This is a genomic window from Stenotrophomonas maltophilia, from assembly GCF_013464915.1.
In the GTDB taxonomy this organism is placed as follows: Bacteria; Pseudomonadota; Gammaproteobacteria; order Xanthomonadales; family Xanthomonadaceae; genus Stenotrophomonas; species Stenotrophomonas maltophilia_AT.
This window is the reverse complement of record NZ_RAVT01000017.1, coordinates 1-55,702: the sequence shown is the minus strand read 5'-3', so window position 1 is coordinate 55,702 and position 55,702 is coordinate 1. Positions and strand designations below refer to the sequence as shown.

At 67.4% G+C, this 55,702-nt stretch carries 51 protein-coding genes and 1 tRNA gene; 27 read left to right on the top strand and 25 right to left on the bottom strand.

What is annotated here, in order from left to right:
- The first annotated feature begins 81 nt into the window (after positions 1-81).
- Complete coding sequence (locus tag D7T59_RS06220; RefSeq protein WP_014038879.1) at positions 82-546, top strand: hypothetical protein; 465 nt, start codon at positions 82-84, stop codon at positions 544-546.
- Positions 547-651: 105 nt separating this feature from the next.
- Here the strand turns inward: D7T59_RS06220 and D7T59_RS06215 are convergent, their stop codons facing one another.
- The 4 genes from D7T59_RS06215 to D7T59_RS06200 form a co-directional block, all read right to left on the bottom strand.
- Positions 652-2,451 (bottom strand): DUF885 domain-containing protein, encoded by a 1,800-nt coding sequence (locus tag D7T59_RS06215; protein WP_180852785.1) that lies wholly within the window; start codon positions 2,449-2,451, stop codon positions 652-654.
- Positions 2,452-2,751: 300 nt separating this feature from the next.
- A complete protein-coding gene (locus D7T59_RS06210) occupies positions 2,752-3,267 on the bottom strand; it encodes a cytochrome c oxidase assembly factor Coa1 family protein (protein WP_180852786.1) in 516 nt (171 codons plus the stop codon).
- A 25-nt stretch (positions 3,268-3,292) separates the two neighbouring features.
- A complete protein-coding gene (locus tag D7T59_RS06205; RefSeq protein WP_180852787.1) occupies positions 3,293-5,518 on the bottom strand; it encodes a S9 family peptidase in 2,226 nt (741 codons plus the stop codon).
- Positions 5,519-5,638: 120 nt separating this feature from the next.
- On the bottom strand, positions 5,639-6,328 hold the full coding sequence (locus D7T59_RS06200; RefSeq protein ID WP_106550671.1) for a glutathione binding-like protein: 690 nt from the start codon (positions 6,326-6,328) through the stop codon (positions 5,639-5,641).
- 112 nt (positions 6,329-6,440) lie between these two features.
- On the opposite strand from D7T59_RS06200, the gene D7T59_RS06195 reads away from it, so the two are divergent.
- Both D7T59_RS06195 and D7T59_RS06190 read left to right on the top strand, forming a co-directional pair.
- The gene (locus tag D7T59_RS06195; protein WP_110714074.1) at positions 6,441-7,061 is read left to right on the top strand and encodes a TIGR00645 family protein; all 621 of its coding nucleotides are present in this window, start codon (positions 6,441-6,443) and stop codon (positions 7,059-7,061) included.
- Between the two features lie 201 nt (positions 7,062-7,262).
- The gene (locus D7T59_RS06190) at positions 7,263-8,267 is read left to right on the top strand and encodes an energy transducer TonB (RefSeq protein WP_164138924.1); all 1,005 of its coding nucleotides are present in this window, start codon (positions 7,263-7,265) and stop codon (positions 8,265-8,267) included.
- Positions 8,268-8,349: 82 nt separating this feature from the next.
- Here the strand turns inward: D7T59_RS06190 and D7T59_RS06185 are convergent, their stop codons facing one another.
- Positions 8,350-8,604 carry a hypothetical protein gene (locus D7T59_RS06185; RefSeq protein ID WP_164138926.1) on the bottom strand — a complete coding sequence of 85 codons (255 nt, stop codon included), beginning with the start codon at positions 8,602-8,604 and terminating at the stop codon, positions 8,350-8,352.
- Between the two features lie 77 nt (positions 8,605-8,681).
- On the opposite strand from D7T59_RS06185, the gene D7T59_RS06180 reads away from it, so the two are divergent.
- Complete coding sequence (locus D7T59_RS06180) at positions 8,682-9,479, top strand: helix-turn-helix domain-containing protein (protein ID WP_180852788.1); 798 nt, start codon at positions 8,682-8,684, stop codon at positions 9,477-9,479.
- A gap of 100 nt (positions 9,480-9,579) precedes the next feature.
- Positions 9,580-10,290: an REP-associated tyrosine transposase gene (locus D7T59_RS06175; protein ID WP_180852789.1), complete on the top strand. Its 711-nt coding sequence runs from the start codon at positions 9,580-9,582 to the stop codon at positions 10,288-10,290.
- Between the two features lie 24 nt (positions 10,291-10,314).
- Here D7T59_RS06175 and D7T59_RS06170 read toward each other — a convergent pair whose 3' ends face one another.
- From D7T59_RS06170 to D7T59_RS06155, 4 genes are all read right to left on the bottom strand, one after another.
- Positions 10,315-11,499, bottom strand: a complete 1,185-nt coding sequence (locus D7T59_RS06170) for an ABC transporter permease (protein WP_164138931.1) — start codon at positions 11,497-11,499, stop codon at positions 10,315-10,317.
- A complete protein-coding gene (locus D7T59_RS06165; protein WP_180852790.1) occupies positions 11,496-12,242 on the bottom strand; it encodes an ABC transporter ATP-binding protein in 747 nt (248 codons plus the stop codon). The genes D7T59_RS06170 and D7T59_RS06165 overlap by 4 nt, the downstream gene beginning before the upstream one ends.
- The gene (locus D7T59_RS06160; protein ID WP_180852791.1) at positions 12,239-13,765 is read right to left on the bottom strand and encodes an alpha/beta fold hydrolase; all 1,527 of its coding nucleotides are present in this window, start codon (positions 13,763-13,765) and stop codon (positions 12,239-12,241) included. Before D7T59_RS06160 ends, D7T59_RS06165 begins: the two co-directional genes overlap by 4 nt.
- Positions 13,766-13,833: 68 nt before the next feature.
- Positions 13,834-15,036, bottom strand: a complete 1,203-nt coding sequence (locus tag D7T59_RS06155) for a GGDEF domain-containing protein (protein ID WP_180852792.1) — start codon at positions 15,034-15,036, stop codon at positions 13,834-13,836.
- A gap of 154 nt (positions 15,037-15,190) precedes the next feature.
- Here D7T59_RS06155 and D7T59_RS06150 point away from each other — a divergent pair, with 154 nt between their 5' ends.
- From D7T59_RS06150 to D7T59_RS06140, 3 genes are all read left to right on the top strand, one after another.
- The gene (locus D7T59_RS06150; protein ID WP_164138937.1) at positions 15,191-15,676 is read left to right on the top strand and encodes a DUF1203 domain-containing protein; all 486 of its coding nucleotides are present in this window, start codon (positions 15,191-15,193) and stop codon (positions 15,674-15,676) included.
- A gap of 233 nt (positions 15,677-15,909) precedes the next feature.
- Positions 15,910-17,076, top strand: a complete 1,167-nt coding sequence (locus D7T59_RS06145; protein ID WP_180852793.1) for a lytic polysaccharide monooxygenase — start codon at positions 15,910-15,912, stop codon at positions 17,074-17,076.
- Positions 17,077-17,245: 169 nt separating this feature from the next.
- Positions 17,246-18,412, top strand: a complete 1,167-nt coding sequence (locus D7T59_RS06140; RefSeq protein WP_180852794.1) for a lytic polysaccharide monooxygenase — start codon at positions 17,246-17,248, stop codon at positions 18,410-18,412.
- Positions 18,413-18,524: 112 nt separating this feature from the next.
- Here the strand turns inward: D7T59_RS06140 and D7T59_RS06135 are convergent, their stop codons facing one another.
- A complete protein-coding gene (locus D7T59_RS06135) occupies positions 18,525-19,274 on the bottom strand; it encodes a ferredoxin--NADP reductase (protein ID WP_164138942.1) in 750 nt (249 codons plus the stop codon).
- Between the two features lie 85 nt (positions 19,275-19,359).
- Between D7T59_RS06135 and D7T59_RS06130 the strand changes: the two genes are divergently transcribed.
- From D7T59_RS06130 to D7T59_RS06110, 5 genes are all read left to right on the top strand, one after another.
- Positions 19,360-20,328: an ABC transporter ATP-binding protein gene (locus tag D7T59_RS06130; RefSeq protein WP_180852795.1), complete on the top strand. Its 969-nt coding sequence runs from the start codon at positions 19,360-19,362 to the stop codon at positions 20,326-20,328.
- Complete coding sequence (locus tag D7T59_RS06125) at positions 20,325-21,116, top strand: ABC transporter permease (protein ID WP_099524090.1); 792 nt, start codon at positions 20,325-20,327, stop codon at positions 21,114-21,116. The genes D7T59_RS06130 and D7T59_RS06125 overlap by 4 nt, the downstream gene beginning before the upstream one ends.
- Positions 21,117-21,454: 338 nt before the next feature.
- The gene (locus D7T59_RS06120) at positions 21,455-22,222 is read left to right on the top strand and encodes a hypothetical protein (RefSeq protein ID WP_180852796.1); all 768 of its coding nucleotides are present in this window, start codon (positions 21,455-21,457) and stop codon (positions 22,220-22,222) included.
- 297 nt (positions 22,223-22,519) lie between these two features.
- Positions 22,520-23,458 carry a 2-dehydropantoate 2-reductase gene (panE, locus tag D7T59_RS06115; RefSeq protein WP_180852797.1) on the top strand — a complete coding sequence of 313 codons (939 nt, stop codon included), beginning with the start codon at positions 22,520-22,522 and terminating at the stop codon, positions 23,456-23,458.
- Positions 23,455-24,378 (top strand): NAD-dependent epimerase/dehydratase family protein, encoded by a 924-nt coding sequence (locus D7T59_RS06110; RefSeq protein ID WP_180852798.1) that lies wholly within the window; start codon positions 23,455-23,457, stop codon positions 24,376-24,378. The genes panE and D7T59_RS06110 overlap by 4 nt, the downstream gene beginning before the upstream one ends.
- Before the next feature lie 156 nt (positions 24,379-24,534).
- Here D7T59_RS06110 and D7T59_RS06105 read toward each other — a convergent pair whose 3' ends face one another.
- On the bottom strand, positions 24,535-25,332 hold the full coding sequence (locus tag D7T59_RS06105) for a TatD family hydrolase (RefSeq protein WP_180852799.1): 798 nt from the start codon (positions 25,330-25,332) through the stop codon (positions 24,535-24,537).
- A gap of 67 nt (positions 25,333-25,399) precedes the next feature.
- Here D7T59_RS06105 and hrpB point away from each other — a divergent pair, with 67 nt between their 5' ends.
- Positions 25,400-27,904 (top strand): ATP-dependent helicase HrpB, encoded by a 2,505-nt coding sequence (gene hrpB, locus D7T59_RS06100; protein WP_180852800.1) that lies wholly within the window; start codon positions 25,400-25,402, stop codon positions 27,902-27,904.
- Positions 27,905-28,104: 200 nt separating this feature from the next.
- Positions 28,105-28,479, top strand: coding sequence for a hypothetical protein (locus D7T59_RS06095; RefSeq protein WP_106550656.1), 375 nt, complete (start codon positions 28,105-28,107; stop codon positions 28,477-28,479).
- A 93-nt stretch (positions 28,480-28,572) separates the two neighbouring features.
- On the opposite strand, the gene D7T59_RS06090 is transcribed toward D7T59_RS06095, so the two are convergent.
- The 3 genes from D7T59_RS06090 to D7T59_RS06080 all read right to left on the bottom strand — a co-directional run bounded on the left by D7T59_RS06090 (position 28,573) and on the right by D7T59_RS06080 (position 30,547).
- Complete coding sequence (locus D7T59_RS06090) at positions 28,573-29,112, bottom strand: pseudouridine synthase (RefSeq protein ID WP_180852808.1); 540 nt, start codon at positions 29,110-29,112, stop codon at positions 28,573-28,575.
- A 191-nt stretch (positions 29,113-29,303) separates the two neighbouring features.
- The gene (locus D7T59_RS06085; RefSeq protein ID WP_258013141.1) at positions 29,304-29,624 is read right to left on the bottom strand and encodes a hypothetical protein; all 321 of its coding nucleotides are present in this window, start codon (positions 29,622-29,624) and stop codon (positions 29,304-29,306) included.
- Positions 29,625-29,689: 65 nt separating this feature from the next.
- Positions 29,690-30,547, bottom strand: a complete 858-nt coding sequence (locus D7T59_RS06080) for a class I SAM-dependent methyltransferase (protein WP_164136871.1) — start codon at positions 30,545-30,547, stop codon at positions 29,690-29,692.
- Between the two features lie 169 nt (positions 30,548-30,716).
- Between D7T59_RS06080 and D7T59_RS06075 the strand changes: the two genes are divergently transcribed.
- From D7T59_RS06075 to D7T59_RS06060, 4 genes are all read left to right on the top strand, one after another.
- Entirely contained in the window at positions 30,717-31,673 is a 957-nt protein-coding gene (locus tag D7T59_RS06075) for an aldo/keto reductase (protein WP_180852802.1), read from the top strand.
- 680 nt (positions 31,674-32,353) lie between these two features.
- Positions 32,354-32,424: transfer RNA gene (locus tag D7T59_RS06070), tRNA-Gln, on the top strand.
- Between the two features lie 355 nt (positions 32,425-32,779).
- A complete protein-coding gene (locus D7T59_RS06065; RefSeq protein ID WP_180852803.1) occupies positions 32,780-33,904 on the top strand; it encodes a slipin family protein in 1,125 nt (374 codons plus the stop codon).
- Between the two features lie 56 nt (positions 33,905-33,960).
- Positions 33,961-35,181 (top strand): RtcB family protein, encoded by a 1,221-nt coding sequence (locus D7T59_RS06060; protein ID WP_180852804.1) that lies wholly within the window; start codon positions 33,961-33,963, stop codon positions 35,179-35,181.
- 112 nt (positions 35,182-35,293) lie between these two features.
- Here the strand turns inward: D7T59_RS06060 and D7T59_RS06055 are convergent, their stop codons facing one another.
- Both D7T59_RS06055 and D7T59_RS06050 read right to left on the bottom strand, forming a co-directional pair.
- Complete coding sequence (locus tag D7T59_RS06055; RefSeq protein WP_180852805.1) at positions 35,294-36,199, bottom strand: NAD(P)/FAD-dependent oxidoreductase; 906 nt, start codon at positions 36,197-36,199, stop codon at positions 35,294-35,296.
- Complete coding sequence (locus tag D7T59_RS06050; protein WP_180852806.1) at positions 36,189-36,644, bottom strand: Rrf2 family transcriptional regulator; 456 nt, start codon at positions 36,642-36,644, stop codon at positions 36,189-36,191. The genes D7T59_RS06055 and D7T59_RS06050 overlap by 11 nt, the downstream gene beginning before the upstream one ends.
- Positions 36,645-36,828: 184 nt before the next feature.
- Here D7T59_RS06050 and D7T59_RS06045 point away from each other — a divergent pair, with 184 nt between their 5' ends.
- Positions 36,829-38,949, top strand: a complete 2,121-nt coding sequence (locus D7T59_RS06045; protein WP_180852807.1) for a methyl-accepting chemotaxis protein — start codon at positions 36,829-36,831, stop codon at positions 38,947-38,949.
- A gap of 41 nt (positions 38,950-38,990) precedes the next feature.
- On the opposite strand, the gene D7T59_RS06040 is transcribed toward D7T59_RS06045, so the two are convergent.
- The 5 genes from D7T59_RS06040 to prpB form a co-directional block, all read right to left on the bottom strand.
- Positions 38,991-40,451 (bottom strand): bifunctional 2-methylcitrate dehydratase/aconitate hydratase, encoded by a 1,461-nt coding sequence (locus tag D7T59_RS06040; RefSeq protein WP_180852684.1) that lies wholly within the window; start codon positions 40,449-40,451, stop codon positions 38,991-38,993.
- Between the two features lie 71 nt (positions 40,452-40,522).
- A complete protein-coding gene (prpF, locus tag D7T59_RS06035; protein ID WP_180852683.1) occupies positions 40,523-41,701 on the bottom strand; it encodes a 2-methylaconitate cis-trans isomerase PrpF in 1,179 nt (392 codons plus the stop codon).
- A 51-nt stretch (positions 41,702-41,752) separates the two neighbouring features.
- The gene (gene acnD / locus D7T59_RS06030) at positions 41,753-44,371 is read right to left on the bottom strand and encodes a Fe/S-dependent 2-methylisocitrate dehydratase AcnD (RefSeq protein WP_180852682.1); all 2,619 of its coding nucleotides are present in this window, start codon (positions 44,369-44,371) and stop codon (positions 41,753-41,755) included.
- A gap of 97 nt (positions 44,372-44,468) precedes the next feature.
- Positions 44,469-45,626 carry a bifunctional 2-methylcitrate synthase/citrate synthase gene (prpC, locus tag D7T59_RS06025; protein ID WP_014038133.1) on the bottom strand — a complete coding sequence of 386 codons (1,158 nt, stop codon included), beginning with the start codon at positions 45,624-45,626 and terminating at the stop codon, positions 44,469-44,471.
- 36 nt (positions 45,627-45,662) lie between these two features.
- Positions 45,663-46,556 carry a methylisocitrate lyase gene (prpB, locus tag D7T59_RS06020; protein ID WP_057498383.1) on the bottom strand — a complete coding sequence of 298 codons (894 nt, stop codon included), beginning with the start codon at positions 46,554-46,556 and terminating at the stop codon, positions 45,663-45,665.
- Between the two features lie 154 nt (positions 46,557-46,710).
- On the opposite strand from prpB, the gene prpR reads away from it, so the two are divergent.
- Positions 46,711-48,294, top strand: a complete 1,584-nt coding sequence (gene prpR / locus D7T59_RS06015; protein ID WP_180852681.1) for a propionate catabolism operon regulatory protein PrpR — start codon at positions 46,711-46,713, stop codon at positions 48,292-48,294.
- Positions 48,295-48,393: 99 nt separating this feature from the next.
- Here prpR and D7T59_RS06010 read toward each other — a convergent pair whose 3' ends face one another.
- Genes D7T59_RS06010 through pdxH form a run of 3 tightly spaced genes read right to left on the bottom strand, consistent with a single transcriptional unit; the run spans position 48,394 to position 49,795 of the window.
- Positions 48,394-48,741 (bottom strand): YqfO family protein, encoded by a 348-nt coding sequence (locus tag D7T59_RS06010; RefSeq protein WP_180852680.1) that lies wholly within the window; start codon positions 48,739-48,741, stop codon positions 48,394-48,396.
- Entirely contained in the window at positions 48,738-49,199 is a 462-nt protein-coding gene (gene aac(6')-Iz, locus D7T59_RS06005) for an aminoglycoside N-acetyltransferase AAC(6')-Iz (protein ID WP_180852679.1), read from the bottom strand. Before aac(6')-Iz ends, D7T59_RS06010 begins: the two co-directional genes overlap by 4 nt.
- Positions 49,196-49,795, bottom strand: a complete 600-nt coding sequence (gene pdxH / locus D7T59_RS06000; protein WP_180852678.1) for a pyridoxamine 5'-phosphate oxidase — start codon at positions 49,793-49,795, stop codon at positions 49,196-49,198. Before pdxH ends, aac(6')-Iz begins: the two co-directional genes overlap by 4 nt.
- 40 nt (positions 49,796-49,835) lie before the next feature.
- Here pdxH and D7T59_RS05995 point away from each other — a divergent pair, with 40 nt between their 5' ends.
- A complete protein-coding gene (locus D7T59_RS05995; protein WP_180852677.1) occupies positions 49,836-50,663 on the top strand; it encodes a kinase in 828 nt (275 codons plus the stop codon).
- 6 nt (positions 50,664-50,669) lie between these two features.
- Here the strand turns inward: D7T59_RS05995 and D7T59_RS05990 are convergent, their stop codons facing one another.
- Positions 50,670-50,873, bottom strand: a complete 204-nt coding sequence (locus D7T59_RS05990) for a dodecin family protein (RefSeq protein WP_005410663.1) — start codon at positions 50,871-50,873, stop codon at positions 50,670-50,672.
- Between the two features lie 97 nt (positions 50,874-50,970).
- Between D7T59_RS05990 and D7T59_RS05985 the strand changes: the two genes are divergently transcribed.
- From D7T59_RS05985 to mdtD, 5 genes are all read left to right on the top strand, one after another.
- Positions 50,971-51,513 (top strand): shikimate kinase, encoded by a 543-nt coding sequence (locus D7T59_RS05985; protein ID WP_164137674.1) that lies wholly within the window; start codon positions 50,971-50,973, stop codon positions 51,511-51,513.
- Positions 51,510-52,622, top strand: coding sequence for a 3-dehydroquinate synthase (gene aroB / locus D7T59_RS05980; protein WP_180852676.1), 1,113 nt, complete (start codon positions 51,510-51,512; stop codon positions 52,620-52,622). The genes D7T59_RS05985 and aroB overlap by 4 nt, the downstream gene beginning before the upstream one ends.
- A 143-nt stretch (positions 52,623-52,765) precedes the next feature.
- Positions 52,766-53,005 (top strand): WGR domain-containing protein, encoded by a 240-nt coding sequence (locus D7T59_RS05975; RefSeq protein ID WP_032127800.1) that lies wholly within the window; start codon positions 52,766-52,768, stop codon positions 53,003-53,005.
- A 26-nt stretch (positions 53,006-53,031) separates the two neighbouring features.
- Positions 53,032-54,114 carry a uroporphyrinogen decarboxylase gene (gene hemE / locus D7T59_RS05970; RefSeq protein WP_164137671.1) on the top strand — a complete coding sequence of 361 codons (1,083 nt, stop codon included), beginning with the start codon at positions 53,032-53,034 and terminating at the stop codon, positions 54,112-54,114.
- A 92-nt stretch (positions 54,115-54,206) separates the two neighbouring features.
- On the top strand, positions 54,207-55,616 hold the full coding sequence (gene mdtD, locus D7T59_RS05965) for a multidrug transporter subunit MdtD (RefSeq protein WP_180853528.1): 1,410 nt from the start codon (positions 54,207-54,209) through the stop codon (positions 55,614-55,616).
- Positions 55,617-55,702 lie beyond the last annotated feature (86 nt).

The window sequence follows — 55,702 nt, the reverse complement described above, 5'->3', positions numbered from 1 at the left end:
CGTGCGTGCCATGGCCCGGGTGTTGGCGCCGATTCAGAGTGGCCCGCCGATGATCGCAACCAGTCCTACAGGGGTCGTGCCATGAACATCCGTTGGGCCGCGTTGGCGGCCATCCTGCTGGTCGCCGCCGGCTGTGCCAGCACCTCCAAGGTGATGCTGGGCCGCGCCCGCGCACCGATCGATCCGGCGCTGGTGCAGATCTATTCGACGCCACCGGCCGGCTCCCAGGAAATCGCCCAGCTGGAATCGGCCTCCGCCGTCGGCTTCGGCACCCAGGGCCAGACCGATGCCGCCGTGGCCCGCCTGAAGCGCGAGGCCGCCGCGCTCGGCGCCAATGGCGTGGTACTGATGGGCGTGGGCAGCAGCGGTTCGCCGGTAGGCATGTCGGTAGGCGCCGGCACGTTCGGCTCGCATGTCGGTGGCGGCGTCGGCATCGGGATTCCGACCACGCAGAAGCGCGCCGCCGGTGTCGCGATCTGGGTGCCGAACCCGGCACCGCCGGCGCGGTTGCCGACACAGGTGATCACGCCGCAACCGCAGCGGTGACCGTCCCGGGTCACCGCCGGTAGTGCCGGCCGCTGGCCGGCAATCTCATGAACCTGTCCAACGCCCAGAGAATGCCGGCCAGCGGCCGGCACTACCCGCTGATGCTCAGCGCTTGTACTTCGGCACGAACACCTTGTTCACTGCGTCAGCCAGCTGGTCCGGCGGCAGCAGGCCCTGGTCGAGCAGGAAGTTGTTGAACACCAGGCGGTCGAACTTCGCGCCCAGCGCCAGCTCGGTCTGCATGCGCAGTTCCAGGATGCGGGTGTAGCCGTAGAAGTAGCTGCCGGCCTGGCCCGGCATGCGCACCATGTAGCGGTCCAGTTCCTGGGTGGCCATCGCCTTGGACAGGCCGACCTGCTCCATCAGCACGCGCTCGCCGTTGGCACGGTCGGTCAGGCCGAGATTGAGCATCGGGTCGAGCATCGCGCGCGCCGCGCGCAGCAGGCGGAACTGCAGGGCGATCATCTGCCCGTCCAGCGGCTCGTACGGCACCATCTCGGCTTCGGCATACAGCGCCCAGCCTTCCACGTTCACCGAATTGAACGCGAACATGGTGCGCGCCAGCGACACGCCGCGCTCGACCATGGCGGTGAACTGCAGCTCGTGCCCCGGGCGGCCTTCGTGCGCGCTCAGCGTCCACGCTGCCGCACCGAAGTTGAAGTCGTCGTACTGCGCGCCCGGGCCAGCGGCCGGGTTGCCCAGCGGCAGCACGAAGGTGCCCTGCTGCCCGGTGTTGTTCACCAGCGGCGCCGGCAGGAAGTGCGGCGCCGGGCTCGCAGCACTCTCGGCGGCCGAACCCAGGCGCATCTGCATGGCGCGCTTGGGCACGTCGACGATGGCGTGTTCGCGGATCAGCGGATCGATCGCATCGATCACCTTGCGGTAGTGGCCTTCCAGATGGTCGTCGGCGATCTTGTCGGCCTTCAGCGCACGGATCACCGCCACCGGGTCGCTCGGGTCGGCCACCTTCAGGCCCTTGTCCTTCACCACCAGCGGTGCCAGCTGCTGCATCGCCGAGCGGGTTTCCATGAACTCCAGCTGCGCACGCTGCATCAGCAGCTTCGGATCGATGTCGATGCCGACCTGCTTGAGCTGGTAGGCATACAGCGGCGCCGGCAGGCGTGCATCGGTACGTGCCTTCGGCAGCACCTCCTTGCGGGTCCAGGCGGCGTAGTCCTTCATCTGCCCGGCCAGGGTCTTCATCGCCTCATCGGCGCCGGCGATCTGGTACTTCTTCAGCAGCGACTCGATGCCGGTGACGTAGGTCTCGACGTTGTCCAGCGACTGCTGCACTTCAATCTTCGTCGGCTGCAGCAGGCTGCTGTCCTTCAGCCGTTCCTCGTAGCGCTGGCGCGCCAGCGTGGTGAAGGCGGTACCGCCCGGCTGCAGGCCGGCATAGGCCTTGAGGCGGTCGAGCGCCTTGGCCCGGCGTTCGGCCGGCACCTGGTCGGACAGCAGCAGGTTGAGGCCGCTGAACACCGTCTGCGGGGCGTCGCTCCACGGCAGCAGGTACTTCTCGTTGAGCTCGCTGCCTTCGATGTTCTGGTTGGCGGCATGGATCATGATCTCCAGGTCCTGGCGGACGTTGGGATCCTTTTCGGTGGCCAGCTTCGCCTTCAGTTCGTCGCGGGCCTTGGCCATGGCAGCGCGGTAGCGCTTGCCGTTGTCCGGGCCGAGGTCGGCCACCTTGTCGTCATAGCCAGGAACGCCGAAGAAGCCGGTTTCCTCCGGCTGGAACGGGCCCTGGGCATCGAGCAGGATCTGCGCCAGCGCATTGCTGCGGGCGACCCAGGCCGGGCTGGCGGGAGTCGCGGCCTTGGCAGCGGGTGCCGCCAGCGCCGGCGGTGCGGACAGCAACGGGGCGGCGCTCAGGGCCAGGGCAACGGCCAATGCAATCGGCTTCATGGTGCACTCCAGGACAGGGTTGCCCGCACCCTACGCGCTCACGGCGATGGCGACAATCGGCGGGAAGTCATGGCGGGCTGGTTGTGCGGCCGGGCTCCGCGGAAACCCGGCGGGGGTAGAGTCGACTGTCAGTCGACTATCGCGCGCAGCGCGGGGGTTTCGCTATCTGATCGAAGAGCAGTCGACTATCGCGCGCAGCGCGGGGGTTTCGCTATCTGATCGAAGAGCAGTCGACTAACAGTCGACTCTACCCAGTCGACTCTACCCAGTCGACGTCCCTCAGTCGCCTGCCTTCGGAGCTCACAACGCGGCGGTCAGCGGGCATTCGCCACGATCACGGCAGGCCTGCAGCTCGCACTCCTGCGCGGCCTCGTCGTCATCCAGCGCCGTCAGGTCGAAGGTCTGCTTGTCCTCGCCCAGCACGTACATCACCGGGTAGTCCCACACGTCATCGCGACGGGTGCCCTGCACGAACAACCGCCCATGCGCGTGCGGTCCTTCCAGGGCCACGGTCAGGCCGACATCACGCTGGCCGTTGATCGCAGTCTGCATGCTGCCCAGTGGCATCGATTCAATATGCAGCGGCTCGCCGAAGGCTTCCACCAGTTCGATGCTGCAGCCCGCGCGGCGCAACGCCTCGCGCATCGGCGGGCTCTCGCGTGCCGCCTCGCTCCAGCGCAGCACGCTCCAGGTCACCACGCCACCGGCCCCACCCAGCACCAGCACCACCGTCAACGGCATCGCCCAACGCCAGTGGCGGCACCACCAACCGGCGGATGCCGGGTCATGGGCGGGAATCGGCGGTGGCAGGGTCATCGGCGGGCTCCTTCCCGTTGCTGGATCAGGGTTTCAGGCAACGTCCCAGGAAGGCTTCGGCCACACGGTAGCGATGCAGCGCATCGGCGCCGGACAGGCCGTGCTTGGCACCCGGGTAGGTCATCAGTTCGAACGGCTGTGCACGCTTCTGCAACGCGCTCATCAGGCTGGTCGAATTGGTGAACAGCACGTTGTCGTCGGCCATGCCGTGGATCAGCAGCAGCGGCGAGCGCAGGCCGTCGATATGGGTCAGCACGCGCGCTTCGCGGTAACCCGCTTCATTGCGCGCCGGCAGATCCATGTAGCGTTCGGTGTAGTGGCTGTCGTACAGGCCCCAGTCGGTGACCGGCGCACCGGCCACGCCACAGGCGTACTGGTTCGAGGCCTTGGCCAGCAGCATCAGGGTCATGTAGCCACCGTTGGACCAGCCCTGCACGCCGATGCGCGCCGGGTCCACCCACGGTTGCTGCTTCAGCCAGGTCACGCCACGCAGCTGGTCGGTCACTTCCACTGTGCCCTGCTTGCCATACAACGCGCCACCAAAGTCACGGCCACGGCGCGGGGTGCCACGGTTGTCCAGCGAGAACACCACGTAGCCCTGCTGGGCCAGGTACTGGTTGAACAGGTGGTCACCACGGCCGGGCCAGCTGTCGGTGACGGTCTGGCTGGCCGGGCCGCCATACACGTACACCGCCACCGGGTAGCGCTTGGACGGATCGAAGCCGGCCGGCTTGATGATGCTGTAGTTGAGCGGGGTCTTGCCGTCGGCAGCGGTGAGCGTGCCGAACTCGATCGGGCGCTGCGCATCGCGGTAACGCGCGTACGGATGCTTGGGATCGGCCAGATCGTTCTCGAGCAGGGTGGCGATCTTCTCGCCATTGGCGCGGAACAGTTCGATCTGCGGCGGCGTGCTGCTGTTGGACCAGCTGTCGACATAGACGCTGGCATTGCGGGCGAAGCTGGCACTGTGCATGCCCGGTGCCTTGGACAGGCGCTGCGGCTCACCACCCTGCAGCGACACCGAGTAGATCTGGCTTTCGCGCGAGGTTTCGATGCCGGCGCGGAAGTAGGCCTTGCCGGCCTTTTCATCGACCGCCAGCAGTTCGTCCACCGGCCAGTTGCCGTGGGTCAGCGCGGTGGCCTTGCCCTTGCTGTCGATGCGGTACAGGTGCTGGAAGCCGGTGCGCTCGGACGACCACAGCACGCTGCCGTCATCCAGGAAACGCAGGCTGTTGTGCAGCGGCACCCAGGTCGGGCTGGTTTCGTGGGCGAGCACGCGCTGGCGGTTGGAGTCGAGTGCAACTTCCACCAGGTCCAGCTGCTTCTGGTCACGCGACTGGCGCTGGAAGCTCAGGTGCTGCGCATCGCGCCAATCGACGCGGGCCAGGTAGATATCCTGTTCCTTGCCAAGATCGACCCAGCGCGGCTGCGCATCGGCAGCCGGTGCGATCACGCCCAGCTGCACGCGCACGTTGGCGTCGCCGGCGGCCGGGTAGCGCTGCTCGATCACATCGGTGCGGTCGGCGTAGACCTCGTAGCGCTTCTGCACCGGCACCGGCGATTCGTCGATGCGGGCAAAGGCGATCGCCGAATCATCCGGCGCCCACCAGTAACCGGTGTGGCGGTCCATTTCCTCGTCGGCAACGAACTCGGCCACGCCGTTGCCGATGGTGGTGCTGCCGTCCCGGGTCAGCTGCAGCTGCTTGCCGCTGGCCAGGTCGATCACCCACAGGTTGCGACCGCGGATGAAGCTGACGAAGCCGCCCTTGGGCGACAGCTTGGCGTCGGTGGCGAAGCCTTCGCCGTGGGTCAGCTGGCGCACCGCGGCCTGGCCCTGCTGCTGGAGGTCGTACAGGTACAGTTCGCCGCCCAGCGGGAACAGCAGGCGCTGCGCGTCCGGCGACCACTGGTAATCGACGATGCCGGTCATCGCAGCGATGCGCTGGCGCTCGCGGCGGGCCTTTTCCTCATCGCTGAGGGTTTCGGTGCCGGGCAGCACCACCTTGGAATCGACCAGCAGCCGGGTCTGGCCACTGCCGATGTCGTAGGTCCACAGGTCCAGCTGGTTGCGGTCGCTGTCCTTGCCGCGCAGGAAGCTGACCTGCGAACCGTCCGGCGCCACCTTGGGCTTCATCAGGGTCGGGCCGGACAGCGGCAACGGGCCGGTGATGGCTTCCAGGGTCAGCTTTTCAGCGTGGGCGGCGGTTGTGGTGGCGAGCATGAGGGCAAGCGAAGCGAACAGGTGGCGCATGGAGGATCCCGGCAAACGGCAGGTCCGTCCCGGCAATGGACGCGGGGCGGTTGTCCCCCATCCTAACCAAGCCCGTGCGGGAAGGCAGCATGACCTTCTGCCCATGCCGCGGTGCTGGGGTCAGCGCTGGCCGAACAGGTGCTTGCGCTCCTCGTCGCTGAGCGGCTTGCCGGCGTTGGGGTTCACCTGCTGGCGCAGGGCATAGGCACGCTGGGTGGCCGGGCGTGCGGCAATGGCTTCATGCCAGCGCTTGAGGTTCGGGAACGCGGTGAAATCCACCGGCAGCTTGTCGTAGGCGCCGATCCACGGGTAGCTGGCCATGTCGGCGATGGTGTACTCGTCGCCAGCCAGGAAAGCGTGCTGGGCCAGGCGCTTGTCCATCACTCCGTGCAGGCGGCGCACTTCGTTGTCATAGCGCTCGATGGCATACGGGATCTTCTCCGGTGCGTACACATTGAAGTGGCCCATCTGGCCGCTCATCGGGCCCAGGCCGGCCATCTGCCAGAACAGCCACTCCAGGGTGGTGACGCGGCCGCGCGGGTCGCTGGGCAGGAACCGGCCGGTCTTTTCAGCCAGGTACAGCAGGATCGCGCCGGATTCGAACACGCTCTGGGGAGCACCGCCATCGGCCGGGGCATGGTCGACGATGGCCGGCATCTTGTTGTTCGGCGAGATCGCGAGGAATTCCGGCTTGAACTGGTCGCCCGAGCCGATGTTGACCGGGTGGATGCGGTACTCCAGTCCGGCTTCTTCCAGCAGCAGGGTCACTTTGTGGCCGTTCGGGGTGGGCCAGTAATACAGGTCGATCATGGCGGCGGCTCGGGGTGCGGAAAGGAACCTGAAGTCTAGTGCGTGAGTTGGGTTGGCACCGTCACGGCAGGCCGGTAACCTCGCCTCTCCCCCGCAACGCAGCATCCTCCGCATGAGTGCAAACCGCCCGCCGCTCTCCCCGCTGTCCACGCTGATCTTCGCCTCGCGCTGGCTGCAGCTGCCGCTGTACCTGGGCCTGATCGTGGCGCAGTGCGTCTATGTGTTCCTGTTCGGCAAGGAACTGTGGCACCTGATCTCGCATTCGGCCACCATGGGCGAACAGCAGATCATGCTGATCGTGCTGGGCCTGATCGACGTGGTGATGATCTCCAACCTGCTGGTGATGGTGATCGTCGGCGGCTACGAGACCTTCGTCTCGCGCCTGCGCCTGGAAGGCCACCCGGACCAGCCGGAGTGGCTGAGCCACGTCAACGCCAGCGTGCTGAAGGTGAAGCTGGCGATGGCGATCATCGGCATCTCCTCGATCCACCTGCTGAAGACCTTCATCGCCAGTGGTGCACTGAACGGCATCCCGCTGTGCCCGCCGGAACGAATGGCATCGGCCGCAGCCAACATCGGCGAGCAGACCTGCTCGACCTTCACTCCGGATGGCGTGCTGTGGCAGACCATCATCCACTGCGTGTTCATCCTGTCGGCGATCGGCATCGCCTGGACCGACAAGCTGATGTCCAACAGCCACAGCAAGTCGCACGACAAGGCGCACGAACACTGATCTCGTCGCCGGCGGCGGCATGACCGCCGCTGCGCGTCCCGGCCACCGCCCCTTGCGCGCGGCGGTGGCCGGGATGCTAGATTGCACCCTCGCCGTTGCCGGCGGTGGCGTCGGGAAACGTCATCGTTCCGTGCCCGGACCGCAGGTCCCGGCCATGCATATCAATGATTTACGTCACGTCGTCTTCTAGAGGGGAGCAGGATGTCGCACGTCTCAACGATCACCGCCGCGCGCCGGTGGCTGCCGGTTGCCCTGGCACTGGCACTGGCCGCCTGCTCGGGCAAGGAAGAATCCGCAGCGCCCGCTGCCGCCACGGCGCCTGCCGCTGCTGCACCCGCCGCACCGGCGGTCGCTGCCAAGGTGCAGTCGATGGGCACCGAGCAGCTGCGCGAGTCGGCCAGCCAGGCGCTGCGCGAGAACCGCATGTACGCGCCGGCCGGCGACAACGCCATCGAGTACTACCTTGCCCTGCGTGACAAGACCCCGGACGACGCCTCGGTGAAGAGCGCGCTGACCGACCTGCTGCCCTACACCCTGATCGCTGCCGAGCAGCACCTGGGCCGCGAGGACTACACCGAAGCACAGCGCCTGGTGGCGTTGATCGAGAAGGTGGATGCCTCCGCGCCGGCGCTGCCGCGCCTGAAGGACGGGCTGGCCAAGGGCGTGCAGAACGCGGCCAAGCGCACCGAAGCCGAAGCCGAGAAGGCCAAGAAGGACGCCGAGGACCGCAGCAAGCAGCAGACCGAGCAGCAGCGCCTGACCGAGCAGCGCGCCAAGGAAGCCGACGCCGCCAGGCAGATTGCCGCGCAGCAGGATGCCGCGCGCCGCGACAACGAGCGCCAGGAGGCCGAGCGCCAGGCCGCCGCCCGTCGTGAGGCCGAGCAGAAGCAGCAGCAGGCTGCCGCCCAGCAGGCCAGCGCCGCACGCCAGGCCGCCGCACCTGCAGCGCCCACCCTGCGCCCGGTCAGCACACCGGCGCCGCGCTATCCGGGCGAAGCCCTGCGCTCGGGAACCTCGGGCGAAGTGCTGGTGGAGATCACCGTCGGCACCGACGGCTCGGTGGTGAACGCTCGCGTGCTGCGCGCGACGCCGGGACGCGTGTTCGACCGTGAGGCCCTGAACGCCGTGAAGCGCTGGCGCTTCGAGCCGGTCAGCGCGCCGGTGACCACCCGCCGTACGCTGGTGTTCGCGCCGGGCAACAACTGAACGAAAAAGGGGACGGAGGGGATTAAGTCGTTTCTGCCCCTGCAATGACGCCAAGGCCCGGCATGTCCGGGCCTTGGTCGTTTCAGGCCGCTCCATCGATCAGGCGTTGCAGGGCCGGATCGTGCGCCATCAGCACCTGGAACAGGCCCAGCGCATGCAGGCCCGGCAGCAGCGCGCGCAGGTCGGCTTCGGCAGTGGCGCGGGCGGCATCATCGCTGGCGGGATCCTGCCAGTCACGGACGCTGGCCAGGAAGGCACCGACGCTGCCCTTGCGCACGGTCACGCCGTTCACCTGCACGTCGTTCTGATGGTCGGGGAGGATGTCGTGTGGCTGCATGGATGAGACTCCGTTGGGATCGGAAGCCAGTGTGGCGCCCCGCAGCCGGCGTATCTGCCGTATAACTGCCAATTGATATGGCAGATCAGACATTCACCGCGTTGATCGATCCCACCCTGGCGGACGCCGGCGGTGATCCTGCGGTGCTGTCGTCGCAACTGCGCGCAACTGGACGACGCCGCACAGCACGCCACCGGCATGTGCGCGGCCAGCTGCTGGGTGTCCACCACGGCATGCTGCGCATCGAAGCCGGGGATCTGCAGTGGCTGCTTCCGGCCGGGCACGTCGCATGGATACCACCCTCGCTGCCCCACGCACTGGTGGAGGCAGAGGATTTCGATGGCTGGAGCCTGTACTTCAGCGCTTCGGCCTGCATGGAACTGCCAGCGACACCACGCATTTTCCAGCCCAGTACGCTGCTGCAGGCCGCGACGGCTCGTGCACTGCAGTGGCCCCATCGGGTGCTGGATGCTGCGCAGGAGCGCCTGGCCGGCGTGATTGCCGATGAGATCAGCGCCAGCACGCCGCTGCCGCTTGCCCTGCCGCAACCGCGCGACCGACGCCTGCGCCGTATCGCCGCCGCCCTGGCGCGCGCCCCGCACGACAACCGCAGCATCGACGACTGGGCCGCCAGCAGCGGTCTGTCCAGCCGCAGCCTCGCCCGCCACTGGCTGGCCGAAACCGGCATGACGCTGGGCCAATGGCGGCAACGACTGCGCGTGCTGCTGGCGCTGCCACGACTGCTGTCCGGCGAACCGGTGATCAGTGTCGCGCTGTCCATGGGCTACGACACACCCAGCGCCTTCATCGCCGTGTTCAAGCGCGAGATGGGGGTGACGCCTGCGCGCTACGGAAAAGGGGACGGAGGGGATTAAGTCGTTTCTGCCCCACCCTACACACGCTGACGGCTTCGCCTGATGTCTTCCACGGTGGTGGTAGCTGCACGCTGGAGACCCTCTTAAGACCAGAGTGCCCATGCCTCGACAAGCGCGCCTGATGCTGGCAGGCCAGCCTTATCACGTAACCCAGCGCGGTGTGAACAAGGGGGCCATCTTCGTTGACGACATCGACCGTCAGCTCTTCCTTCGTCTGTTGCACGGCGCCTTCATGAAGCATCGCGTCGCGCTGCACGCGTACGTACTGATGGACAATCACATCCATCTGTTGGCGACACCCTCCACCCACCAGGGCTTGGCAGACGCCATGCGCATGCAGGGAAACAATTACGTGCAGGCATTCAACCAGCGCCATGAACGCAGCGGCCCGCTCTGGCAGGGGCGTTTTCATTCATCGATGGTCGACAGCGATGCCTACCTTCTCAGCGTATACCGCTACATTGAACGCAATCCCGTTCGCGCCGGAATTGTCGTTTCCGCCGAAGACCATCCATGGTCCAGCGTGCACGGGAACCTGCAGCGCCGCGATGATCCATTGCTGACACCGCATCCTGCATTCCAGTCACTGGCGCCAACCCAACACCGCAGGGCAACGCTGTATGCGGAGTTCCTCAACGACGCAAATGCCTCTGCAGACGTGCCAGTGATCCGCGCCCACAGCGCAAGACAGCGGCCTCTGGGAAACACCGCATTCCTGCGGATGGTGGAAGAAACGCTGGGGCGTTCCGTGGAACTGCGCAGGCCGGGGCGGCCTCGAAAGAAGGGGACAGGAGAGGCAGAAACGACTTAATCCCCTCCGTCCCTTTTTTTGCGGTCAGCCGGAGATGGCCAGGCGCTCGTTGTGGTAACGGCGAACGGCGGCGAACCACAGCACCGCGGCCAGGCCGAGGCTGGCGCCGAGGTAGATCGCCCACACCGAGGCGGTGATGGTCTCGTGGCGGATCACTTTCAGCAGCATCTGGTTCTGCGACAGGAACGGCACCGCGTACTGCCACGGCTGGCTCTTCACCGGGTAGGCGATCAGCGCATAGCCGGGCAGCATCGGCAGCAGCATCAGCCAGGTCATGTGGCTCTGCGCTTCCTTCATGCTCTTGGCGGCGGCGGCCAGGAAGGTCAGCAGCGAGGTGCCGATCAGCAGCATCGGCAGCATCACCAGCAGCATCTGCACCATCGCCATGATGTTCATGTTGAGCTGGCGGCCGATGTTGCCGGGGGCGATCTGCGCGCTCACCTTGAACGCGGCCAGGGTCAACAGCAGCGAAGCAAAGCCGACCATGCAGGCGGCGGCGATCTTGCCGCTGACAATAGCGCTGCGCGACCCCGGCGTGGCCAGCAGCGGCTCCAGCGACTGCCGCTCCCGCTCGCCGGCGGTGGTGTCCATCACCAGGTAGGCGCCGCCGAGGAACGAGGTGAGGGTCAGCAGGATCGGCAGCAACGCCGACAGCATCAGGCCACGCTTGGCTTCGGCGCTGGCCATGTCCTGGCTGGCCACGTCCAGCGGCCGTGCGACCTGGGCGTCGATGCCCCGCGCCATCAGCCGCAGCGCACCCACCTGCCCGTTGTAGGTGGCCAACGCCGCCTGCAGGCGCGCAGTGGGCACTTCGGCGGCACGCCGCGTACTGTCGCGGATCACCTCCACCAGCGCCGGCTTGCCATCGGCCCAGTCCCTGCCGAAGTCCGGGCTGATGCGCAGCGCCACGTCGATGTCCTGCGAGCGGATGGCCTCGGCCAGGTCCTTCGGCGCAGCAGCAGCATTCAGGCCCTGGGCAGCCAGGAAGCGCACCAGGTTCGGCGCGTGTTCGGCGCCGATGGTGGGAATCTGCAGCGGCTGCTCGATCTGCGTGCGCACGCGGCTTTCGGACAGCTTGCCCATGCCCAGGATCAGCAGCGGGTACAGCAGCGGCCCGAACAGCAGGGTCAGCGCCAGCGTGCGGCGGTCGCGCGACAGGTCACGCAGCTCCTTGCGCATCACCGTCATCAGGGTCGACATCATGCTCATGCGTGCAGGCCCTCTTCGCTGCCGATCAGTTTCACGAACGCATCCTCCAGATTGGTTTCACCGGACTGCGCGCGCAGTTCATCGGCGCTGCCGGCGGCCATCACCGTGCCCTTGGCAATGATCACGATGTGGTCGCACAGCGCACCCACCTCCTGCATGATGTGGCTGGACAGGATCACGCAGCGGCCTTCTTCGCGCAGCCCCAGCAGGAACCGGCGCAGCGCGCGGGTGGTCATCACGTCCAGGCCGTTGGTGGGTTCGTCGAGGATGACGTTGCGCGGGTCGTGCACCAGCGCACGGGCGATGGCGGTCTTGGTGCGCTGGCCCTGCGAGAAGCCATCGGTCTGGCGATCAAGGATGTCGCCCATGTCCAGTGCATGCGACAGCACCTCGATGCGTTCGCGGATGTGCTGGGCCGAGAGGCCATGCAGTTCGCCGAAGTAGGCGATGTTCTCGCGCGCGGTCAGGCGCTTGTACACCCCACGCGCATCGGGCAGCACCCCCAGGTGGCGGCGTACCTCCACCGGGTTGCGCGCCGCATCGATGCCATCGACGTTGATACTGCCCTGGTCGGGCGTCATCAGCGTGTACAGCATGCGCATGGTGGTGGTCTTGCCGGCCCCGTTGGGGCCCAGCAGGCCGGTGATCTGGCCATCGGCAGCGCGGAAGCCGACGTTGGCCACCGCCTGGATACGGCCGGTGCGGGTATCGAAGGCCTTGTGCAGGTTGTCGGCGACGATCATGGGGCCCATCCGTTGAACGAAGTGAACGCCGGCACATAGCTCAGCGTATCCAGGCAGCTGGCATCGATCGCCTTGGCATTGGTGGTGTCGATGAACTGGCCGAGCAGGCGCGGCATGCAGCCGGCGTTGAGCGTGCCGTGACCCTGCCCGCGGGCAACCAGCGCTCGGCCGTTGGGCAGGCCCTTGAGCACCTGCTCGGCGTAACGCGGCGGGGTGACCGGGTCAAGTTCACCGGAGAGCAGCAACACCGGCAGATCGCCCTTCAGCGCTGCGGTGCTGGCGGCCGGCACCGGCTGGTGCGGCCATACCGGGCAGGCGGCGAAGAACGCGCGTGCTGCTTCGGCACCGAACAGCGCGTCATCGCTTTCAGGCCGAGCCTGGTAGCGCGGCGCATCTTCGCTGCAGATCACCGACCACTGCATGCCGCGGTTGATCTGGAAATCCATGCTGCGGGTGGCGCCACGCACCAGCGAGGCCAGCGGTGCGTAACGGCCCTGTGCGGCTTCATCCAGCACCAGCGGCAGCAGCGAGGAGTACTCGGGCACGTAGGAGAAGGCGAACGCCAGGCCAACCACGCTGTCCGGCGAAAGCACGTCCTGGCGCGGCGCGTTCGTACCGGGGTCGCGGTAATCGACCGTCACCGGCGTGCGGCGCAGGGTGTCGGCCACGCTGCGCAGCTGTTCACGGGTGTCCACCGGGAAGCGCTTGCTGCAGGCGGCATCCTTGCGGCACTGCGCCGACTGCAGGGTGATGGCGTTGTCGAAGGTCCTGGCGAACTCGCCGCCCACCACCAGGTCGTTGGGCACCACGCCATCGATCACGATGCTGCGCGTGTGCTGCGGGTAAGCCATGGCATAGCGCTGGGCCACGCGCGTGCCATAGGACCCCCCGACCAGATTGAGCTTTTCGGCACCCAGCGCCTGGCGCACGGCGTCCAGATCGGCAATGGCTTCGGTGGTGGTGTAGAAGCGCGGATCGGCACGGCCTTTCAGCGAGGCCAGGCACTGCGTGGCGAAGTCGCGCATCACCGCTTCGGTGGGCGCGGCGTCTTCGTCCAGCTGCAGTTCCTTGCCGTCGGCGCCCAGGCAGCTGAGCGGGTTGGAGCCGCCGGTGCCGCGCTGGTCGATCAGGAACACGTCGCGCTGCTTGCGCACCTGGCGCAGGGCGGTATCGACAATGACGGCCACTTCGCTGGCGGCCTGGCCGGGGCCGCCGGCCAGGAAGAACACCGGATCGGGCTGGCTGCTGCTGCCGTCGCCGGATTCCAGCCAGGCGATGCGCAGGCCGATGCTGCGGCCTTCGGGATGAGCGCGATCCTCCGGCACCTGCAGGGTGGCGCACTGCGCTTCCACGTTGGCGCTGGCGCCGACGGTGGACAAGGTGCAGGGCTGGAAGCCGATGGTGCCGAAGCGGCGGCTGGGCGCGTCGGCGCCGCCCTTCGCGTCGGCGGACGGTGGCTGGCTGCAACCGGCAAGCATCAGGCTGGCCAGCATTCCGGCCAGCGCGAGGTGGTGTCTTTGCATCGTGCGTGTTTCCCCTGGAGGACGTTCCTGCCGACCACGACGGGCTGCCGCGGAAGATGTGACCCAACTTACACGGGCAGCGCCTCGGCGGCGATGGGCAGAAGCGCATTCCCGGCCGGGACAGCGCAGGCCAGGCGATCGCGGCCCTCGGCCTTGGCCCGGTACAGCGCCGCATCGGCCGCCGCCAGCAGCGTGGACAGGTCGCCTTGGCCTTCGTCCATCGCCAGACCGATGCTGGCGGTGACCGTCACCGGTCCGGTGGCCAGGCGCGCCGGGCACCGCTGCAGGGCGGCACGGATCGCTGCGGCCCCTGCCATTGCGTCATCCTGCGTGCTGCCGGCCAGCACCAGCACGAACTCCTCACCACCGTAACGGCCCAGCAGGGCGTCCTGGCCCTGTGCACAGCGCTGCAGCAACGCTGCGAAATGGCGCAGCACCTGGTCACCTGCCAGATGGCCCCAGCGGTCATTGATCTGCTTGAAGTGATCGACATCCACCAGCAGCAGCGCCAGCGGCCGTCGCTGTCGACGCAGGCGCTGCAGACGCGCCTGGCCGTCGGCCAGCACGGCGCCGCGGTTGAGCAGGCCGGTCAGGCCGTCGGTGCGCGCCGCATGCCGCAGATCGACCAGCATCCGCTCGACCAGCAGCAGCACCATCGCGAAGCAGCGCGCCAGTTCCAGCATCACTCCGGCGATGTAGGTGGCGAACATCGGCGAACCGGTGCGCATGATGTCCTCACCGGCATCCGGGGCCACCGGCAGGAACAGGCGCACGGCATACAGGGTGGCTTCGGCCAGGAACACCGCCGCAGCCAACCGGCAACTGGTGCGTTGCTGGGCCGGGGCATGCCGCAGCAGCAGCCATGCGATCCAGACATCGACAACCAGCGCGAACACGCTGAACACCTGCAGGCGCACGCCCAGGCTCGGCCACAGCACCAGGAAGGCAAAGATGCAGGCCATGAACGCGGCCGCCATCAACAACGGCCGCCACAGCGGCAACGGCTGCTCCAGGTGCAGCGCCACGCCGCGCAGCATCATCAGCGCGCACCCGGCCATCGCTGCATTGCCGGCCAGCACGGCCGGCACCAGTGGCAGATGGGGACGCAGCGCCAGCAGGGTCACGCCCAGGGTCAGCAGCCACAGGCTGGCGGTCCACTGGCGCAGCACGGGTTGTCCGCGCAGCACGACCAGCAGCAGCGAGAACCCCACGGCAATGCCGATGCAGAGCAGGAAGCCAAGCACGGTGATGGTGCGGAAATCCAGGGACATGCAGCGCTCGTCGGCCGGGGCAGCGCGCGCATCTTAGCGCCTTGCAGCGCGATTCCCGCGGCGTTGTTCGGCTCGAGGGTGATGCGGGGTCCGAAAACGGCGAGCATGGCGGCCGGCGCATGCGCAGAATCCGCGGAAAACCAAGGAGACGCCCATGCACGCGTGGCACCTCGGTGGCATCGACCACCGCCCCTTCCTGCCCCTGTTCGAGATGAGTGACAACGCGCTCGCTGCTCTGGGAATCCAGCGTCGCTGGGCAGGCGATTCGGGAGGACATCCCTGCCGGATCAGCCTGAGCGATCCTCCCTGCGGCAGCGAACTGCTCCTGCTGTCCCATGTGCACCTGCCGTTGCACTCGCCCTATCGCGCCTCCGGCCCGATCTTCGTGCAGCGCGGCGTGACCCGTTGCGTACTGCCTGCCGGGGAAGTGCCACCTTATGTTCAGCGCCGCATGATCTCGCTGCGTGCCTACGACCGCGCAGCGCTGATGCGCAGTGCGCAGGTCTGCGCCGGCACCGAGGTCGCCACGCAGCTGGACACGATCTTCGCCGATCCAGCGGTGGCCTTTGTCCAGCTGCACAACGCGGCACACGGCTGTTTCTCATGCCAGGCAGATCGGGTTGGCATCAACGCTGCGTAGCGCCACCTCCATGACGTGATCGACGGCACGCCGGTCACGTGACCACTGGCGCATCCGTTCAGCACCACGTGAAGCCTGCGGGAAGGGATTCACATGCACAGTCACGGATCGGCACTTCCATGGTTCCGCCGCCCGCACCACGACTCGATACTCGCCGTGGTGCCGCCGCAAGTCCGCTGCGCAGCGCAACTCCTGCGGTCACCGTTCCCTTTCGACGACCACAAGGATGCGCCATGTCATTCCGATCCACACCGTTGCTGCTGGCCACCGCGTTCGCCGCCGCAGGTCTTGGCCTGGCCGGCACTGCGGCCGCCCACGGCACCATGACCACTCCGGTCAGCCGCGTCTACGCCTGCTTCCAGGGCAATCCCGAGAACCCGACCAATCCGGCCTGTGCCGCCGCCAAGGCGATCGGCGGCTCGCAGGCGTTCTACGACTGGAACGGCATCAACCAGGCCAATGCCAACGGCAACCACCAGGCGGTGGTGCCAGACGGCAAGCTGTGCAGCGGCAACAACCCGACCTTCCGCGGCCTGGATGTGAACCGCAGCGACTGGCAGACCACACCGATCCAGGCCGATGCCAACGGCAGGTTCACCTTCGTGTTCAAGGCCACCGCGCCGCATGCCACGCGTGACTGGCGCTTCTTCGTCACCCGCGAAGGCTGGCAGCCGGGCAGCCCGCTGCGCTGGGCCGACCTGCAGGAGTTCTGCACGCTGGGCAACACGCCGCTGTCGGCCGATGGCACCTACAAGCTGCAGTGCACGTTGCCGCAGCGCACCGGCCAGCATGTGATCTACAACACCTGGCAGCGCTCGGATTCGACCGAAGCGTTCTACACCTGCATGGACGTGCGCTTCCAGGGCGGCAGCACCCCGCCCGCAGCGCAGTGGCAGGATGCCGGTCCGGTCACCGCACGCGGCGAGCTGCCGGTGGGAACTACACTGGCGCTGCGCGTGTTCAATGCAAACGGCAATGACGTGGAACGCGTTGAGGCCACGCTGGCCAGCGGCCAGACGGCCGCGGCACAGTGGCCGCTGGTGCTGGCACGCAAGGTCAATGCCGATGCGCAGCATGCACGCCTGGGTGTGCTCAGCAACGGCGTGATCACGCCGACGGCGTCGGCCACCGCCAACCGCGTGTACCTGAAGGATGGCAACCGCTTCCAGCTCGACACGAAGGTGCCGGACCCGGGCACGCCATCGCCGGGCGGTGATTTCGATCACGTGTACCCGGCTGGTATCGGCAGCTACGTGCCGGGCCAGACCGTGGTGAAGGGCACCGACGGCAAGCTGTACGCCTGCCGCCCGTTCCCGGAAGGTGCCTGGTGCAACGTCAATGCCGAGGCGTACCGGCCGGGCGTGGGTGCAGCCTGGCGGGATGCGTGGATCGCGTACTGATCGTACGGTCGAGAGGCGGTGCCACTGCATCGCCTCTCGACCGCAGGAAGTGGGTACGACTGCACGGAAGCAGTGTCGCGGCCGCGAGTTTCGTACAGTTCCTATGGTGATCGTCAGTTCGCATGTGAAGACTCCTCCCGGCAGTCCTACCCTTCCAGAGGAGATCTCCATGCATCTGTCCCATCGGGCCGCGCTCGCGCTGTCCGCCATTGCTGGCCTGGCCCTGTCCGGCAGCGCCTTCGCCCACGGCACCATGTCCAAGCCCCTCAGCCGCGTGAAGCAGTGCTACGAGGGCAACCCGGAAAACCCGACCAACCCGGCCTGCGCTGCGGCCAAGGCCATGGGTGGCGCGCAGCCGTTCTATGACTGGAACGGCGTCAACCAGGCCGCCGCGCACGGCAACCATCAGGCCGTCGTTCCGGATGGCCAGTTGTGCAGTGGTGGCAACAGCAAGTTCCGCGGCCTCGACCTGGACCGCAGCGACTGGCCGACCTCACCGATCCGCACCGATGCACGCGGCCGGTACACCTTTGAATTCCTGGCACCGGCACCGCACGCCACCCGCGAGTGGAAGTTCTACGTCACCCGTGACGGCTGGAAGGCCAGCGACGGCCTGCGCTGGTCGGACCTGGAAGCGTTCTGCACGCTGGGCAACGTGCCGCTGTCCGAGGGTGGTGTCTACAAGCTGGACTGCCCGCTGCCCAAGCGCAGCGGCCAGCACATCATCTACAACACCTGGCAGCGCTCGGATTCGGGTGAAGCCTTCTACACCTGCATGGACGTGCGCTTCGAAGACGGTGATGGCGTCACCCCGCCACCGCAATGGCAGGATGCCGGACCGGTCACCGCGCGTGGTGCATTGGAAGCAGGCACCACGGTGACCCTGCGCGTGTTCAACGCCAACGGCAACGATCTGGAACGTCCGGAAATCACCCTGGCCGCCGGCCAGACTGCTGCAGACCAGTGGCCGCTGGCGCTGGCGCGCAGGGTCAACGGCAGCGCCCAGCACGCCCGGGTGGGTGTGATGAGGAACGGCGTCATCACGCCGGTGGCGTCGGCGACCGAGAACCGTGTCTATCTCAAGCCGGGCAACCGTTTCGAACTGGAAACCCGGATTCCGGGGCCGGGCCCGATCGATCCGCCGGGCGGCGACTACGATTTCGTTTACCCGGCCGGTATCGGCAGCTACACGCCTGGCGAGACCGTGGTGAAGGGCACCGATGGCAAGCTGTACGCCTGCCGTCCGTTCCCGGAAGGCGCCTGGTGCAACATCAATGCCGATGCCTACCGCCCGGGCACCGGCTTTGCATGGCGCGACGCCTGGATCGCGTACTGAGGCAGGCACCGGGGGCGGCGTGACGCCGCCTCCGGTTCATGGGGTTGCCGGCCMGCGGCCGGCACTACCAGGGTCCATGCGGTTGCCGGCCGGCGGCCGGCATTACCCTGGCCTACTTGCTGCTGACGTACTTCTCGCGGCGGACCTGCGGGTTGCCCAGGCCAGCCGCCTTGAGCAGCTCGGCACAGGCATCGACCATGTCCGGGTTGCCGCACAGGTAGGCGATGTCGGTGGCCGGGTCCGGCGTGAAACCGGCCAGCGCCTGCTGCACGTAGCCGTGCTGCACGTCCGGGTGCGGATCGGCAGGCAGTTCGCGCGACAGGCAAGGTACATAACGGAAGTTCGGGTGCTTTTCGGCGAAGCTGTAGAAATCTTCGCTGTACAGCAACTCGCCCGGGCTGCGCGCACCCTGCAGCAGCACGATCTGCACGCCGCGCTCGGCCATGGCCGTTTCCAGCAGCGGCAGCATCGAGCGGTACGGGGTGACCCCGGTGCCGGTGGCGATCAGCAGGTAGCGGGCATTGTGGTCGCCGGGGTTCAGGCAGAAACGGCCGTAAGGGCCGGACGCGCTGACCTGGCCGCCGTGCTCCAGCGCCTCGAACAGCGCCGTTGCGGCACCGCCGGGCACGAAGCTGACCGCGATATCCACTGCCTCGCCCGGGCCCAGCGCGTGGTCGTGAATGGTCGCCAGCGAGTAGCTGCGCTTGGTTTCGGTGCCGTCGGCGTAGCTGAAATGGACCTGGATGAACTGGCCCGGCTGGAAATCCAGCGGCTGTCCATCGTCACGCACGAACTGGTAGTGGCCGACGGTCGGGGCCAGCATGCGGCGGCCGACCAGCTTGAGGGGGAATTGAACAGGCACGACTTTTCGGGACAGTGTGTAGCCGGGGCAAGCCCTCGGGGTCTTCTATAATAGCCCCTCCCCGCCCCCTCTCCAGCGCCAGCCCATGGGCGCGAAGGCTTCGAGCTTGGCATCCCAGAACGATATGGCGCCCGCCCTGCGCGTGCGCGACCTGCGCAAGACCTACGACAACGGCACCCAGGCCCTGAAGGGCGTTTCCCTGGAAGTGGCCCCGGGCGACTTCTTCGCCCTGCTGGGCCCCAACGGCGCCGGCAAGTCGACCCTGATCGGCATCATCAGCTCCCTGGTCAACCTCAGCGAGGGCCAGGTGGAAGTGTTCGGCAGCGACCTGGTGCGCAACCGCAGCGCCACCATGCGCCTGATCGGCCTGGTGCCGCAGGAAATCAACTTCAACCTGTTCGAGAAGCCCTTCGACATCCTGGTGAACTACGCCGGTTTCTACGGCGTGCCGCGCGAGGACGCCGAAAAGCGTGCCGAAGAGGAACTGAAGCGTGCGCACCTGTGGGAAAAGGCGCAGGTGATGAGCCGCACCCTGTCCGGCGGCATGAAGCGCCGGCTGATGATCGCCCGCGCGATGATGACCCGCCCGCGCCTGCTGATCCTGGACGAGCCGACCGCCGGCGTGGACATCGAGATCCGCCGCGACATGTGGCGCGTGCTGAAGGAGATCAATGCCGCCGGCACCACGATCATCCTCACCACGCACTACCTGGAAGAGGCCGAGTACCTGTGCCGCCACCTGGCGATCATCAACCACGGCCAGATCGTCGAGCAGGGCCCGATGCGCGCCCTGCTGGCCAAGCTGGACGTGGAAGGCTTCCTGCTGGACATCGATGGCGAGCTGCCGGCGCAGCTGCCGGTGATCGAGGGCGCGACGCTGACCGCGCCGGATCCGCACACGCTGGACATCGACATGCCGCGCGCGATGGACCTCAACCGCGTGTTCGCCACGCTGAACGAGGCTGGCATCCGCGTGCGTTCGATGCGTACCAAGAGCAACCGCCTGGAGGAGCTGTTCGTGCGCCTCACCGGCAACCTGGAGACTTCCGCATGAGCACCACCGAGCTGACCGACGGCCAGCGCAACCGCGTCGCGCTGATGACCATCGTGCGCCGCGAAGTCGCCCGCATCATGCGCATCTGGGGCCAGACCCTGGTGCCGCCGGCGATCACCATGACCCTGTACTTCCTGATCTTCGGCAACCTGATCGGGTCGCGCGTGGGTGACATGGGCGGCTACAGCTACATGCAGTTCATCGTGCCGGGCCTGGTGATGATGAGCGTGATCCAGAACAGCTACGGCAACATCAGCTCCTCGTTCTTCGGCGCCAAGTTCGGCCGCCACGTGGAAGAACTGCTGGTCAGCCCGATGCCGAACTGGGTGATCCTGTGGGGCTATGTGGCCGGTGCCGTGCTGCGCGGCCTGATGGTGGGCGTGATCGTGCTGATCATCGCGATGTTCTTCACTCCGGTGCGCATTCCGCATCCGATCGTGATGCTGACCACGGTGATCCTGGGCGCGACGATCTTCTCGCTGGCCGGCTTCATCAATGCGGTGTACGCCAAGAAGTTCGATGACGTGGCGATCGTGCCGACCTTCATCCTGACCCCGCTGACCTACCTGGGCGGCGTGTTCTATTCGGTGAAGCTGCTGCCGACCTGGGCCGAGGCGGCCACGCACGCCAACCCGATCTTCTACATGGTCAACGCGTTCCGCTATGGCCTGCTGGGCAGCAGCGACGTACCGCTGCCGGTGGCCTACGGCCTGATGATCGGCTTCGTGGTGGTACTGACGGCGCTGGCGCTGTGGCTGCTGCGCCGCGGCGTGGGCATGCGCAGCTGAGGGTTGCCTGCAGGGCCTGCGGCCCTGCACCCGCCGAATCAACGTCAACTTCAACGGCAACAGCTGACTATCCGAGGGATGGCGGGGTGGACCCGATTGCGGGAGACGCCGTAAACCCATCCCTGGGGGCTTGGCCGCGGCATCCATGCCGCGGACACTCCCGCAACCGGATCCCCCCCGCCTTCGACAAATTCCTGCGACCTGACGGGATGTCGTTCTGCGCTGCTGTTGGTGGGTGTCGACCTTGGTCGACACGGTAGATCCACGCCATGCGTGGATGAAGCGTTCCAAGCCAATGCCCGGCCCTTTTCGTTCGGGATTGCGGCTAGGCTGTGGCAATGAAGATCACTTCCATTCCGTTGGACAAGGCCGTGTCGGAAGGCCCCATCGATGCCTTCAGCCATGTCCTGCTGAGCGATTCGCCCACGCTGGATGAGGTGCTGGATTGCCTGGCCTCGCTGCACGTGGCCGATCCCCGCCATCGCTACCTGTGCACGCTCGACGATGTCGGCCAGTGCCGTTACACCAGCATGCACGCGTCCGACGACGAGCGCATCGCGCTGTACGAGGACGAAGACCCGGCAACGCCGGAAGATGCGTTGGCGGCACGCGAGCGGTTGCTGGCGCACGTCGTCGCGCAGCTTGAGCGTTCCACGCATCGGTTGGAGTGGACAGCGCTGGCCGCCACATTGATGTGCAGCAACGAGGACATCGAGGCGCTGGTCGCCGCCAATGCGACACCGGATCTCATCGTCGATGACGTGGTCTGCGTGCAGCAGGTACCCGTAGCCAGTGACGACCTGCTGATTGCCGCCCTGCCCAACGGCTACTTCAGCGCGGACTGGGACATTTTCCAGAACCACGCGCTGATCCGGCATCTGCAGGAGCACTACGACTACCGCCTGTTCGGACTCGGCGCATCGTGGCTCGGCTTCCATCGTGACCGCGCGCCATCGCCAGCAGAAGCGAACGCGTTGGTCGCGGACCTGCAGCGCGTCTACGCTGCCGGAACGCACGACACCTGGTCACGACTGGCTGCAACGCTGGCCACCCGCACCACACTGCTGTTGGGCTACACCGAAGACTTCAGCGAACAGCTGCCCTGAGCACCGCTCTACACGAGCTCGCGCAGCGAGCGACCCGCTTCCGCTCTTGATCTGCTTCCCGTGGTGGCCGCGCCCGGAAACTGTCAGGGGTCGTGTGCGCTGGGCTCGCGGGTGTATCCGCGCCATGGATGGCGCGGCCAAGCCCCAATGGACGGGTTCACGGCGTCCCCCGCGAACCCGGCGCACACAACCCGGCTCATGAAACCAACTGCGCGAACCACCACGAGGGGCTCCGCCGTTGGCCGCAATCTCCGGCACAATCGCACTCCTGATTCCCCAGAAAACGGTGAACCTGCAATGCGCATCCTGATCCTCGGCGCCGGCGGTACCGGCGGTTACTTCGGTGGTCGCCTGGCCCAGGCCGGCGTGGACGTGACCTTCCTCGTGCGCCCCACGCGCGCAGCGCAGCTGGATCGCGATGGCCTGGTCATCCGCAGCCCGATCGGCGATGCCCGCTTCCCGGTGCAGCACGTCACCGCCGACGCGCTGCCCGCGCTCGCCGCGCAGAAGCCGTTCGATCTGGTCATTCTCAGCTGCAAGGCCTACGACCTGGACAGTTCGATCGATGCCATCGCGCCGGCAGTCGGTGCGAACACCACCGTGCTGCCGATCCTCAACGGCCTGCACCACTACAACGCACTGGACCTTCGCTTCGGCCGCGAGGCGGTGCTGGGCGGGCTGTGCTTCATCAGCGCCACCAAGGCCGCTGACGGCGCCGTGCTGCATCTGGGCAAGCCGGCCAAGCTCACCTTCGGCGAGCGCGATGGCGGCGCGATCTCCGCGCGCGTGCATGCCTTCGCCGCCGCCTGCACACAGGCCAATCTTGATCACCTGGCCAGCGAACGCATCGGCCAGGAACAGTGGGTCAAGTACACCTTCCTGACCGCGCTGGCCGCAGCCACCTGCCTGCTGCGCGCCGACATCGGCACCATCGTCGCTACCCACGATGGCGAGGCGATCGTGCGTGGCTTGTATGACGAGTGCCTGGCCGTGGCCGAGGCCGCCGGTGAACCGATTCCCGAAGCCGCGCAGGACACCGCGCGCGGCACCTTGACCCAGGCAGGATCTGCCCTGAAGGCGTCGATGCTGCGCGACCTGGAAGCCGGCCAGCAGGTCGAAGCCGAGCAGATCGTCGGCGACATGCTGGCGCGCGCGCGCAAGGCCGACCAGGAAGCCCTGCTGCTGCAGGTTGCCTACAGCAGCCTGCAGGCCTATCAGGCACTTCGCAGCGCGTGAGCATCGCGTTGCAGGCCAACGCACTGCCGGCGCGGGTACTGATCCTCGGCCTGGGTTGGAGCGGATGCGTGCTGGCCACGCAGCTGCAGGCGCACGGCGTGCAGGTTGCGGGGACGGTGCGCGACCCAGCAGCGGCGCCCGACGATGGCCTGCGTCGACACCGGTTGCAAGCCGACGCCTCGCCTTCGCCGGCGCTGCTCGATGAGATCGCGCAGGCCGAGGCCGTGCTGTGCAGCGTGCCGCCGGATGCCGAGGGTGACCCGGCACTGCGCCTGCTGTTGCCCACGCTGCAGGCCAGCCCGGCAGTGCGCTGGGTCGGCTACCTGTCGTCCACGTCGGTGTATGCCGACCGCGCCGGCGGCTGGATCGACGAGCGCAGCGCGGCCGATGCCACTGAAGCGGCCGGCGTGCAGCGCCTGCTCGCAGAAACACAATGGCGTGCACTGGCCGAACAACACGGCATCGCCTCTGCGGTGTTCCGCCTGCCGGGGCTGTACGGGCCGGGTCGCAACGCGCTGGTGCAGTTGGCGCAGGGGCGCGCCCGCCACGTGGTGCGGCCAGGGCTGGTGTTCAACCGCCTGCATGTACAGGACCTTGCTGCGGTGATCATCGCCGCGATGCAGCGCCCCACCGCACAAGGGTTGTACCTGCCCAGTGACGACGAGCCGGCACCACCACAGGATGTGCTGGCCTTCGCTGCACAGCTGGGTGGGTTTGCGATGCCACCTGCCGTGGCCTGGGATGACCCGGCGCTGAGCCCGGCGCTGCGGCGCTTCTACGAAAGCAACAAGCGCATCGACAGCCGTGGCACGCGGGAGGCACTGGGATGGGAACCACGGTTTCCGACGTATCGGGAAGGGTTGAAGGATCTGGCCGCTGCGCTCGCCGGGCGTGGCCCGGCGCTACCACGCGACGCCTGATTCCCACCGCTGCGCTCGCCGGGCGTGGCCCAGCGCTACCGCACGACGCCTGATTCCCACCGCTGCGCTCGCCGGGCGTGGTGCTGCTTCTGATTCGGTAGTGCCGGCCGCTGGCCGGCAATCAACCGTGCTGCCGGCCAGCGGCCGGCACTACCATCAACCTGCGTCGGGCAGGCGGAAGAACGCGCGCGTGGCAGCAGTGGCATTGGCCGCAGTCAGTGCAACGTCCTCGCCACGGTCACGTGCCAGCTCTTCCACGATGTGCGAAAGGAACATCGGTTCGTTGCGGCGGTCCTTCGGCATCGGCTTCAGCGTGCGCGGCAGCAGGTACGGCGCGTCGGTCTCGATCATCAGGCGGTTGGCCGGAATGTTCTTCACCAGTTCGCGCAGGTGCCCGCCGCGGCGTTCGTCGCACAGCCAGCCGGTGATGCCGATGTACCAGTCCTGGTCCAGGTAGTCGAACAGCTCGTCGCGCTCGCCGGTGAAGCAGTGCACCACCGCCGGGCCGATGCGACCTTCGAAGTTCTTCATCTGTGCCATGAAATCGGCATGCGCGTCGCGCTGGTGCAGGAACAGCGGCTTGCCATTGTCCGCGGCCAGCTGCAGCTGGCGCTCGAACGCGCGGTGCTGCGCCGGGCGCGGCGAGAAATCACGGAAGTAGTCCAGCCCGCACTCACCCACCGCCACCACTTCCGGGTGCGCGTGCAGCGCGCGCATCTCGGCATCGCATTCCTCGGTGTATTCCACCGCGTGGTGCGGGTGCACGCCGGCGGTTGCATACAGGAAACCCGGATGCTGCTGCGCCAGCTGCACCGCCAGCGGCGAGTGCTCGCGGCTGGCGCCGGTGATGACCATCTGCACCACGCCGGCCTGGCGCGCGCGGTCCAGCACGGCGTCACGGTCGCGGTCGAAGGAATCGTGGGTCAGGTTGGCGCCGATATCGATCAGGTGCATGGTCATCGCGGGGGAAAAGTGCCCGCGCATTGTACCTGCGCCCGCCGTGGCCCCTTATCCTTTGCACATGAACGCCCCGCTCTTCCCGATTTCCCCGTTGCTGCCGCAGATCCAGCAGCACCTGGCCGCGCAGCCGCGACTGGTGCTGGAAGCCCCGCCCGGCGCCGGCAAGACCACCCAGGTGCCGCTGGCGCTGCTGGATGCGCCGTGGCTGCAGGGCCGGAAGATCATCCTGCTGGAGCCGCGCCGGGTGGCCGCACGCAGCGCCGCGCTGTTCATGGCGCGGCAGCTGGGCGAAGAGGTGGGCGGCACCGTCGGCTACCGCATCCGCTTCGAGAACAAGGTTTCGTCGCGCACGCGGATCGAGGTGGTCACCGAAGGCATCCTGACCCGCATGCTGCAGGACGACCCGATGCTGGAAGAGGTCGGTGCGATCCTGTTCGACGAATTCCACGAACGCCACCTCAGCGGCGATCTGGGCCTGGCGCTGGCACTGGACGTACAGGCGCAGCTGCGTGACGACCTGCGCCTGGTGGTGATGTCGGCCACGCTGGACGGCGAGCGGCTGGCGCGTTTCCTCGATGCGCCGCGCCTGAGCAGCGAAGGCCGGAGCTATCCAGTGACAGTCAGTCACTTCCCGGCGCGCCGCGATGAAGCGCTGGAGCTGCAGGTGCGCCGCGCGGTACAGCAGGCGCTGGCCGAACACCCTGGCGACCTGCTGGTGTTCCTGCCCGGCCAGCGTGAGATCGCGCGCGTGCAGGCGGGCTTGCAGGACTCGCTGGACAGCAGCATCGAGGTGCTGGCCCTGCATGGTGAGCTGCCGGTGGAGCAGCAGGCACGCGTACTGCAGGCCGCCAGCGACGGCCGCCGCCGCGTAGTGCTGGCCACCAACGTGGCCGAATCGTCGGTGACCCTGCCCGGCATGCGCGTGGTGATCGACAGCGGCCAGGCGCGCGAACCGCGCTACGACCCCAACAGCGGCTTCACCCGGCTGGACGTGGTGGCCATCGCCCAGGCCTCGGCCGACCAGCGTGCCGGCCGTGCCGGACGCGTGGCCGAAGGCGTGGCCTGGCGCCTGTGGCCGCAGTCGCAGCGCCTGGAGCCGCAGCGCCGCGCCGAGATCGACCAGGTGGAACTGGCAGGACTGGCACTGGAACTGGCGGCCTGGGGCAGCAGTGACCTGCGCTTCCTCGACCCGCCGCCGGCCGGCCCGATGGGTGCGGCACGCGAGCTGCTGCAGCGGCTCGGCGCCCTGTCCAGCAGCGGCGCGATCACCGCGCTCGGCCGCCGCGTGCTGGCGCTGGGTACGCACCCGCGCATGGCGGCGATGCTGCTGGCCGCGCCGGATGCGCGCGCACAGGCGCTGGCTGCCGATCTGGCCGCGCTGCTCGAAGCGCGCGATCCACTGCGCCAGGGCGGTGACGCACTGGCCGCGCGTTGGCGGGCTCTGGCCGCATTCCGCAACGGCCGCGCGCCGGGTGACGCCAACCGCAGCGGGCTGGCCGCCATCGATGCGGCGGCCAAACAATGGCGACGTCGCCTGCGCTGCGATGCCACGCCCCCCACCAGCATCGAGGCGCACGAACTGGGTGACCTGCTCGCACATGCGTTCCCGGACCGCATCGGTGTCCAGCACCCCAGCGATCCATTGCGCTACCTGCTGGCCAATGGCCGCAGCGCACGCCTGCACGAACTGAGCGACCTGCGCGGCGAGCCGTGGCTGGTCGCCAGTGAACTGCGCTTCGAAGCACGCGATGCACTGCTGCTGCGCGCCGCACCGGCGGACGAAGGTGCTCTGCGCCAGGCGTGGCCGGAACGCTTCGTCACCGAAGATGTGGTGCGCTGGGACGGCGAGCGCCGCGCCCTGGTGGCACTGCGCGAGACGCGCTTCGACCGCATCGTGCTGGACAGCCGCTCGGCCGGCCGGGTCGATCCACAGCACGCCGCGCAGGCGCTGACCGATGCGGTGGCCGAGCTCGGCCTGCAGGCGCTGCCGTGGACCGAAGGCCTGCGCCAATGGCAGGCTCGCGTCGAGTCACTGCGGCACTGGATGCCGGAGCTGGACCTGCCCGACTGCAGCGACGACGCCCTGCTGGCCACGCGCGCGCAGTGGCTGCAGCCCGCGTTCGCAGGCAAGAGCCGCCTGGATGCGCTGGATGAGGCCAGTTTCGGCGAGGCGCTGAAGTCGCCGCTGGAGTGGTCGCAGCGGCAACTGGTCGAACGCCATGCGCCAGTCCGCATCACCGTGCCCTCCGGATTGGAACGGCCGATCACCTACGCGCTGGACAGTGAAAGTGGCGAGCCGTCGCCACCGGTGCTGGCGGTGAAGCTGCAGGAGCTGTTCGGCCTGGCCGATACCCCGCGCATCGCCGACGGCCGCGTGCCGCTGACCCTGCACCTGCTCTCCCCCGGCGGCCGCCCGTTGCAGGTCACCCAGGACCTGCGCAATTTCTGGGAAAACACCTACGCCGAGGTGAAGAAGGAAATGAAGGGCCGCTACCCGCGGCATCCGTGGCCGGATGATCCGTGGACCGCGACGGCCACGCATCGGGCCAAGCCGCGCGGGACCTGACCGGTAGTGCCGGCCGCTGGCCGGCAATGCCCTCCACACGATGCCAGGAGGTTGCCGGCCAGCGGCCGGCACTACCGGTTGCGGACCCTGCCTGATCCTGAATGGCTGCGGTAGAGTCACACCACGTGCGTCCCCGACTGACATACCGTTTACGGGCAACACGCGACACTGGACTTCGACCCGAGGCAAAGGACCCCCGCATGAGCAAGCTGACCGTAATCACCGACCGCGCTCTGGAGCGCGCCCTGGAGCTGGCCCACACCGCCGGCGATGGCCTGAAGAGCGCCGGTGGCAGCCTGCGCAATGCTGACTGGATCAAGACCGGCGCCGCCATCGGCGCGGTGAAGACCGGTGGCAAGGCAGCGACCAAGTTCGTGCGCCGCAATCCGGCGGTGGCCGTGGCTGCTGCGGCGGTCGGGGTTGGCCTGCTTGGTTATGCGCTGTACCGCAAGCAGCAGAAGAAGAAGGCTGCCAATGGCCAGCTGGTGGACGGCCAGGCGCATCGCATCAGCGCACGCGACCGCCGCAACGCGACCGTCGTGGACGAACACAGCGATATCGGCAGCGACGCGTGAGTCTGCCGGGGTCAGATCCCTTCCGCAGGAAGGGATCTGACCCCACGCGCCGCATGAGGGCCGGACGCCGCAAGGCCTCCGGCCCTTTCTGTTTCAGCCAATCTGCCGCCACTGCCCTGGCTGCAGATCATCCAGCCGGTACGGCCCCATCGACACGCGCACCAGCCGCAGCGTTGGCAGGTTCACCGCCGCGGTCATCCGTCTCACCTGTCGGTTGCGCCCCTCGCGGATCGTGATCGCCAGCCAGCTGTCAGGCACGGTCTTGCGGAAACGCACCGGCGGATCGCGCGTCCACAGCGACGGCGCCGGATCGAGGCGCTCGATCTTCGCCGGCAGGGTCGGCCCGTCGTTGAGCACCACGCCGTCGCGCAGCTGTTGCAGCTGCTCGTCGCTGGGCGTGCCTTCCACCTGCACCCAGTAGGTCTTGTCGGCCTTGTGCCTGGGGTCGGTCAGCTTGTGCGCCAGCGTGCCATTGTCGGTCAGCAGCAGCAGGCCCTCGCTGTCATGGTCAAGCCGGCCAGCGGCATACACGCGCGGCGGCAGGCCGAAACCGGCCAGGGTCGGCCGCGCCGGCACGCTGCGGTCGGTGAACTGGCAGAGCACGTTGAAGGGCTTGTTGAAGGCGATCAGCATTGCAGGCACGGCAGGCGGTGGGTACGGCATTGTCCCATGCCGCGAAGTACAGGCGCCCCGGTGTTGTAGAGCCGAAGGCAGCGGCAGGAGCCGCTGCCAACGTCGCGTGCGACGGCCCGAAGGGTGCCGGTCAGGACGGCCGGCATCGCCCATGCTCGGCTGCTCTTCCTGCCGCCGCGGCCAGGGCGGGCTCAGCCGAAGACCTTCCACTCCAGCAGGAACGAGCCCAGCACCAGCGCGATGCCGCACGCAGCGATGACATTGGCCCGGCGCCGGAGGCCGGCGGCCGGCGGGTCGGCCTTGCGCGAACGTTCCTCCAGAAGGGCACCCGCGAACAGCACGGCAAACCCTACCGTCGCCATCAGATCGTGGGCATGACCACCGTAGAACACAAAATCGATCAACCGCCCCAGCACCAGCACCGCGACAGCGATGTAAAAGATCTTCTTCAACAATCCAGGTCCTTGCATACGATCGAATTCCGGCGCATGGCCGGCCTTGGGACCAGCCATGCGCCGCGCTGCGCGCGATGAGCCGAGCGTGGGCTCGGCTCTACAGGGTCAGCGCATGCCCCCTCTTACGGCTTGATGAAGCGCAGGGTCATGCGGTCGCTTTCGCCGATCGCCTGGTACTTCGCGTCGTCGGCCTTGTCGTGCTGGTTGGTCGGCGGCAGCGTCCACACGCCGTTCGGGTGGTCCTTGGTGTCACGCGGGTTGGCGTTGACCTCGCTGCGCGCATCCAGCTTGAAGCCGGCGGCCTCGGCCATGGCGATCACCTGCTGCTGGCCGACATAGCCGGTGTCATCGTCGTCGGCCACATCGCCCTTGGCGCGATGCTCGACCACGCCCAGCACGCCACCCGGCTTGAGCACGTTGAAGAAGCCCTGGAACATGCCCTGCGCCTGGCCGGCCTTGCGCCAGTTGTGCACGTTGCGGAAGGTCAGCACCACGTCGGCTGAATTGGCCGGGCCGAACACCGGCTTGGCCGGATCGTAGGCGACCACGGCGGTCTTGCCGAACTGCGCCGGTGCGCCGGCGTACTTCTTTTCCAGGCTGTCACGGCTGCGCTGCTGGTAGTCACGGCCGCGGCCTTCGGGCACGGCCATCGGATCGACCACGGCGGCAACGTAGTGGCCCTTGTCATGCAGCAGCGGCGCCAGGATCTCCGAGTACCAGCCGTTGCCGGGGGTGATCTCGATGACGGTCTTTTCCGGTGCCACCCTGAAGAACGACAGCGTCTGCGCCGGATGACGGAAGCCATCGCGCTTGACGTTGTTGGCATCGCGGGTGGGCGCCTTCACCGCCGCGTCGATGGCCGGCGAGACCTGGATCTTCGCCGGTGCGACCGTGGCCGGTGCGGCGAACGCGGGAACAGCAGCAAGCAGGGCCGAAGCAAGCAGCAGTCGGCAACCACGCAGGGACGAGGCAGGCATCATCGGAACGACTCCAGCGGAAGATGCGGCGAGACTAGCAGTCGCAGCGTCCCAGGTGTTCACAAAACGTTAGCTGCGTGCGCGTCGCGGAACACTGTTTTGTGGCCGTCGCCGCAGCACGGTCACACATCGCGTTCTATTCTGGAGCACTTCCCCCAAGGAGTCCGTGCCCATGACGGCAACCCGCGAACTGGGCCGTTCCGGCCTGCATGTACGTCCGCTCGCCTTCGGTGGCAACGTGTTCGGCTGGAGCGCCGATGAAAAGGCCAGCTTCGCCCTGCTCGACGCCTTCGTCGATGCCGGCTTCAACCTGGTCGACACCGCCGATGTGTATTCGGCCTGGGTGCCGGGCAATGCCGGCGGCGAATCGGAAACGTTGATCGGCAAGTGGTTTGCCCGCAGCGGCAAGCGCGACAAGGTGGTGCTGGCGACCAAGGTGGCCAAGTGGGCCGAACGCCCCGGGCTGACTCCGGACAACATCAATGCGGCGGTCGAGGATTCGCTGCGCCGCCTGCAGACCGACGTGATCGATCTGTACCAGGCCCACGAGGATGACGAGTCCACGCCGCTGGAGGCGACGCTTGCGGCATTCGGTCGCCTGATCGAAGCCGGCAAGGTGCGCGCGATCGGTGCGTCCAACTACAGTGCCACGCGCCTGGCTGATGCGCTGAAGGTCTCCACCGACTACAGGCTGCCGCGTTACGAAACCCTGCAGCCGGAGTACAACCTGTACGACCGCACCGGCTACGAAAAGGAACTGGAACCGCTGGTACAGCGCGAACAGATCGGCGTGATTGGTTACTACGCGCTGGCCAGTGGCTTCCTCAGCGGCAAGTACCGCACGCCGGCCGATGCGGCCAAGAGCCCGGCGCGTGGCGAGAACGTGGTGAAGCGCTACCTCAACCCGCGTGGCCTGCGCATCCTGCAGGCACTGGATGACGTGGCCAGCAAGCACAGCGCCAGCGCTGCACAGATCGCACTGGCGTGGCAGATCGCACGGCCGTCGATCACCGCGCCGATCGTCAGCGCCACCAGCGTCGAACAACTGCACGATCTGCTGGCAGCGGCCAACCTGTCGTTGAGCGTGCAGGATGTCGCGCAGCTGGATGCCGCCAGCACGGAAACCTGAGCTGTAGTGCCGGCCGCTGGCCGGCATTGCACAGTCCGGTAGTGCCGGCCGCTGGCCGGCATTGCGCGGTAAAGAAGAAAATAATTGAACAAAATGGTTGCACGCGACTAAATCGTGGTTTATCGTGCGCACCTCGTTTCAACAACCACTGGAAACCTCCCTTGAACGCGCATTCCGTCGCCATCGCCAAACTGCTGCCATGCCTGTGCATGGATGTGCTGGCGCGCGCGTTCCGCAAGGAAATCCAGCTGACAACGGCCTGATACCCGCCCTGCGGAGATCGGCCACCCCGATCTCCGAGGCCTGACGACGCCCTCGGAACGCAAGTCCCGGGGGCGTTTTCGTTTGCGTCGGCACAAGGACCCGCGATGCCAGAACTGCACACCGCGCGGCGACCCGCCGCTCACTGACCCAGGTTTTTCCGCCCCACCGGAGGATTTTCTCCGCGTGCATGGCAACGCCTGGACATTATCTGCATCGCACCCAAACATTATCGCTCGCCGATAATGTCGGCGGCCTGCACCCTCGATTTTCCAACGGTCCCGTTTCCACCACGGGCTGGTGCGCGCGGCGTTGCCGTGGCGTATGCCGGAGGTCGCGGACATGCCATCGCCTGGATCGCCTGCTGGAGGCAGGCGCCGGTTCGCCGGCACGCGGTTCGATTCCGCGCGGTTCACCACTGGATAGCTCAGTCGGGTAGAGCAACGGATCCTGATTCCGTCTGTCGTGGGTTCGACTCCCACTCCAACCACATGACCTCTCACGTCATGACTTGAAGCAACACCCGGGGCGCAAGCCCCAGCGGCCATCGTCGCCGTCCACGGACACCGCCTTCGGGCAGGAACGTGGAAGGCAACGGACCGCACGCCGGGCCCCGGCCCGCCGCCACTGCCTGCCACGTTCCGCACCGGTACTGCCTGCCGGGAACGACGACGGCAACAGAGCCGGTGCACCGAAGGCTCCGCGCGCGGACCGTCCGCCGATGGCCGCCCTCTTCCGCCGGCTGCACGTGGCGTGCAACCAGCCCTGCCACGACCTTATCGACCCGGGTCATGGCATTCATTCCATCGGGTCGAACCACCAGAGCCATACAAGGAGAGACTCCCATGTTCTGGACCATCAAGGTCGTGATCGGCGACGGCGAGCGCGGCCTGGTGTATCGCAACCGTCGTTTCCAGCAGATCCTGCTGCCGGGCGTGCACCGCCTGTCGCCGTTCGGCGGCCGCCCGCACGTGGACATCCACACCGCATCGAAGGGCGCGGCCTACACCGGCAGCGACCAGGACAGCCTGATCGAGGCACTGGCCGCAACGCTGGACACGCACTTCGTGCTGGCCAACGTCGGTGCCACCGAGGTCGGCCTGTTGCTGCGCAATGGCCGCATCGATGAAGTCCTGCCGCCAGGCAGCCGCCGCCTGTACTGGCGCGGTTCGGTCGACACCCAGGTGCTCGTGATGGCGCTGGGTGACGAGCCGCGCATCCCGGCCGACGTGCAGCAGCGCCTGGGCCAGCTGGGCGTGCTGCCGCGTGTGGCAGTGATCAGCACCGTGCCGAGCGAGTCGGTGGGCCTGCTGTTCATCGATGGCACGCTGCGGCAGACGCTGGACGCCGGCCTGCACGCGTTCTGGAACTTCAATGGCAACGTGTCGGTGGAGCGTGTGGAGCTGCGTGCGCGTTCGCTGGACGTGTCCGGCCAGGAACTGCTGAGCCGCGACAAGGTGACCCTGCGGGTGAACCTGACCGCGACCGTGCAGGTGGTCGACCCGGTGCGTGCGCACCGCACGCTCAGCAATGCCGATGAGTTCATCTATCGGCAGCTGCAGTTCGGCCTGCGCCAAGCGATCGCCTCACGCAGCCTGGACGAGCTGCTGGGTGACAAGGCCGCGCTGGACGGTGAGATCTCCGCCCATGTACAGGCGGCGATCGAGGGCCACGGTGTGCGGCTGCTTGGCGTGGGCATCAAGGACGTGATCCTGCCGGGCGAGATGAAGGAGATCCTCAACGGCGTGGTGCTGGCCGAAAAGCAGGCCCAGGCCAGCGTGATCCGTCGCCGCGAGGAGGCCAACGCCACGCGTTCGCAGCTCAACACCGCAAAGCTGATCGAGGACAACCCGGTGCTGATGCGCTTGAAGGAGCTGGAGGCGCTGGAGAAGGTCACCGAGAAGATCGACAAGCTCACCGTGTTCGGCGGCCTGGATGGCGTGCTGAAGCAACTGGTGACGATCAGGTAGGGGGTAGCGGCGGCGCAGGGACGCGCCGCCGGCCCATCAAGGACAAATACGAAGACATGGACACTCAACACAACTATCAATGGCTGCACGCCGAGGGCACCACGCCGATCAAGGGCTGGGTCAACGGGGTGCCGCTGGAAACGCAGGCCCACGAGCAGCTGCGCAACATCGCCGCGATCCCGTTCGTCGGGCCGTGGGTGGCGGTGATGCCGGACGTGCACCTGGGCAAGGGCGCGACGGTGGGCTCGGTGATCCCGACCCGCGGTGCGATCATCCCGGCCGCAGTCGGTGTCGACATCGGCTGCGGCATGGCTGCGGTGCGCACCACGCTGCGCGCCAATGACCTGCCTGATGACCTGCGGCAGCTGCGCAACAGCATCGAGCGCAGCATCCCGGTCGGCAATGGCCGCGGCGGCGAGCATCACCGCATGCCCGACAGCATCCACACCCGGCTGGTGCAGTCCGGGCTGGCCGCTGGCCTGGAGAAGATCAAGGACAGGCACCGGAAGATCCGCACCGACAAGCTGGACCGTCAGCTGGGTACGCTGGGCGGCGGCAACCACTTCATCGAACTGTGCCTGGACGAGACGGATGCGGTGTGGGTGATGCTGCACAGCGGCTCGCGCGGTACCGGCAACCTGATCGGCACCTACTTCATCGAGAAGGCGCGCGAAGAGCTGGCGCGGCGCGTGCTCGGCTTCCACCTGCCGGACAAGGACCTGGCGTTCTTCATGGAAGGCGAGCCGCTGTTCGATGACTACGTCGAAGCGGTGTCGTGGGCGCAGGACTATGCCCGGCAGAACCGCGAGGCGATGATGTCGCGCGTTCTGGCCGAGATGCGCCACCGGTTGCCGAAGTTCCAGCTGGCAGCGATGGCGGTGAACTGCCACCACAACTACGTGCAGAAGGAAACGCATCAGGGCCAGGAGCTGCTGGTGACGCGCAAGGGTGCGGTCAGCGCGCGCGAGGGCGAGCTGGGCATCATTCCCGGCAGCATGGGCACGCGCAGCTACATCGTGCGCGGCAAGGGCAACGCGGACAGCTTCCACAGCTGCAGCCACGGTGCCGGCCGGGTGATGAGCCGTGGCACGGCGCGCCAGCAGATCACGCTGGCCCAGCACCGCGAGGCGACCGCGCATGTGGAATGCCGCAAGGACAGCGGCGTGCTGGACGAGTCACCGGCGGCGTACAAGTCGATCGACGATGTGATGGCCGCCCAGCTGGACCTGGTGGACGTAGTGCACACGCTGCGGCAGGTGCTGTGCGTGAAGGGATGATGGAGCGGTGCCGGCCAAGGCCGGCACCCACCGCGCCCGATTGCGGTAGATCCACGCCATGCGTGGATCGAACGGCGCCGACCAAGGTCGGCATCTACCGGAACACGCCCGTTCAGCGCGCCACGCTGTCCTCGGCCACCAGCGCATGGTGCACACCAATGCCCGCACGCACGCCCTCGGCAGCAGCCAACGTGATGTTGCCGACCGTGGTCGCGTCGCCCGCGGCATATACGTTCGGCAGCGACGTCTGCTTCATCGCATCGACCTCGATCAGCACGCCCAGCGGGCTTTCGGCCAGCGCGCATCCCAGCTGCTGCACCAGTGGCGTGGCCATTGCCTGCACGGCCGGCACGAACAGTGCCCGTTGGGCGATGCGGCGGCCATCGGCCAGCTCCACTTCCAGCCAGGTCGGCTGGTCGCCCTGCACGCCCACTACCGGCACGGTCTCGATCTGAACGCCACGCTGCTGCATGGCGGCCTGCTCCTCATCGGTGATCGGCAGGCCCTGGCTGAAGAAGGTGACATTTCCCCAATCGGCGAACAGTGGCGCCTTGCTGGCGGACATCGGGTGACCACCAAGCAGGCCGATGGCGCCACCACCCACTTCGTAGCCATGGCAGTAGGGACAATGCAGCACGGTGCTGCCCCAGCGCTCGGCCAGCCCCGGCAGGTCCGGCAGCTGGTCGGCGATGCCACTGGCCAGCAACAGCTTGCGTGCGGCCAGGACCTGGCCGTCGGCGGTACGCACTTCCACGCCTTCAGCGCTGGCGGTGGCCTGCACGGCTTCGGCATGCACCCAACGCACCGTGGGGTAGTCCAGCAGCTGCTGGCGCGCGGTCTTCAGCAGCTCGGCGCCACTGATGCCATCCAGCCCCAGCACCCCATGCGAATGGCTGGCGAAGCGGTTGCGTGGCAAACCGGCGTCGATGACGGTAACCGGGCGGCGGGCACGGGCCAGGATCAGGCCGGCGGCGATGCCGGCATAGCTGCCGCCGACGATGAGCACATCAGGATTCATGGTGACCTTCCAGGGAACGGTGATGGGCGAGATGGCGGGCGAAGTCGGCGCCGAGCTGGTCCAGCGCGGTCGCCTGCAGCCGCGCTTCGAGCAGCCGCTGCGCCTCGCGAGCACCCTCGAGCAGGGCGCTGTTGACCAGCTGCTGGATCGGGCAGCCGCCACCGGCGTCGCGGGTACCGACCTGCACCAGCGGTGGTGCGCCCACGGCCAGGTAGATGTCATGCAGCGTGATGGCCGCCGCATCGCGGGCCAGCTGGCTGCCGCCGCCATGACCACGGGTGCTGCGCACCAGGCCGGCCTTGTGCAGCTGTGCCAGCAGGCGGCGGATCACCACCGGATGGGTCGGCAGGCACGACGCCAGCTGCTCGGAGGTGCGCGGGGCGGCATGGCCGACCAGATGCGCCATCACGTGCAGGGCGTCGGAAAGGGGATTCGCGGATTTCATGTAACAACAATAGTTACATTTAAATCCCCTGTCGAGGGTCTGCTTTCGTTCCATATGGACACATTTGTCCTATGAAATATCTCCTTCACATCACTAAACGAAACGGGAATGTGATCCAAGTCGCACTTCAGAGGAAAGTGGCACCGGTCGATACCGAATCGCCCCTTCCCGAGAGTCCCTCCCCATGAATGCGTCTGTCCGTGCTCCGCGCCTGCAGTCCAAGCTGCTCGGCGCGGTTTCCGTTGGTCTTGCCGTGGTCCTGCTGTGCGCTCTGGCGGGCCTGGCCTCCGCCTGGTTGAAGCTTTCCACCGAGGTTCCGCCCGAAGTCGCGCACAGCCGCGACGCCGAACGCCTGCAGCGCGAGTTCCGCGGCCAGGTGCAGGAATGGAAGAACGTGCTGCTGCGCGGCCACGACGACGCACTGCGCCAGCGCCATCTGGACGCCTTCGACAGCGAGGGCCACCTGGTCGAGCAGCTGGCCAAGGGCCTCGCAGCCAGCCCGGACACGCGCACCCGTGAACTGGCACAGTCCTTCATCGGCCTGCACACGCAGCTGCAGAAGGACTACCACGCCGCCCTGCAGGCGTTTGCGGAGGCCGGCTACGATCCCGCCGCCGGCGACAACCTCGTGCGTGGCAAGGATCGCCCGGTGGCTACCGCACTGGATGCATTAAGCACGCATGCCACGCAGGTGTCAGAGGCCGCCGTGGCGGCACGGTCGCAGCAGGCGCGGCAGACACTGCTGATGTGCGCAGCGCTGACCGTGCTGGCCGCCGTGCTGTTGCTGATGGGCCTGGCCTGGTGGCTGCGGCGTGCGGTGGTGCAGCCGGTGCTGGCGGTGGAAGCCGCTGCACGTGCCGTGGCTGCCGGTGATCTGCAGCACGTGGTGCAGGTGCGCAGCCGCGACGAGATCGGTCGCCTCGCACAGGCGATGCAGGCGGTGCAGTCCACGCTGCGCGGCGTGCTGGACGCACAGGCGACGATGGCGCAGGCGCATGACGCCGGCACCATCAGCCATCGCATGGATGCCAGTGCGTTCCCGGGCGCATTCGGCGAAATGGTCGCCGACAGCAATGCACTGGTCGATGCACATATCCAGGTAAAGCTGCGTGCAATCGCGATCATGGGCCGCTACGCCATCGGTGACCTCAGCCAGGACATGGAACGCCTGCCCGGCGAGAAGGCCGTGATCACCAACGCATTGGATACGGCCAAGGCCAATCTCGGTGTGATCAACGGCGAGATCCGCCGCCTGGCCGAAGCCGCTGCCGCAGGTGACTTCAGCCAGCGCGGCGACAGCGCACGCTTCGAGCATGATTTCCGCGCGATGGTCGACGGCCTGAACCGCCTGATGCAGACCACCGAGCTGAACCTGGGCGAGGTTTCCAGCATGCTCCGCGCGATTGCCGACGGCCGCCTCGGCGCTCGCATGCACGGCGATTTCCAGGGCGTGTTCGCACGCATTGCAGGCGACGCCAACACCACGGCTGCACAGTTGGCGACCATCGTCACCGACATCAAGCACGCCTCCGGCAACATCCATACCGCTGCCGCAGAGATCGCCGCCGGCAACAACGACCTGTCGCGCCGTACCGAACAGCAGGCGGCCAATCTGGAAGAGACCGCCGCATCGATGGAGGAACTGACCTCCACCGTGCGCCAGAACGCCGAGCACGCACGCCAGGCCAACCAGCTGGCCATCGGCGCGCACACGGTGGCCTCGCAGGGCGGCAGCGTGGTCGGCCAGGTGGTGGCGACGATGGGCGCGATCGAGACCTCGTCGCGGCAGATTGCCGAGATCATCAGCGTGATCGATGGCATCGCATTCCAGACCAACATCCTGGCGCTGAACGCGGCGGTGGAAGCGGCACGCGCTGGCGAACAGGGCCGTGGCTTCGCCGTGGTGGCCAGCGAAGTGCGCACGCTGGCACAGCGCTCGGCCGGGGCCGCCAAGGAGATCAAGGCACTGATCGAGGCCTCGGTGGAACAGGTTGGCCACGGCGCGCAGCGCGTGCGCGAGGCCGGCCACACCATGGCCGAGATCGTGGCGTCGGTGCAGCGCGTGACCGACATCATGGCCGAGATCTCCGCAGCCTCGCAGGAACAGAGTGCGGGCATCGAACAGGTCAGCCAGACGGTGATCCAGATGGATGGCACCACCCAGCAGAACGCTGCGCTGGTGGAAGAAGCCAGTGCCGCCGCACGCAGCCTGGAACAGCAGGCGAACCGGTTGATCAATGCGGTGGATGTGTTTGATCTGTCGACCACAACGGCAGCGAAGGACGCGCTGGCGCGCGCGGCGTGAGTGATCCGGTTGCCGGCCAGCGGCCGGCACTACCCCGCCCCTCACCCCGGCAGGTACAGGTCCACGTAGTCGGTCACCGGCATCGCCGCCAGCGCCACCGGGTCCAGCGATGCGGCCAGGATGCGCTGCTGCTGGACGGTCGGGAAGCGGTGGGCCAGGTGCCGGCGGAACTTGTCCATCAGCAGCGGAATGCCCTCCCCACGTCGGCGCGCGTGGCCGAGCGGATACTCCACCAGCACCTCGGGCAGTTCAGCGCCATCGGTGAAGCGCACGCTCAGGCCGTTGGCGATGCTGCGCTTGTCGGCGTCCAGGTAATCGGCGCTGAGCTGCGGGTCTTCATGGCAGGCCATCTTCGCGCGCAGTGCGTCGATGCGTGGATCGGCGGCCACGTCATCCTCGTAGTCCTCGGCCACCAGCCGCCCGTGCAGCAGTGCGATGGCGACCATGTACTGCACGCAGTGGTCGCGGTCGGCCGGATTATGCAGCGGCCCCTGCTTGTCGATGATGCGGATGCAGGCCTCCTGGGTGCGGATGGCGATATGCGCGATGTCCTCGACCCGCCGCCCCATCGCGCGCAGCTGCTGGTGCAGCATGATCGCTGCCTCCACTGCGGTCTGGCCATGGAATTCGGCCGGGTAGCTGATCTTGAACAGCACGTTCTCCATCACGTAGCTGCCCAGCGGCCGCCCCAGCGTCAACGCCTGGCCGTGCATGGATACGGCCTCGAAACCCCATGTCGGTGCACTCAATACGCTGGGATAGCCCATCTCGCCACTGGCCGCCATCAGCGCCAGGCGCACGCCACGACTGGTGGCATCGCCGGCCGCCCAGCTCTTGCGCGAGCCGGTGTTGGGCGCGTGCCGGTAGGTCCGCAGCGCCTGCCCATCGACCCAGGCCAGCGACAGCGCATTGAGCATGCGCTCGCGGTCCAGCCCGAGCAGGTGCGCGACCACCGCGGTGGTGGCGACCTTGACCAGCACCACGTGGTCCAGCCCGACCCGGTTGAAGGAATTCTGCAGGGCCAGCACGCCCTGGATCTCGTGCGCCTTGATCATCGCCAGCAGCACATCGTGCACGGTCGGCGGCGGGCGGCGCAGGGCCTGCGCGTTGCGACCCAGCCAATCGCAGACGGCAAGGATGCCGCCCAGGTTGTCCGACGGATGGCCCCATTCGGCGGCCAGCCAGGTGTCGTTGAAATCCAGCCAGCGCACCATCGCGCCGAGGTTGAAGGCGGCCTGCACCGGGTCCAGCACGTAGTGCGTGCCCGGTACGCGCGCGCCGTTGACCACGCTGATGCCCGGCACCAGTGGACCGAGCAGCTTGCTGCAGGCCGGGAAGGACAGCGCTTCCAGACCGCAGCCCAGCGTATCGAGCAGGCAGTGGTGCGCGGTCTGGAACGCCAGCGGTGAGTCGATGCGCGCATCGCGCACGTAGTCGACGATGTCCACCAGCAGCGCATCCCACGCTGCACGCTCGTTGGATGGAATGGGGTTGCTGGACATCGTCGATCTCCTCGTTGCGGTGCACGGTTGCCCGTGCACCTTGCCAACCAAGGTTGGCATCTACCAGAGCACTATTCGGCCGGTACCCGCACCTTGCCTTCCATCAGCACGCGGGCGCTGCGGCTCATGATGGCCTTGGTCACCGTCCACTGGCCGTCAACAAGCCCGGCCTGCGCGCCCACGCGCAACGTGCCGGAAGGATGACCGAAGGTCACCGCTTCGCGTTCGCCACCACCGGCGGCACGGTTGACCAGCGTGCCTGGAATCGCCGCCGCGGTACCGATCGCCACGGCTGCCGTGCCCATCATCGCGTGGTGCAGCTTGCCCATCGACAGCGCGCGCGCGTGCAGATCGATGGCCGAGGCCGGGATCGACTTGCCGCTGGACGACACGTAGTCCTGCGCCGGCGCCACGAAGGCGACCTTCGGCGTGTGCTGGCGGGTCGCTGCGTCTTCCAGGCTCTTGATCAGCCCCATGCGCAGCGCGCCATGTGCGCGGATGGTCTCGAATTTCTGCAGTGCGGCCTTGTCTTCGTTGATCGCCGGCTGCAGCTCGGTCCCGCTGTAGCCGAGGTCGGCGGCGTTGAGGAAGATGGTCGGGATGCCGGCGGTGATCATCGTCACCTCGAAGCTGCCCACGCCCGGCACGTCCAGCGTGTCCACCAGATTGCCGGTCGGGAACATCGCGCCGGCATCGCCGTCATCGGAGGGATCGATGAATTCCAGCTGGATCTCCGCCGCCGGGAACGTCACCCCATCCAGTTCGAAATCGCCGATTTCCTGCACTTCGCCATCGCGCATCGGCACGTGGGCGATGATGGTCTTGCCGATGTTGGCCTGCCAGATGCGCACGGTGCACAGGCCATCGCGCGGCACGCGCGCGGGATCGATCAGGCCATTGGCGATCGCGAACGGGCCGACCGCAGTGCTGAGGTTGCCGCAGTTGCCGCTCCAATCGACGAAGGCGGTGTCGATCGACACCTGGCCATACAGGTAGTCCACGTCGTGGTCAGGCACCGAAGCGGTGGAAATGATCACGCACTTGCTGGTGCTGGAGGTGGCACCGCCCATGCCGTCGGTCTGCTTGCCATACGGATCGGGCGAACCGATCACGCGCATCAGCAGCGCATCGCGCGCGGCGCCCGGCACCTGGGCGGCCTCGGGCAGGTCCTGCAGGCGGAAGAACACGCCCTTGCTGGTGCCACCACGCATGTAGGTGGCGGGAATACGGAGTTGCGGGAGGAAGGTCATGGATGTGTTCCTTGCAAAGAAAGACGGCCCGTTGCCGGGCCGTCGGATGCCTTACGCCACCTTGGCCCCTTCCAGGAAGTCCTGGGCGAAGCGCTGCAGCACGCCACCTGCTTCGTAGATCGCTACTTCCTCGTCGCTGTCCAGGCGGCAGGTGACCGGCACGATCACGTCCTGGCCGTCGCGGCGGTGGATGACCAGGGTCAGATCGGCGCGCGGGGTGCGCTCGCCGACCACGTCGAAGGTCTCGGTGCCGTCGATGCCCAGGGTCAGGCGGGTGGTGCCCGGCTTGAACTCCAGCGGCAGTACGCCCATGCCGATCAGATTGGTACGGTGAATCCGTTCGAAGCCTTCGGCCACGATCGCCTCCACGCCGGCCAGGCGCACGCCCTTGGCTGCCCAGTCACGCGAGCTGCCCTGGCCGTAGTCGGCACCGGCGATGATGATCAACGGCTGCTTGCGGTCCATGTAGGTCTCGATCGCTTCCCACATGCGCATCACCTTGCCTTCCGGCTCCACGCGCGCCAGCGAGCCCTGCTTCACGCTCCCGTCGTCGTTGCGCACCATCTCGTTGAACAGCTTCGGATTGGCGAACGTAGCGCGCTGCGCGGTCAGGTGGTCGCCGCGGTGGGTGGCGTAGGAATTGAAGTCTTCTTCGGGCAGGCCCATCTTCGCCAGGTATTCACCGGCGGCGCTGGAGGCCATGATCGCGTTGGACGGCGACAGGTGGTCGGTGGTGATGTTGTCCGGCAACACCGCCAGCGCGCGCATGCCAGACAGCGTGCGCTCACCGGCCAATGCACCCTCCCAGTACGGCGGACGGCGGATGTAGGTGCTCTGCGGGCGCCAGTCGTACAGCGGGCTGACTGCGGCACCATGCTCCACGCGCACGTTGAACATCGGGTTGTAGACCTTGCGGAACTGCTCGGGCTTCACCGAGGCCTTTACCACGGCATCAATTTCAGCATCGCTCGGCCAGATGTCCTTCAGGCGCACCTCGTTGCCGTCGGCATCCACGCCCAGCACGTCCTTTTCGATATCGAAGCGCACGGTGCCGGCGATGGCGTAGGCGATCACCAGCGGCGGCGAGGCCAGGAAGGCCTGCTTGGCGTACGGATGGATGCGGCCATCGAAGTTGCGATTGCCCGACAGCACGGCCGTGGCGTACAGGTCGCGGTCGATGATTTCCTGCTGGATCTTCGGGTCCAGCGCACCACTCATGCCGTTGCAGGTGGTGCAGGCAAACGCCACGATGCCGAAACCGAGCTGCTCCAGATCCGGCAGCAGACCGGATTCTTCCAGGTACAGCTGCACGGCCTTCGAGCCCGGCGCCAGCGAGGATTTCACCCACGGCTTGCGCTGCAGGCCGCGCGCATTGGCATTGCGCGCCAGCAGCGCGGCGGCGATCACGTTGCGTGGGTTGGAGGTATTGGTGCAGCTGGTGATGGCCGCGATGATCACCGCGCCATCGGGCATCAGGCCCTGCGCCTGCTCGGCCTTGCCCGCTTCCAGCTTGGCTTCGTCGGCAATGCCGCGCTCGGCCAGTTCGGCCACCGGCAAGCGGCGGTGCGGATTGCTCGGCCCGGCCATGTTGCGCACCACGCTGGACAGGTCGAAGCGCAGCACGCGCTCGTACTGTGCGGTGACCAGATCGTCGGCCCACAGGCCGGTGGTACGGGCGTAGTTTTCCACCAGCGCCACCTGCGATTCCTCGCGGCCGGTCAGGCGCAGGTAATCGGTGGTCTGCGCGTCGATGTAGAACATCGCGGCGGTAGCGCCGTATTCGGGGCACATGTTGGAGATGGTTGCGCGGTCTCCGATGGTCAGTGCCGCCGCACCCTCGCCGAAGAATTCAAGCCAGGCGCCGACCACGCGTTCCTTGCGCAGGAACTCGGTCAGGGCCAGTACCACGTCGGTGGCGGTGATGCCCGGCTGCGGGCGGCCGCTCAGTTCGACACCGACGGTGTCGGGCAGGCGCATCCACGAAGCGCGGCCCAGCATCACGTTCTCCGCTTCCAGGCCACCAACACCAATCGCGATCACGCCCAGCGCATCGACGTGCGGGGTATGGCTGTCGGTACCCACGCAGGTATCCGGGAAGGCCACACCGTCCTGCACGTAGACCACCGGCGACATCTTCTCCAGGTTGATCTGGTGCATGATGCCGTTACCCGGCGGGATCACGTCCACGTTCTCGAACGCCAGCTTGGTCCAGTCGATGAAGTGGAAACGGTCTTCGTTGCGGCGATCCTCGATCGCGCGGTTCTTCTCGAACGCCTGCGGATCGTAACCCCCGCACTCCACCGCCAGCGAGTGGTCGACGATCAGCTGCACCGGTACCACCGGATTGACCTTGGCCGGGTCGCCGCCCTTGTCGGCGATCGCATCGCGCAGGCCGGCAAGATCCACCAGCGCGGTCTGGCCAAGAATGTCGTGGCAGACCACGCGTGCCGGGAACCACGGGAAATCCAGGTCGCGGCGACGCTCGATCAGCTGCTTCAGCGAATCGCCGAGCGTGGCCGGATCGCAGCGGCGCACCAGGTTCTCGGCCAGCACGCGCGAGGTGTACGGCAGGGTGGCATAGGCGCCGGGCTGGATCGCATCGACGGCGGCGCGCGCGTCGAAATAGTCCAGCGTGCTGCCGGGGAGGTTCTTGCGGTAATCGGTATTCATGGGCTGGCGGAGTACTTGGGGCGGGCCGGGTGCCGGCAGTGCGGCGGCGAAAGCATCCGGCCGGCGCAGGGCCGGCCGGATGGGTGTTGCAGGCGGATCAGACGCGCTTGTCGATGGCGACGAAGTCGCGGTCTTCCGGACCGATGTAGTTGGCGCTCGGACGGATGATCTTGCCGTCGATGCGCTGCTCGACGATGTGCGCGCTCCAGCCGGCGGTGCGGGCGATCACGAACAGGGGAGTGAACATCGCGGTCGGCACGCCCATCATGTGGTAGCTGACGGCGCTGAACCAGTCCAGGTTCGGGAACATCTTCTTGATGTCCCACATCACCGATTCCAGGCGCTCGGCAATGTCGTACATCTTCATGCTCGACTGCTCTTCGGACAGCTCGCGGGCCACGTCCTTGATCACCTTGTTGCGCGGATCGGAAACGGTGTACACCGGGTGGCCGAAACCGATCACCACTTCCTTGCGCTCGACGCGGGCCTTGATGTCTTCCTCGGCCTCATCGGGGTTGTCGTAGCGCTTCTGCACTTCGAACGCCACCTCATTGGCGCCGCCGTGCTTCGGACCACGCAGCGCGCCGATGCCACCGCAGATCGCGCTGTACATGTCGCTGCCGGTGCCGGCGATGACGCGGCAGGTGAAGGTCGAGGCGTTGAACTCGTGTTCCGCGTACAGGATCAGCGAGGTGTGCATCGCCTTCACCCACGACTCCTGCGGCTTCTCGCCGTGCAACAGGTGCAGGAAGTGGCCACCGATCGAGTCGTCGTCGGTTTCCACGTCGATGGCGCGGCCGTTGTGGCTCCAGTGGTACCAGTACAGCAGCATCGAACCGAGGCAGGCCATCAGCTTGTCGGCGATGTCGCGCGCGCCCGGGTGGTTGTGGTCATCCTTCTCCGGCGCCACGCAGCCGAGCACGGACACGCCGGTGCGCATCACGTCCATCGGGTGTGCCGACGGCGGCAGTTCTTCCAGCGCAGCCTTCACCGCGGCCGGGATGCCACGCAGCGACTTCAGCTTGGCCTTGTACGAAACCAGCTCGGCACGGGTCGGCAGCTTGCCGTGCACCAGCAGGTAGGCGATTTCCTCGAACTCGCTGGTGTTGGCCAGGTCCAGGATGTCGTAGCCACGGTAGTGCAGATCGTTGCCACTACGGCCCACGCTGCACAGCGCGGTGTTGCCGGCGGCGGTGCCGGACAGGGCGACGGACTTCTTCGGCTTGAAGGTCGGGGTTGCGGTCGTGTCGTTCATGTTTCCCTCCGAAAACTTGATGGTGCAGGGTACTGCTTATTTCTTGGCGGCGAACAGTGCATCGAGCTGCTGCTCGAAGGCGTGGTAGCCGATGCGGTCGTAGAGTTCTTCACGGGTCTGCATGGTCTCCACCACGTTGCGCTGGTGGCCGTCGCGGCGCACCGCCTGGTAGACGTTCTCAGCAGCCTTGTTGGCGGCGCGGAAGGCAGACAGCGGGAACAGCTGGATGGCGACGCCGGCCGAGGCCAGTTCATCGCGGCTGAACAGCGGGGTGGCACCGAACTCGGTGATGTTGGCCAGCACCGGCACCTTCACCGCATCGACGAAGCGGCGGTAGGTGTCCAGGTCGTAGGCGGCCTCGGCAAAGATGCCGTCGGCACCGGCCTCGACACAGGCGATGGCACGCTCGATGGCCTTGTCCACGCCGTCCACCTGGATGGCATCGGTACGCGCGATCAGGAAGAAGTCCGGATCGGTCTTGGCATCGGCGGCGGCCTTCACGCGGTCGACCATTTCACCCTGCGAGACGATCTCCTTGCCCGGACGGTGACCGCAGCGCTTGGCGCCGACCTGGTCTTCGATGTGGCAGGCGGCCGCGCCGGCCTTGATCAGCGACTTCACGGTGCGCGCGATGTTGAACGCGCTCGGGCCGAAGCCGGTGTCGATGTCGACCATCAGCGGCAGGTCGCATACATCGGTGATGCGGCGCACGTCCACCAGCACGTCTTCCAGGGTGTTGATGCCCAGGTCCGGCAGGCCCAGCGAACCCGCAGCGACGCCGCCGCCGGACAGGTAGATGGCGCGGAAGCCGGCGCGCTTGGCCAGCAGGGCGTGGTTGGCGTTGATCGCGCCGATCACCTGCAGCGGCGATTCGGCAGCCAGCGCCTCACGGAAGCGGGCACCGGCGGAAGAAGGAGTGGAAGCGGTCATGCGGCAATCCAGGTTGGAGAACGTGTGTGGAGGCGCAAACACCATGCCAACCTGCAAGCGCTTGATTTCACGGGAATGACCGGCACGCAGCAGTGAAACATATGAAACACTGAAACAGATGTATCATGAAACACCCCTCCCGGCCCGAGCCACCATGTACCTGCCCCGCTCGCCCCTGCGCCACACCGATGCCGACCCCGGCCGCCCGGTGATCTGGACCGTCAGCGTCTCGCGGCTGACAGGTCTGCTGGGCGACGTCATTCCCGAGTTCGACCGCCGCGCGCGCATCGAGCAGATCAATCTCGGCTTCGAGGAAGCCGTCGAGGTGATCGGCCAGCGCCTGCGCCGCGAGCATTGCGACGTGGTGATCGCCGGTGGCTCCAACGCCGCCTGGCTGCGCAGCCGGCTGGAGCTGCCGCTGGTGCCGATCCAGGCCAATGGCTTCGATCTGATGGAGGCGCTGGCGCGTGCACGCCGCATCGCCAGCCGCATCGGCCTGGTCACCCATGCCAGCGACGTGCCGGTGTTCAGCAACTTCCAGCAGAGTTTCGGCCTGGACATCGAACACCGTCGATTCGTCACCCGCGAAGACGCGCGCGATTGCATTGCAGACCTGCGCGCCAATGGCATCGAGGTGATCGTCGGCACCGGCATGGCCATCGACCACGCCGAACAGGCCGGCCTGCCCGGCGTTCTGTTGTACTCGGCCGACTCGGTGCGCCAAGCCTTCGAGCATGCGCTGGAGCTGACCCAGACCCTCGCCCGCTCCGGCGGCAGCCGCCCGGTCGCGCGCCGCCGCTCTGCCCCGCGCAGCGATGCGCACGCCCTGCTCGGCGACAGCGAGGCGATGGCCCAGGTGCGTGCGCAGATCGCGCTGTATGCGCCGCATGACAGCACCGTGCTGGTCACCGGCGAAACCGGCACCGGCAAGGAACTGGTCGCGCGCCAGCTGCACGCGGCCAGCGGCCGTCGTGGTCGCTTCGTGGCACTGAACTGCGGCGCGATCAGCGAATCACTGCTGGAAGCCGAACTGTTCGGCTACAGCGATGGCGCCTTCACCGGCGCGCGGCGCGGTGGGCGCGTCGGCCTGGTTGAAGCTGCAGACGGCGGGACGCTGTTCCTGGATGAGATCGGCGAACTGCCGCTGCCACTGCAGACCCGCCTGCTGCGGGTGCTGGAAGAACGCGAAGTGCTGCGCGTGGGCGCCACCGAACCGACCCCGGTCGACCTGCGCGTGGTGGCCGCGACCCTGCAGTCGCTGGAGCAGCGCGCGGCGACCGGCAGCTTCCGTCGCGACCTGTATTACCGGCTGGCCGCGCTGCGCATCGCCCTGCCCGCGTTGCGTGCGCGGCGCGGTGACATTCCGCTGCTGGCCCAGCATTTCTTCCGCCAGCTGCGTGGCATCGACGCTCCATTGGACGAGGATGCCATGCGCGTACTGACAGCCGCCGAATGGCCCGGCAACGTGCGCGAGCTGCGCAACCTGGTCGATCGCCTGCGCATCCACTGGCAGCCGGGCGAAGGGCTCATCGATGCCACGCGCCTGCTGCAGCTGGCGCCGGAGCTGGTGAATGAAGGTGCAGCCGCGCTGCCGCTGGAAAGCAACGGCAAGCGTCCGCCGCGCGCGCAGCTGGAAGCACTGCTGCAGGAACACCGCAATGACCGAGAAGGCATGGCGCAGGCGCTGGGCGTGTCACGCACCACGCTGTGGCGCTGGTTGCGCGCGGAGGGGTTGTAACCAACTTTTTCCAGATGGATTCGAAGCGATGCCCGGTGGGTGCGCCCCCTGGTTCGCACCACTCTTCCGTCAAGCACCTCATCCACGCATGGCGTGGATCTACCTGGCCAGCAGCAGCTCGATTTCCTCCACCTGCACCACCGGCACCTGCCACGGGTGATGCGGCACGATTCCCTGTTCGAAGATGCGCTGCAGCCGCTGCGGATTCCGAGGCACACAGAATTCCAGGCGCACGCTATCGACCACCTCGGTGCGACCCACCTTACCCTGCACCGGCGACACACCCACGCGCGGACGGAACTGTTCAAACCCCGGCGCCGACCACCACATGCCATGCTCGTAGTCACCGGCCGCGAGCGCATCCACCGCGAGGATGCCCTGTTTCACCCTGTCCAGCGCGGCCGATGGAACAAATACCACCACGCGGTACAGCGCCACGCGATTCACACCGATGGCTCCAGCGCCATGCGGAAGTAGACCACCCGTTCGGTCTCTTCGAAGCCGCAGGCCCGGTGCGCGGCGTGAGCCCGCACGTCTTCCACGCGACTGTCCGAAGCCAGCTCGCGGCAGCCCGCATCACGCGTCCACGCCTGCACAGCCGCCAGCAACATTCGGCCCACGCCACTGCCCCGCCACTGCGGCCGAACGTACCAGCCCTCCAGGAACCCCACCGGCGAAGACTCGGTGCCGTTCACGTAGTCATGGCGCAGGCACACTTCAGCGAAACCAACCGCCTCGCCATCCGCCACGCGGGCCAGGAACACCGCGCCTTCGGCATCGGCCAGCGACTGCGCCAGCTCCTCCAGCGGATCATCGGCATCCGGCCACAGGCCCAGACGCAACTGCGCCCACGCCGCCGCATCGGCCGGCGTGGCCTTGCGGATCGTGGGCGCGCTGTCACTCACGGGTACAGCAGCCGCTTGCTCCAGCGCCCTTCGGCACCGGCTTCATAGCACCAGCGTTCGTGCAGGCGGAACTGCGCGCCGTACCAGAACTCGATGCGATCGGGCACCACCCGCAGCCCACTCCAGCCATCCGGGCGCGGCACGTCCCTGCCCTCGAAGCGGGCTTCGATCTCGGCCACGCGCGCGTCGAATTCCTCACGCGTTGCCAGCGTCTTCGACTGCTGCGAGGCCCACGCGCCGATCTGGCTCATGCGCGGGCGGCTGGCGAAATAGGCATCGGCCTCGGCATCGGCAACCTGCTCGACACGGCCTTCGATGCGCACCTGGATGCCGGCCTCGCGCAGGCTGCGCCACAGGAACAGCAGCGCGGCCTGCGGATTGGCCTGCAGCTCCTGGCCCTTGTGGCTGTCCAGGTGGGTGTAGAAGACGAAGCCACGCTCGTCGAACGCCTTCAGCAGCACGGTGCGCGCCGAGGGACGGCCGTGCGTATCGGCGGTGGCCACGGTCATCGCGTTCGGCTCGACCTCGCGGCTCTGCTTGGCCTCTTCGAACAGGCCGGCAAACGTGGACAGGGCTTCGGCGTACAGGTCGCTCATGATTGCGTTCTTCTCACACGGATTGGGCTATTGTGGCTGCATGGTCGCTGCTGCGTATATGCCCCAGGTGAAAGGATTCCCCGAAACATTGGCCGAGCAGGCGCTGGACGATGCGCTGGGCAGCGGTGCAGCGGTTCCAGTATTGGCGATCAGCGGCCTGCAGGGGAGCGGCAAATCGACGCTGGCCGCGCAGGTGGTGGCGCGTGCACAGGCGCGCGGCCTGAACGCAGCCACGCTGTCGATCGATGATGTCTACCTGACCCGCGCACAGCGCCAACGGCTGGCCCGACAGGTGCACCCGCTGCTGATCACCCGCGGCCCGCCCGGCACCCATGACCTGCCGCTGGCCCACGCAGTGCTGGACGCGGTGGCCGCACGCCAGCCCTTCGCAATGCCGCGCTTCGACAAGCTGGCCGACGAACGCCTGCCCGAAGCGCAATGGCCACGTATCGAGCAGCCCCTCGACCTGCTGGTATTCGAGGGCTGGTTCCTGGGCACGCCCGCACAGAACGATGACGCACTGGACAGCCCACTGAATGCGCTGGAACGCGAAGCCGACGCCGATGGCCGTTGGCGGCGCTGGTGCAACCAGGCGCTGGCCCGCGACTACCCGGCGTTGTGGCAGCGCTGCGACCGCCTGTGGTTCCTGCAGCCACCGGATTTTTCGGTGGTACCACGCTGGCGCTGGCAGCAGGAGCAGAACCTGCAGGCCGCGCAGCCGGGCCGGCACGGCATGAGCCGGCCGCAGCTTGAGCGCTTCGTGCAGTACTACGAGCGGGTCAGCCGGCAGGCGCTGCGTGCCCTGCCCGCCCTGGCCGACCGCATGGTGGTGCTGGACGGCCAGCGACAGGTGCAGGACGTGCGCTGAGCGCGCCTATTCCACCAGGAAGGTCACCCGCAGGTTGACCCGCCACTCGGTGATCTCGCCGCTGCCATTGGTGACCACCTTGGTCTCGTTCACCCAGGCGCCCTGGATGCCCTTGACCGTCTCGGAGACCTTCTTCAACCCACTGCGCACAGCATCCTCCACGCTCTTCGGCGAGGAGGCGGTGATTTCGATGACCTTGGCGACCGTCATGACCTGTACTCTGGCTGATGCGGGAGGCCCGCAGGAATGTCCAGCCTGACGTGAAGAACGTAAAGGCCGGGACACGGAGGTGTTAGCATCACGGGGCATGAATCCTGCTCCGAACCTGATCCTGATCGGCCCGATGGGCGCCGGCAAAACCTGCATCGGCCGCCGCCTGGCCGAGCGCTTCACGCTGGACTTCGTCGATGTCGACCAGGCCATCGTCGATGCCGCAGGCGCCAGCATTCCGACCCTCTTCGAGCACTCCGGCGAAGCCGGCTTCCGCAGCCATGAACGCCAGGCCCTGGCCCGCGTACTGGAGGGCCGCGGCCAGCTGGTTTCTACCGGCGGCGGCGCCGTACTCGATCCGGATAACCGTGCGCTGATCGCACGACGCGGCTTCGTGGTCTACCTGCGGGTCAGCGTGGCCGCGCAGCTGGAACGCCTGGCCCGCGACAAGGGCCGGCCGTTGCTGCAGCGCCCGGACCGCGAACAGGTGCTGCACGATCTGGCCGCGCACCGCGACCCGCTGTACCGCGAACTGGCCGACCTCACCCTCGATACCGACCCGTATACCGCTGCCGACGCGACCGCCCACCTGGTGGTGAAGCTGGCCACGCAATGGCAGCGCCAGGACCTGACCGCATGACTTCCCCCGCCCTGCTGCAGGTCGCCGTTGGCGGCGACCGCCCCTACACCATCACCATCGGCGCCGGTGCCCAGGCTGACGGCGCCGCGCTGGCCTCGCATGTGCGCGGCCGCCACGTGCTGCTGCTCAGCGACAGCGAAGTGGCCCCGCGCTATCTGGAGGCCGTGAAGCAGACGCTGTTGGCCGCACGCCCCGACCTGATCGTCGGCGAGCACGTGCTGGCCGCCGGCGAAGCCTCCAAGACCCTGGCCGAATTCGGCCGCGCGATCGAAGCGCTGGCCGCGCTCGGCGCCACCCGCGACGCCTGCGTGTTCGCCCTCGGCGGTGGCGTGGTCGGTGACCTGGCGGGCTTCGCCGCAGCGTGCTGGATGCGCGGCGTGGACTGCGTGCAGCTGCCGACCACCCTGTTGGCGATGGTTGATTCATCGGTAGGCGGCAAGACCGCGGTCGACATTCCGGCCGGCAAGAACCTGGTCGGCGCCTTCCATCCGCCGCGTGCGGTCATTGCCGATACCCGCGTGCTGGGTACCCTGCCACCGCGTGAGCTGCGCGCCGGCCTGGCCGAAGTGGTGAAGTACGGCGCGCTGGGCGACGCGGTGTTCTTCGAATGGCTGCAGCAGCATGCCGACGCGCTGGTCGCCGGCGAAGACAACGTGCTTTCCGAAGCCATCGCGCGCAGCTGCCGGCACAAGGCCGCGATCGTCGAACGCGATCCATTCGAGAAGGGCGAGCGTGCCCTGCTCAACCTGGGCCACACCTTCGGCCATGCCATCGAGACCGAGCAGGGCTACTCGGCCCCGGGCCGCGATGCGCTGAACCACGGCGAGGCGGTGGCGGTGGGCATGGTGCTGGCGGCGAAGCTGTCCACCCAGCTGGGCCTGGCCGAAGATGCCGACCGCGTCCGCCTGCAGGCGCTGCTGGAAAAGCTGCAGCTGCCGGTGGCGATCCCCGCCGGGCTCGACCCGCAGGCCCTGCTGGGCCGCATGCGGCTGGACAAGAAGAACGTCGCCGGCCGGCTGCGCCTGGTGCTGTGGCGGGGCATGGGCCGTGCCGAAGTGGTGCCGGACGTGGATGAGGCGGCGGTGCTGAAGGTGCTGTCGGCCCGGTAGTGCCGGCCGCTGGCCGGCAACTTCAGCAAACGGGGAAGCCGGCCAGCGGCCGGCACTACCGGGCTGCGCGGCAGGATTGCCGGCCAACGGCCGGTACGACCGCGTTGCGGCCGGGGTCACCCTGGCCCCGCTACAATCGCCCCATGCACGTCTACCTGCAACATCCCGACGCCGGTGCGCAGGCACCGCGCTTCCTGCGCCTGAGCCTGCAGCCGGACCTGTTCGGCGGCTGGGAGCTGCTGCGCGAGAGCGGCCGCGTCGGCAGCCGCTCGCAGCTGCGGCGCGAGCTGTTCCTGCAGGCCGACGAAGCCCGCCATGCCTTCGAGAAAGCCCGCGATGCCGAACTGCATCGCGGCTTCCAGATCCTTTCGCACGGCGACTGACGCCGCTGCCAACTTTCGTCCAAGGAATGCCCATCGTGACCAGCCCTCTCCGCAACGATCGCCTGCTGCGCGCCCTGCGCCGCGAACCGGTGGACTGCACCCCCGTCTGGCTGATGCGCCAGGCCGGCCGCTACCTGCCGGAGTACCGCGCAACCCGGGCCAAGGCCGGCAGCTTCCTGGCCATGGCCAAGAACCCGGAGATCGCCTGCGAAGTCACGCTGCAGCCGCTGCGCCGCTTCCCGCTGGACGCCGCCATCCTGTTCTCGGACATCCTCACCATTCCCGATGCGATGGGCCTGGAGCTCTACTTCGTCGAAGGCGAAGGCCCCAAGTTCCGCCACCCGGTACGAGATGAAGCGGCCATCGCCAAGCTGGCGGTGCCGGACATGGAACAGGACCTGGGCTATGTGATGGACGCGGTGCGCCTGATCCGTCGCGAGCTGGACGGCCAGGTACCGTTGATCGGTTTCTCCGGCAGCCCGTGGACGCTGGCCTGCTACATGGTGGAAGGCGGCGGCAGCAAGGATTTCGCCCGTATCAAGGCGATGGCGCTGAACCACCCGCAGGCCCTGCACCGACTGCTGGAGGTCACCACCGACGCGGTGATCGCCTACCTGGGCGCGCAACGCGCGGCCGGCGCGCAGGCACTGCAGGTGTTCGACACCTGGGGCGGCGTGCTCTCGCCGGCCATGTACCGCGAGTTCTCGCTGCGCTACCTGCAGCGCATCGCCGAAGGCCTGGAGCGTGGCGAAGGCAGCGAGCGCACGCCGCTGATCCTGTTCGGCAAGGGTACCGGCCTGCACCTGGAAGCACTGTCGCAGACCGGCGCCGATGCGCTGGGCCTGGACTGGACACTGGACCTGGACGAGGCCATGCGCCGCACCGGTGGTCGCGTCGCACTGCAGGGCAACCTCGACCCGACCACGCTGTACGCCTCGCCGGAAGCGATCGCCGCCGCTGCCGCGCGCGTGCTCGACACCTATGCCGCGGGCAATGGTGGTTCGCGCGAGGGCCATGTATTCAACCTCGGCCACGGCATGTCGCCGGACATGGACCCGGCCAACGTGCAGGTGCTGGTCGACGCGGTGCACGCGCACAGCCAGCGTTGAGCATTCGGCATACGGTTGCGGCGCGATGTTGATCGCGCCGTGACCCGCGTTGCGCGATCATGGCAGCCCCCACGCTGCACCGGCCGCACCCCATGCCCACATCGCCATCGACCTACAACCGCCAGCGCCCCCTGCTGTGGCTGGTGTCCTTGGCGATCTTCATGCAGATGCTGGACTCGACCATCGTCAACACGGCGTTGCCGGCGATGGCGGCCAGCCTGGGCGAAAGCCCGCTGCAGATGCAGTCGGTGGTGTTCAGCTACGCGCTGGCAGTGGCCACTTTCATTCCTGCCTCCGGCTGGATCGCCGACCGCTACGGCACCCGCCGCACCTTCCTGGTGGCGATCATCCTGTTCACCCTCGGCTCGCTGGCCTGCGCACTGGCCCAGCACCTGCACCAGCTGGTCGGTGCGCGCGTACTGCAGGGCATTGGCGGCGCGATGCTGCTGCCGGTCGGGCGGCTGGCGGTGATGCGTTCGGTGCCGCGCGAGGATTTCCTGCGCGCGATGAGCTTCATCGCCATCCCGGCCCTGGTCGGCCCGCTGATCGGTCCCACGCTGGGCGGCTGGCTGGTCGAGATCGCCTCGTGGCACTGGGTGTTCCTGATCAACCTGCCGATCGGCGTGATCGGTTTCATCGCCGCGATGAAGATCATGCCCGACCACTACGCCAGCCATCGCACCCGTTTCGACCTGCGTGGCTACATCATGCTGGCCTTCGCGATGGTGGTGCTGTCACTTGCGCTGGACGGCATCTCCGGGCTGGGCACGCCACACGCGCTGGTGATGCTGATGACCGTTGCCGGCCTGGCTGCACTGGTGGGTTACTGGCTGCATGCTGCCAATTCCACGGCGCCGTTGTTCTCGCTGGCGCTGTTCCGCGTACCCAGCTACCGCATCGGCATTCTCGGCAATCTGTTCTCGCGCATCGGCAGCAGCGCCATGCCGATGCTGATCCCGCTGCTGCTGCAGGTCGGCCTGGGCCTGGGCCCGATGAACGCCGGCCTGATGATGGTGCCGGTGGCCGCCGCTGGCATGGTCTCCAAGAAACTGGCAGTGAAGCTGGTGGAGCGCTACGGCTACCGTCGCGTGCTGATGGTCAATACCGTGCTGGTAGGCCTGGCCATGGCCAGCTTCATCCTGATGACTCCCGGCCAGCACCTGGCCTGGCGGCTGCTGCAGCTGGCGTTCTTCGGCGCGGTCAATTCGCTGCAGTTCACTGTGATGAACACCGTGACCCTGCGTGATCTGGACCGCGAATTCGCCAGTTCCGGCAACAGCCTGCTGTCGATGGTGATGATGCTCGCGGCGGGCTTCGGTGCTGCTGCGGCCGGCAGCCTGCTGGCCGCGTTCGGCAACCACCTGGACAGCAACAGCGCGACCGCCGCGCTGCATGCCACGTTCCTGTGCGTGGGCGCGATCACCCTGACCTCGACGATGATCTTCTGGCAGCTGCCCGATACCAAGCCCGAACCACGGCAGGTCGAGCACGTCGCGGAGTGAGGGGGTTCGGCAGGGCCTGCGGCCCTGCACCCGCTACAGGCAACGGCAACAGCCAAAGCAGCATTCCGTGGGTTGGTGGGGCGGTG

Excerpts from the sequence above, each read along its gene's own strand:
- D7T59_RS06220 (WP_014038879.1), top strand. The coding sequence starts at position 82 with ATGAACATCCGTTGGGCCGCGTTGGCGGCCATCCTGCTGGTCGCCGCC.
- D7T59_RS06215 (WP_180852785.1), bottom strand. The coding sequence starts at position 2,451 with ATGAAGCCGATTGCATTGGCCGTTGCCCTGGCCCTGAGCGCCGCCCCG.
- D7T59_RS06210 (WP_180852786.1), bottom strand. The coding sequence starts at position 3,267 with ATGACCCTGCCACCGCCGATTCCCGCCCATGACCCGGCATCCGCCGGT.
- D7T59_RS06205 (WP_180852787.1), bottom strand. The coding sequence starts at position 5,518 with ATGCGCCACCTGTTCGCTTCGCTTGCCCTCATGCTCGCCACCACAACC.
- D7T59_RS06200 (WP_106550671.1), bottom strand. The coding sequence starts at position 6,328 with ATGATCGACCTGTATTACTGGCCCACCCCGAACGGCCACAAAGTGACC.
- D7T59_RS06195 (WP_110714074.1), top strand. The coding sequence starts at position 6,441 with ATGAGTGCAAACCGCCCGCCGCTCTCCCCGCTGTCCACGCTGATCTTC.
- D7T59_RS06190 (WP_164138924.1), top strand. The coding sequence starts at position 7,263 with ATGTCGCACGTCTCAACGATCACCGCCGCGCGCCGGTGGCTGCCGGTT.
- D7T59_RS06185 (WP_164138926.1), bottom strand. The coding sequence starts at position 8,604 with ATGCAGCCACACGACATCCTCCCCGACCATCAGAACGACGTGCAGGTG.
- D7T59_RS06180 (WP_180852788.1), top strand. The coding sequence starts at position 8,682 with ATGGCAGATCAGACATTCACCGCGTTGATCGATCCCACCCTGGCGGAC.
- D7T59_RS06175 (WP_180852789.1), top strand. The coding sequence starts at position 9,580 with ATGCCTCGACAAGCGCGCCTGATGCTGGCAGGCCAGCCTTATCACGTA.
- D7T59_RS06170 (WP_164138931.1), bottom strand. The coding sequence starts at position 11,499 with ATGAGCATGATGTCGACCCTGATGACGGTGATGCGCAAGGAGCTGCGT.
- D7T59_RS06165 (WP_180852790.1), bottom strand. The coding sequence starts at position 12,242 with ATGATCGTCGCCGACAACCTGCACAAGGCCTTCGATACCCGCACCGGC.
- D7T59_RS06160 (WP_180852791.1), bottom strand. The coding sequence starts at position 13,765 with ATGCAAAGACACCACCTCGCGCTGGCCGGAATGCTGGCCAGCCTGATG.
- D7T59_RS06155 (WP_180852792.1), bottom strand. The coding sequence starts at position 15,036 with ATGTCCCTGGATTTCCGCACCATCACCGTGCTTGGCTTCCTGCTCTGC.
- D7T59_RS06150 (WP_164138937.1), top strand. The coding sequence starts at position 15,191 with ATGCACGCGTGGCACCTCGGTGGCATCGACCACCGCCCCTTCCTGCCC.
- D7T59_RS06145 (WP_180852793.1), top strand. The coding sequence starts at position 15,910 with ATGTCATTCCGATCCACACCGTTGCTGCTGGCCACCGCGTTCGCCGCC.
- D7T59_RS06140 (WP_180852794.1), top strand. The coding sequence starts at position 17,246 with ATGCATCTGTCCCATCGGGCCGCGCTCGCGCTGTCCGCCATTGCTGGC.
- D7T59_RS06130 (WP_180852795.1), top strand. The coding sequence starts at position 19,360 with ATGGGCGCGAAGGCTTCGAGCTTGGCATCCCAGAACGATATGGCGCCC.
- D7T59_RS06125 (WP_099524090.1), top strand. The coding sequence starts at position 20,325 with ATGAGCACCACCGAGCTGACCGACGGCCAGCGCAACCGCGTCGCGCTG.
- D7T59_RS06120 (WP_180852796.1), top strand. The coding sequence starts at position 21,455 with ATGAAGATCACTTCCATTCCGTTGGACAAGGCCGTGTCGGAAGGCCCC.
- panE (WP_180852797.1), top strand. The coding sequence starts at position 22,520 with ATGCGCATCCTGATCCTCGGCGCCGGCGGTACCGGCGGTTACTTCGGT.
- D7T59_RS06105 (WP_180852799.1), bottom strand. The coding sequence starts at position 25,332 with ATGCACCTGATCGATATCGGCGCCAACCTGACCCACGATTCCTTCGAC.
- hrpB (WP_180852800.1), top strand. The coding sequence starts at position 25,400 with ATGAACGCCCCGCTCTTCCCGATTTCCCCGTTGCTGCCGCAGATCCAG.
- D7T59_RS06095 (WP_106550656.1), top strand. The coding sequence starts at position 28,105 with ATGAGCAAGCTGACCGTAATCACCGACCGCGCTCTGGAGCGCGCCCTG.
- D7T59_RS06090 (WP_180852808.1), bottom strand. The coding sequence starts at position 29,112 with ATGCTGATCGCCTTCAACAAGCCCTTCAACGTGCTCTGCCAGTTCACC.
- D7T59_RS06085 (WP_258013141.1), bottom strand. The coding sequence starts at position 29,624 with ATGGCTGGTCCCAAGGCCGGCCATGCGCCGGAATTCGATCGTATGCAA.
- D7T59_RS06080 (WP_164136871.1), bottom strand. The coding sequence starts at position 30,547 with ATGATGCCTGCCTCGTCCCTGCGTGGTTGCCGACTGCTGCTTGCTTCG.
- D7T59_RS06075 (WP_180852802.1), top strand. The coding sequence starts at position 30,717 with ATGACGGCAACCCGCGAACTGGGCCGTTCCGGCCTGCATGTACGTCCG.
- D7T59_RS06065 (WP_180852803.1), top strand. The coding sequence starts at position 32,780 with ATGTTCTGGACCATCAAGGTCGTGATCGGCGACGGCGAGCGCGGCCTG.
- D7T59_RS06060 (WP_180852804.1), top strand. The coding sequence starts at position 33,961 with ATGGACACTCAACACAACTATCAATGGCTGCACGCCGAGGGCACCACG.
- D7T59_RS06055 (WP_180852805.1), bottom strand. The coding sequence starts at position 36,199 with ATGAATCCTGATGTGCTCATCGTCGGCGGCAGCTATGCCGGCATCGCC.
- D7T59_RS06050 (WP_180852806.1), bottom strand. The coding sequence starts at position 36,644 with ATGAAATCCGCGAATCCCCTTTCCGACGCCCTGCACGTGATGGCGCAT.
- D7T59_RS06045 (WP_180852807.1), top strand. The coding sequence starts at position 36,829 with ATGAATGCGTCTGTCCGTGCTCCGCGCCTGCAGTCCAAGCTGCTCGGC.
- D7T59_RS06040 (WP_180852684.1), bottom strand. The coding sequence starts at position 40,451 with ATGTCCAGCAACCCCATTCCATCCAACGAGCGTGCAGCGTGGGATGCG.
- prpF (WP_180852683.1), bottom strand. The coding sequence starts at position 41,701 with ATGACCTTCCTCCCGCAACTCCGTATTCCCGCCACCTACATGCGTGGT.
- acnD (WP_180852682.1), bottom strand. The coding sequence starts at position 44,371 with ATGAATACCGATTACCGCAAGAACCTCCCCGGCAGCACGCTGGACTAT.
- prpC (WP_014038133.1), bottom strand. The coding sequence starts at position 45,626 with ATGAACGACACGACCGCAACCCCGACCTTCAAGCCGAAGAAGTCCGTC.
- prpB (WP_057498383.1), bottom strand. The coding sequence starts at position 46,556 with ATGACCGCTTCCACTCCTTCTTCCGCCGGTGCCCGCTTCCGTGAGGCG.
- prpR (WP_180852681.1), top strand. The coding sequence starts at position 46,711 with ATGTACCTGCCCCGCTCGCCCCTGCGCCACACCGATGCCGACCCCGGC.
- pdxH (WP_180852678.1), bottom strand. The coding sequence starts at position 49,795 with ATGAGCGACCTGTACGCCGAAGCCCTGTCCACGTTTGCCGGCCTGTTC.
- D7T59_RS05995 (WP_180852677.1), top strand. The coding sequence starts at position 49,836 with ATGGTCGCTGCTGCGTATATGCCCCAGGTGAAAGGATTCCCCGAAACA.
- D7T59_RS05990 (WP_005410663.1), bottom strand. The coding sequence starts at position 50,873 with ATGACGGTCGCCAAGGTCATCGAAATCACCGCCTCCTCGCCGAAGAGC.
- D7T59_RS05985 (WP_164137674.1), top strand. The coding sequence starts at position 50,971 with ATGAATCCTGCTCCGAACCTGATCCTGATCGGCCCGATGGGCGCCGGC.
- aroB (WP_180852676.1), top strand. The coding sequence starts at position 51,510 with ATGACTTCCCCCGCCCTGCTGCAGGTCGCCGTTGGCGGCGACCGCCCC.
- D7T59_RS05975 (WP_032127800.1), top strand. The coding sequence starts at position 52,766 with ATGCACGTCTACCTGCAACATCCCGACGCCGGTGCGCAGGCACCGCGC.
- hemE (WP_164137671.1), top strand. The coding sequence starts at position 53,032 with ATGCCCATCGTGACCAGCCCTCTCCGCAACGATCGCCTGCTGCGCGCC.
- mdtD (WP_180853528.1), top strand. The coding sequence starts at position 54,207 with ATGCCCACATCGCCATCGACCTACAACCGCCAGCGCCCCCTGCTGTGG.